Here is a 56,075-nt window from a genome sequence, read left to right as displayed (position 1 = left end):
GCGGCGGAGGTGTTCGCCGCCCAGGGGTACAACGCGACCACCGTCCGCCGGATCGCGGACGCGGCGGGGATGCTCGCGGGCAGCTTGTACTACCACTTCGACTCCAAGGAGTCGATGATCGACGAGATCCTCTCCACCTTCCTCGACGAGCTGTGGGCCGGGTACGAGAAGGTGCTCGGCGCCGGACTCGGCCCGAGGGAGACCATCGAGGCGCTCGTCACCGAGTCCTTCCGGGAGATCGACCGGCACCACGCCGCCGTGGCGATCTACCAGAAGGAGGCCCGGCAGCTGGCCGCCCAGCCCCGCTTCGGCTATCTCACCGAGTCGCAGCGGAAGTTCGAACGGGCCTGGCTGGGCACGTTGGAGCGCGGGGTGGCCGAGGGGGCCTTCCGCGCCGACGTCGATATCCGGCTGGCGTACCGCTTTCTGCGCGACACCGTGTGGGTGGCCGCGTCGTGGTACCGGCCGGGCGGACACCACAGCCCCGAGGAGATCGCCCGTCAGTATCTGTCGATGGTTCTGGACGGCATCACCCCGCGGGAATGACCACCAGCGGAGAAGGAGCGACAGCGGTCATGACCGAGGCATACATCGTCGAAGCGGTACGCACCCCCGTCGGCAAGCGGAACGGCGGACTGGCCTCCGTCCACCCGGCCGACCTCGGCGCCCATGTCCTGCGGGCGCTGATGGAGCGCTCGGGCGCCGACCCGGCCGCCGTCGAGGACGTGGTCCTCGGCTGTCTGGACACGGTCGGACCGCAGGCCGGGGACATCGCGCGCACCTGCTGGCTGGCCGCCGGACTGCCGGAGGAGGTGCCGGGAGTGACGGTCGACCGGCAGTGCGGTTCCTCCCAGCAGGCGATCCACTTCGCGGCGCAGGCGGTGCTCTCCGGCACCCAGGACCTGGTGGTCGCGGGCGGGGTGCAGAACATGTCGATGGTGCCGATCGCCTTCGCCAGCCGCCAGGCGGCCGTGCCGCTCGGGATGTCCGAGGGCCCCTTCGCGGGCTCCGAGGGCTGGCGGAAGCGGTACGGCGACCGGCCGGTCAACCAGTTCTACGGCGCCGAGCTGATCGCCGAGAAGTGGGGCATCAGCCGCGAGGCGATGGAGGAGTTCGCGCTGCGCTCGCACCAGCGGGCGATACGCGCCATGGACGAGGGCCGCTTCGAGCGCGAGCTCGTGCCGTACGGGGAGGTCACCGCCGACGAGGGGCCGCGCCGGGACACCAGCCTGGCGAAGATGGCCGCCCTCAAGCCGGTCATGGAGGGCGGCCGGATCACCGCCGCCCTGTCCTCCCAGGTGTCCGACGGGGCCGCGGCGATGCTGATCGCCTCCGACCAGGCGGTGCGCGACCACGGGCTGACCCCGCGCGCCCGGATCCATCACCTCTCGGTACGCGGTGAGGACCCCATCCGGATGCTGTCCGCGCCCATCCCCGCGACCGCGCACGCGCTGCGGAAGACCGGAATGGCCATCGCCGACATCGACCTGGTGGAGATCAACGAGGCGTTCGCGCCCGTGGTGCTCGCCTGGCTGAAGGAGACCGGCGCCGACCCGGAGCGGGTCAATGCCAACGGCGGGGCCATCGCGCTCGGCCACCCCCTCGGCGCCACCGGCACCAAGCTGATGACCACCCTGCTGTATGAACTCGAGCGCACCGGCGGCCGTTACGGCCTCCAGACCATGTGCGAGGGCGGCGGCCAGGCCAACGTCACCATCCTCGAACGGCTCTGAGCGGGGTTCACCGCCGGATCGGACGTCCCCGCGTGGCGGGCTCCCGCGGCCCCGCGCATCATGACCACATGGCGTGCGGATCGACCAGTCTCTGGAACGGCGAGGCCACCTGGTTCTGCTGTGGCAACGCCTGGGGCCCGTGCGCCACCGCGGGCGGCGGGGCCTGTGGCACCTGCAAGTCCAGCAAGCTGCAGGCCGCCTGGCCCAACGCCTCCAAGGCGTGCTGGGACATCACCCGGCCGGATCTGTGCGGGGAGAAGCTGCCCCGGCGCGGCTGCGGTTCGGTGATGAAGGTGCGCCACCAGTGCTCCGGCGTCAGTGTGTGCGTCACGGTCAGCGACTGCGGTCCGCGCACCCGGAGCTTCTGCTCCGAGTCCAGTTGCTGCGACGGCACCTGCCGCACCAACCGGGTCATCGACCTCACCCCGGCCGCCTTCTCCGCGATCGGCAGTCTGAGCTCCGGCATCCTGCCGGTGGTCATCTTCGAATGAGGCGGGCGGACATGAGCGCGTACCGGACCGGCAGCCCCCTGGACCGCCGGCGCTTTCTGACCGCCGCCGCCCTCCGGGGCGCCACCGTGGTCGGCAGCGGTGTCGTGGGGGCCACCGCCCTGGGCGCCGTGGACGCCGAGGCCGCCTTCGCCGCGCCGCTGCGCTCCCTGGACCCCGCGGCCGCCGACGGTTCCTTCGTGGAGGGGCGGATCACCTGGATCGACGGCGGGCTGCTGGAGGTCGCGGGCTCCTGGGGCGAGTACGCCCGGGTCCGGGTCACCGGCGCCACCAGCGTCTGGAAGGTGCGCGCCGCCACCGCCGCGGCCATCGAGACCGGCGACGGCCTCTACGCCCGCGGTGTGCCGATGCCCGATGGCACCCTCGCCGCCGACGCGGTGTGGGTCAACATCGTCAACCTCCACACCACGGTCCGCGGGATCGAGAAGACCCGGCTGCATCTCGCCCACGGCGCCCACGAGATCGTCGGCCATGTGCTCCCCGACACCACCAGCGTCTCCTACTCCGGTGCCGCTCCCACCGCCGATCTCTCGCGGCTGCGCATCGGGCAGGACGCCCAGGTGCTCGGCGCCTGGCGGCCGTCCGACAACTCCGTGGAGCTGGTGCGGCTGTCGGTCGGGCCGGGGGCGGGACACCGCCGGTGACCACCGCCGCCACCGCGGCCGTGGACCTGGCCGCACCGCTGCTCGCCGGGGTGCTGGGGACGGCCGGTGCGGGCAAGCTCTTCGGCCGGAGGGCCGGGACCTCGGCGTCCCGCACCGCGCTGGCCCGGCTGGTGCGCGGCGGCCACCGGGCGGCCCGGGCCCTGCGCGGTCTCGGCGCCCTCGAACTGCTGCTGTGCGCGGCGCTGCTGGCGCTGCCGCCGTCGGCGGCCACGGGCGGGGCGGCCATCGCCCTCGGCGCGGGTTTCCTCGGCTATCTCGGCTACGCCCGGTACACCGCGCCCGGGTCCTCCTGCGGCTGTACGGCCGGGGACGACGGACCGGTCGGGGGCCGCGCGTTCGCCCGCGCCGCCGTGGTCCTGGTGGGCGGGGTGGCCGTCACCCTGGCCGGGCACCCCTGGTGGGCCACGGCCCCGCGCCAACCGGCCGCCACCGCGGGCGCTGTCCTCGCGGCGGTGGCCGGGGCGCTGGTCCTCGCGCCCGACCACCGGCGGCAGCCGTGGCGCACACTGCGGCTGCGGCTGACCGGGCATCCGCTCGACGGGACGCGCGCGGTCACCCGGGTGCCGGTGGCCGCCACGGTCGAACTGCTGGAACGCTCACTGGCCTGGCAGCGCGCCGCGCCCCTGGTGCGCTCGGCGCTGCTGGACCACTGGGACGACGGCGGCTGGCGCATCCTCCAGTACGCCGGGGTGCACACGGGAGACGGAGCCGCCCGGCCGGTGATGGTGCTCTTCGCCCTCGACGCGGCGGCCGGCCGCGACGCGGTGCGTGAGCCCGCGGTGCGGGTGAGTGTCCTGGACGCGGACACCGGTGAGTCCGTGGCGGTCACCGCGTAGCCGACGGGCAGGGCCCGTGGCGGGCTCAGTCGGTGAGCCCGAAGAGGACGACGAGCAGCCCGTAGCACAGGGCGACCAGCACGGCACCCGCCACATGGATCCGCAGGGTGCGTGCCCGGCCGGGCAGCAGCCAGAAGGCGAGTGCCCGGTTCACCAGGGGCATCGCCAGCCAGGTCAGGATGCTGACACTCAGGACGTTGCCGATGAACAGGGCGGCGTAGCCGGGCACCCCCGCCTCGTCGAGGCCGTAGCCCGCCGTGAGGTTGAGGATCATCACCGTCGGATAGAGGGCCAGTACCACGGACATGGCTTGTTTCCAGTTCGGCGGGATGCCCTCGTCCGCCCCCTCCCCGAAGCGGAACCAGCCGCTGAACGGTGAGCCGATCTTCCGCACGTCGTAGCGCGTGAAGTACTTCTCGCCCTCCTTCAGCAGCTTCTTCCGGGTGTCGGACTCCAGCCATGCGTCGAGGTGTTCACGGGAGTCGAAGCGGAAGACCACCACCCAGTGGTCCTGGATCCCCGGTACCGGGCGGAACAGCTCCGACCCCATGAAGCCGGGGAACTTCTCCTGGGCCTTGAGCGCCTTGTCCTGCCAGTGCAGGAAGGGCTGTTCGCTTCCGGGGCGGATCTCATGGGAGATGACCGCCGTGACGACCTCCGGCTCCTCCGCGGGCGTTCCGCCGCTGAGCACCTCCTGGGTGGGCGGTGCCTCGAACAGCGGGCGTGCCTCGTCCAGGAGCTCCTGACGGGCCTGGGACCGCAGCCAGGTGGTGAGCTGATCGATCCGGGAGAACCGGAAGACCACCACCCACTCGTTCTCCTGGCCGGGGCCCGGCGGATACAGCTCGGTGCCCTCGAAGCCGTCGAATCCGCGCGCTGTCCGGTTGGTCTTCTCCTGCCAGCGCTTGTAGTCCTCGTCGCGTCCTGGGCGGACCCTCTGCGAGGTCACCACCGTTGCCCCGGCTCCGGTGGAGCCGTGGGTTGCACGGGCATCCATGCCGAGTAGTCTAGATCAAACGGAATTTATGGGACAAACCGAGCGTTCCGCAGGGGTGCCGACACCGGCGCGCAGAGCCGAGCGGAGGTTTGACATGGCGAAGCAGGAGTTCCTGGCCGAAGCGGTGCGGCTGGCCACCGAATCCGTGGAAAACGGCTGGGGCGGCCCGTTCGGCGCCGTGATCAGCCGCAATGGCGAGATCATCGCTCGTGGACAGAACCGTGTGCTCCTGACCGGCGATCCCACCGCCCACGCGGAGATCGAGACCATCCACAAAGCGATCCAGGTGCTCAACCCCGAAGCGCCCAGCATCGACGGGGAGCACGTCAACGAGAGCACACTCGAACTCGTGCCACGCCCCGAGGGATCGCCCGACCCGGTGCCGGAGCGCGCCCGGATGCTCCAGGGCTGCGCGATATACATCAGCGGCGCACCGTGCCCGATGTGCATGAGCGCCATCTACTGGTCGCGCATCGACGCCGTCTACTTCAGCTGTGACCTGGCCGCCACCGCGAAGATCGGCTTCGATGACGCCTTTCAGTACGAGGACTTCCAGAAACCGTTGGACCAGCGCAGGATCCTGATCGAGCAGATCCACCCCGAGCTCGGCGCCGAGGCGTACAAGGCATGGATGGAAAAAGCCGACCGACACCCGTACTGAGGGGGACTCGTGGTGCGCGCGCCATCCGGCGCGCGTTTCCGCGCGCCCGGGTCCGGGCCTTCGGCGCGGACAGGGAAGTGGCGATGTCCGAGAACTCTTCCGGCTCCCCGGGGCGCGGACACCAGCACGAGCATGAGCACAAGCCCGGCCAGGAGCACCGGCATCGGCACGGCTCACCGTTCGAGCGGCTGCACCACCTGTTCCACCGCTCCCCGGCGGGCCGCGGCTGGCGGCGGGGCAGTGAGTTCGAGCTGCTGCACCGGGCGTTGGGCTTCGCCGCGCTCGGCTTTCTCACCCTGGTGCCGCTGCTCATCGTGGTCGCCGCCGCCGACCCGGTGAACCGCCACGGCTTCGCCCAGTGGCTGGCCGAGGGGCTGGGAGTGTCCGCCTCCTCGCAGGACGAGGTGAAGCAGCTGTTCGCCCCGCCGAAACGGGCACTGGAGACCACCACGGCGTTCGGTCTGGCGACCCTGGCCATCTTCGGACTGAGCTTCGGCGCGGCGGTGCAGACCGGCTACGAGAAGGTGTGGGAACTGCCCGCCGGGCGCTGGCACAACGTCTGGCGCCATCTGGTGTGGCTCGTGGTGCTCATCGCCTATCTGCTGCTGTCCTCGCATCTGGGCCCCGGTGTCAGCCGGGTGCTCATCGCCGTGGTGAGCACCGTGCTGTTCTTCTGGTGGTCGCAGCGGCTGCTGCTGGGCGGGCGGATCAGCTGGGGCGCCCTGCTGCCCGGCGCGCTGGCGACGGGCGTTGGGCTGTTCGGGCTGCGGGTCTTCTCCCAGCTGGTGTTCTCCCCGCTGATCGCCTCCAGCGCGGTCTCCTACGGCCCGGTCGGCACCGTGCTGGTCGTCCAGTCCTGGCTGGTGGGCGTCGGATACGTGGTCTTCGGCGGGGCGCTGCTGGGCCGGGTGCTGCACGAGGAGTATCTGCGGCTGGTCGCCTGGCGCCGTCAGCGGCGCAAGAGCGCACGAGCCCGGCCCTGACCTGCCCACGGCCGACGGCGGTCCGCCGCGAGCACGGTGTGCTCCCCGGCCGGAGCCGGAACGAAACCGCATTCACTCATTCGCCCCCGTCAAGCACCGAAACGACGCGCCGGTGATGCGGCCGTGCGGGCCGTGGTCAGCATGGTGCACAGGGAGACCGCGGACAACAAGTCCGCGGCACCGTGCCGTCGATGCAGATGGAGGACGCCGGGAGATGAAAGCCCAAGACAACGACCATGTGCCCGTGCTGATCGTGGGGGGATCGCTCGTCGGCCTGTCTGCATCCGTGTTTCTCGGACGCCTCGGCGTCGAACACACTCTGATCGAGCGCCACTCGGCCACCTCCGCCCATCCGCGTGGCCGCGGCAACAACATGCGGACGATGGAGTTGTACCGCACCGCGGGCCTGGAGCCGGACATCCGGGAAGCGGCGGCGATCCTGTCCAAGAACGACGGAATCCTCCAGGTGGACATCCTGTCCGGGGGCAAGCGGCGATGGATCTACCCGCGGATCACCGGCAAGCCGCCGGAGGCCGAGAAGAGCTCGACCTTCCGGTGCGCATGCAGCCAGAACGACCTGGAGCCGGTCCTTCTGGACCACGCCCGCCACCTGGGCGGCGATGTGCGTTTCAGTACGGAGCTGGTGTCCTTCACCCAGGACGAGCGCGCGGTGCACGCCGTGTTGCGCTCCCGGGACTCCGGTGAGACGTACACGGTCCACACCGACTACCTGCTGGCCGCCGACGGACCGCGCAGCCCCGCGCGCGAGCGCCTCGGGATCGGGCACACCGGACGCGGGGACCTCTTCCACAACATCAGCGTCACCTTCCGCAGCAAGGCGCTCCGCGATGTGGCGGGTGACCAGCCCTTCGTGGTGTGTTACATCACCGATCCGGCCGGGGAGGGTGTGCTGCTGCCCGTCGACAACAAGGAGCAGTGGGTCTTCCATATGCCCTGGAAGCCCGAAAGCGGGGAAACCATCGAGGACTTCACGGAAGACCGGTGTGTCGAGCACATCCGGGCGGGCGCGGGCGTCCCCGACCTGGATGTGGAGGTCACCGGGAAGGCGCCCTGGCATGCGGCGGACCGGGTGGCCGACAGCTACCGCACCGGGCGGGTGTTCCTCATGGGCGACGCCGTGCACGAGATGCCGCCCACCGGCGCGTTCGGCTCCAACACCGGTATCCAGGACGCTCACAACCTCGCCTGGAAGGTGGCCGCGGTGCTCCGCGGCTGGGCGGCCCCCGAACTGCTGGACACCTATGAGGTGGAACGCCGGCCGGTGGCGGAGGCCACCAGCGCGCGGGCCACGCTCCAGGCCTCCCTGGAACAACACCCGGGGTACTCCGCCTCCCAGTCGGCGAAGACCGGTACCGATCTGGTGACCACGGCCCTGTGTTACCGCTACCAGTCCAGCGCGGTCGTCGGCGGGGACCCGGACGCCCCCACCGTGCCGGACACCTTCGAGCTGCGCGGTGACCCCGGCACCCGCGCACCCCATATGTGGCTCACCCGCGATGGCGCGGAGGTCTCCACCATCGATCTGTACGAACGCTCCTTCGTCCTGCTCTGCGGAGAGGCCGGGGCGGACTGGCGGGCCGTCGCCCGTACGGTGGCGGAGAAGCTCGACGTCCCGATGGATGCCTGCCTCGTCGGCTCCTCCGCCGAGGCCGACCTCACGGTCCGGGGCGGTGCGGACTGGGCGGAGATCCATGGCACCACGCGGGAGGGCGCGGTGCTGGTGCGGCCGGACGGGTTTGTGGCCTGGCGGGCCCAGCGCATGCCGGCCAACGCGGAACAGGAGCTGGCGGATGTGCTGCTGGAGGTCCTCGGGCGTGGCTCGGGCCGCTGAACCCCCGCCCGGCACCGTTCCGTTCACCCTTGACGTTTCCGAGGAGTCCGATGTCACCGCTCAACACCTCAGACACAGCACTCGCCGATGACTCCGTCCCGGCGGATCGCTCCAGCACACCGCCGGGGGATGACGCACGGCGGTCACGGGTGGACGTCCACCACCACTACACCGCGCCGGAATGGCTCACCTGGGCCGAGAGCAAGGGAGTTGTCCAGCGCGGCAGGCTTCCGTGGTGGACACAGTGGGACCTGGACAGCGCGCTCACCCTGATGGACGGGGCGGGCATCCGCACCAGTGTGCTCACCGTCGCGATGCTGGGACGCCTGCGGGAGCCCCCGCTGCGCAAGGAGAGCGCCCGTGTCGCACTGCGCTCCGCGGGCGATCTCGTCAGTGCCCATCCCGAGCGCTTCGCCTTCTTCGCCCCGATCTTCCTGGACAACATGGAGCTGTCCCGCTGGTCCGTGACCTACGGCATGGACGAGCTCGGCGCGGTCGGGGTGAGCACCCGCACCAGTGTCCGCGGGACCTTCCTCGGCGATCCGTCCCATGACGCGCTGCTGGCGGAGCTCGATGAACGCTCCGCCGTCATCAGCACCCACCCCATGGAACTGCCCGGCGACGAGGCCGGGTTGCCGGGAGTGCCGCCGTTCCTGTGCGACTTCCTGATGGACACCACCCGTGCCGCCATCAGCCTCATCGTCAACGGGACACTGGACCGCTACCCGAACCTCACCTTCATCCTGCCGCACGGCGGTGGTTTCCTCCCGTATCTCGCAAGCCGTCTGGAGACCTTCAGCGATCAGCTCACCCCGAAGGTGGAGGGCTCCCGGGTCCGCGACTATCTGCATCGCTTCTACTACGACACCGCGGGCCCCATGTCCCCCTCCGCCACCCCCAGTCTGCTGTCGGCCGTGGACGCTTCCCGGATCCTCTACGGGAGCGACTGGCCGCCGACCCCGACCCGTGTCGTCACGGATGTCACGGCGCCCGCTCTCGACAACGACCCGGCACTCAACGGGACCCAGCGGCGCGGTATCAACAGGGACAACGCCTGCCGTCTGCTGCCCGCGCTGTCGCGGGCCACGGTGCGCGAATGACTAACCGCGCGCCGGAGCGCTGAGCCGGCGCAGCACGAGCAGCCCGCCGATGCCCGGGATCAGGGAGAGCAGCTTCACCTGCCCGCCCGCTCCCGGGCGTCGGACGGTGGCGATGATGACGAACAGATAGGCACAGCCGTGGACCGGCCCCATCGCCGAGGAGACGGCGGGCCAGTGTGCGGTGGCCAGATTGGACAGCAGCACGATCAGCGAAGCCAGTTCGACGGCGGCGGCGATTCGCAGCGGACGTGTGGTGGTTTCCATCGTCACGCTCCGGTGGTGGAGCCGGGGCGGACGATCATCAGTACGGTGACCGTGGCCCACAGCAGATTGAACATCCCGGTGTACATCGCCAGCCGTGCCGTTGTCCGGCGGGCCCCGGCGGCGTCCCCGGTGTCTGCCGCCGGAGCGGGGTCCGTACCGCCGCTGCCGGTGTCCGCCGCACCGGCCGGCCCGGCGAGGATCGCGCCCTGGCGGGGCAGCATCAGCCCGGCGAGCACGGCCGCCGCGAGCCCGGTGAGCACGATGGAGACGATCAGCCAGGTGTCCCTCAGGACACCCAGGCTGTTGGCGGTCGCCAGCCCGAAGACGGGCACCACCACCCCCACGGCGGCGTACACCCGGCACACCCGGTGCAGGGTGCGCAGCACGGCGGTCGCCCGGACGTCCCCGGGCGCGGACAGGGCCGTGCGGGCGGCGGCGGGGAACATACTGGCCGCCACGGTCACCGGACCGACCGCGATGATCGCGGCCAGTACATGCACGGCGAGCAGGAATTTCGTCACAGCGGCAGTGCTTCCTTCGTCACGGTTGCGGAACCTTCGCAGGTACGGAACGGAACGCCCCGAACGGGGCGCCGCCGCCGACGCTAGCCCTGGTACGCGATCATGAGCAGTGGCGTGATTGCCATGCTTCAACGGATTCTCGCCAGCTGTGGATCCCGCGCCCGTCCCGCCCCGGGCCCGTCCCGGGCGGCATAAGTGATCGCGTCCGCGCCCGTGCGCCTGGCATGCTGGCGGTGTGAACGGACCGGAGATCCACCTCAGCCTCGCCCCCGAACTGCGGTTTTTCGCCGTCCCGGAACGGCGCCGCGCAGGGACGGCCCTCGTCACCGACGGAGCCTCCACTCTCGGGCATGTGATCGAGTCGGTCGGGGTCCCGCTCACCGAGGTCGGCGCCCTGCTCGTGGACGGCCGGGAGACCCCGGTGTCGCATGTGCCGCGCGCGGGGGAGACCGTCGAGGTGCGCCCGGTGGTCCGGCCGCAGCGGGTGCCGGGCGCCCCGCTGCGCTTCCTGCTCGATGTGCACCTGGGCACGCTCGCACGGCGGCTGCGGCTGCTGGGCGTGGACGCCGCGTACGAGAGCGAGGACATCGGGGATCCGGCGCTCGCCGCGCTCTCCGCCTCCCAGCGCCGGGTGATGCTCTCCCGCGACCGGGGGCTGCTGCGGAGGCGCGAGCTGTGGGCGGGGGCGTACGTCTACAGCGACCGTCCCCATGAGCAACTGCGCGATGTGCTCGGCCGGTTCACCCCGCCCCTGGCGCCGTGGACCCGCTGCACCGCCTGCAACGGACCGCTGGAGGACGCCGACAAGGAAGCGGTCCGGGAACAGCTGGAGCATGGCACCCGGCGCACCTACGACGTCTTCGCCCGGTGCACCGCCTGTGAGCGCGTCTACTGGCGCGGCGCCCACCACGCCCGGCTGGAGGCCATCGTGGCCGGCGCGGTCGAGGAGTTCGGCGGCGCGGCGCCCGCGCTGTCCGAGGTCCCGGCCCCATAAGGGCCACGGTGTCCGCCGTCCCCGGTGGCTGACCGGCCCCTGGGGCGCGCACATGCGCGCGCCGCGGCCCGAACGTAGTCTGGCGCTATGCCCGAGCTGCCCGATGTCGAGGGGTTCCGGCGCACGCTGGCCTCCTGCGCACAGGGCCGCCGCGTCGAGCGGGTCGACGTGGCCGACCCGGGCGTGCTGCACGGCGTGACACCGGGGCGGCTGCGGCGCGCACTGGAAGGCCGCCGCTTCGCCGCGCCCCGGCGGCACGGCAAGTGGCTGATCGCCCCCACCGACGGACCTTCGCTGCTGCTGCACTTCGGGATGACTGGAGGGCTGGTCTGCGCCGAGGAGGGGGCGGAGCCCGGCCGGTTCGAGCGGGTGGCCCTCACCCTCGACGACGGCCGCCGCCTCGGCTACGAGGACCAGCGCAAGCTGCGCGGCATCTGGCTCGCCGCCACCGACAGCGACATCGACCGCATCCTCGGCCCCCAGGGACCCGACGCGCTCACCCTGGACCGGGCCGGACTCGACGAACGGCTGGCGGACCGGCGCGGGGGTGTCAAGGCCACCCTGATCGACCAGTCCGTCGTCGCCGGACTCGGCAATCTGCTCGGCGACGAGATCCTGTGGCGGGCCCGGATCCACCCCCAACACCGCGCGGACACACTGGAACCGGACGAACGCCGACGGCTCCACACCGCGATGCGCCAGGTGCTGCGCACCTCCGTACGGGCGGGACAGGTGCCCGCCCGGTCCGGCTGGCTCACCGGCCACCGAGACGACCCCGATCCACACTGTCCGCGCTGTGGCCGCCCGCTGCGCCGCGGCCGGATCGCGGGACGTACCAGCACCTGGTGCCCGCACTGCCAGCCGGACGGCTCCTGATCCCCGCCCGCGCCGGGACGGGCGCCCGTCACCCCCGCCAGGCGGTGTAGAAGAGCACATCGCCCGCCTTGAGCCGGTATTCGGGTTCGGCCCGGGTGGCCGTCAGCTCGAGGTCCAGCAGCCGTCCGTCGTCCGGGTCGAGGACGACCAGATACCGGCCGCCGCTCTCGGCGGACAACCGGAACCCCTGCCCTTCCCGCCCCAGCCGGTCGGTGACCCGGCCCGCCGGGCGCATCCCCTCGACCCGGGACAGCAGGGTGGCGATGTCCGCGATCTGGCGCGGGCCCAATGTCCACACCGACTGGAACGACTGGACGGCCGAGAGCAGCGACGCCGGGTCCTTGTCCGCGCCGGGCAACCACGCGGCGAGATAGGAGCGCAACTCGGCGACACCGGTCGGAGGGGCCTCGAAGTAGTCCTGGTTGGCCCCGTAGGTGCCCTTCGGATAGTTCTCCCGGCGCAGCACCTTGCCGTCGTGGACGGTACGGGGCGGCGTACTGTCATCGATGACCGGACGGCCCGGATAGCGCGGATCGGTGGCCACTTCGAGCCGGGAGCCGCTGCCGTCCGCGTTCCAGCGGGTCAGCGACTCCACGGGTGTCGTCACCGTGTCCTTCCCCGGCTCCATCCCCATCGACCAGCTCTGCACATGGCTGCCCATGACACTCTTGCCCGGGGTCTCCTTTGCCGCCGCACGCGCCCGCCGGGCGATCTCCGCCAGCGGTACATCGGCACGGGAAGCATGTGCCACCAGCGGGCGGGGCGCGGCCACCAGGTCGGCGGCGGTGGCCGCCGGGGCGCCGCCGCCCGGAACGGTCAGCGCGAGGGCGAGGACGGCGGCCGCCGCCACGGCCTCGATGGCGAGCAGCCTGAGCCGGACGGTACGGCGCCGCCGCTGGAGGCCCAGCCTCCGCAGCAGCAGTTCGGCGCGGGCGTCCAGCGGGCGGTCCCGCCAGGGCCCGGTCTCGGCGGACACGGGATCAGCGTCGCGCAGGAGTTCCAGTTCATCGGTCATGGCCGTCCGTCCTTGTCGCTCGCCGTGTTGCCTGTCGTCCCGCTCGCGCACCCCAGCGCGACCGGATCCGTACGCCGCAGCCGATCGATCTCCGTCCGCAGCCGCCGCCGTGCCCGGTGCAGCCGCATGGCCGCCGCCGACCGGCCGCACCCCAGCACCGTGCTCACCTCGTCGAGGGACAACTCCTCCCAGGTCGTCAGCCGCAGCACCTCCTGATCGGCCTCGCCGAGCCGGGCCAGCGCCTCCAGCACCCAGGAGCCCGGCCGTTCCGCATCGGGGGCCGGCACCGTGCGCGGGCCGCGGGTCATCTCGTGATGCCCCAGTCTGGCCAGCAGTCTGCGATAGCGGCCCCGGCCGCGCACGGTGTTGGCCAGACAGTGCCGGGCCACGCCGTACAGCCACGGCAGCGGTGGGTCGGGCAGTTCGGCACGGCGCCGCCAGGCCACCGCGAAGACCTCGGCGACCACCTCCTCGACATCGGCCGTCTGGTCGCCGAGGCGTCGTGCCACGAAGCGGCTGACCGCCCAGTAATGCTCGCGATAGGCGGCGTCGAAGGCTTCGTCGGTGCTCATGATCGGTACGTGTCCGGCACGGCCCCGATCATCACACCTGTCGAGAAGAAATATTTCAGCGGCCTGCCGGTGACGATGCGCAGGGTGCCGGACACCTACCGGACATGAGTCACAACAGTGTTGTCGCGGCACCGCCGGAGGCCCTCCCGGCCCGCCGCACCCGACCCGGGTCCGCGGTCGTCCGGTGGCTGACCACCACCGACCACAAGACGATCGGCACCCTCTATCTCGTCACCTCGTTCGCGTTCTTCTGCATCGGCGGGGTCATGGCGCTGCTGATGCGCGCCGAGTTGGCCCGCCCCGGTCTGCAACTGATGTCGAACGAGCAGTTCAACCAGGCGTTCACCATGCATGGCACGATCATGCTGCTGATGTTCGCCACCCCGCTGTTCGCGGGCTTCGCCAACTGGATCATGCCGTTGCAGATCGGTGCGCCCGATGTGGCGTTCCCGCGGCTGAACATGTTCGCGTACTGGCTGTACCTCTTCGGCTCGCTGATCGCGGTGGGCGGCTTCCTCACTCCCCAGGGCGCGGCCGACTTCGGCTGGTTCGCCTACTCCCCGCTGTCGGACGCGGCCCGTTCACCGGGGGTGGGCACGGACATGTGGATCATGGGTCTGGCCTTCTCCGGCTTCGGCACGATCCTCGGCTCGGTCAACTTCATCACCACCATCATCTGCATGCGCGCTCCGGGCATGACGATGTTCCGGATGCCGATCTTCACCTGGAACGTCCTGCTCACCGGAGTGCTGGTGCTGCTGGCCTTCCCGGTGCTGGCCGCCGCGCTGTTCGCCCTGGAGGCGGACCGTAAATTCGGGGCGCACATCTTCGACGCGGCCAACGGCGGGGCGCTGCTCTGGCAGCACCTCTTCTGGTTCTTCGGCCATCCAGAGGTGTACATCATCGCGCTGCCGTTCTTCGGGATCATTTCCGAGGTCATTCCGGTCTTCTCCCGCAAGCCGATGTTCGGTTACATCTCGCTGATCGCCGCGACGATATCCATCGCCGGTCTGTCGGTCACCGTCTGGGCACACCACATGTATGTGACGGGTGGTGTGCTCCTGCCGTTCTTCTCCTTCATGACGCTGCTGATCGCCGTTCCGACCGGTATCAAGTTCTTCAACTGGATCGGCACCATGTGGAAGGGGTCGCTGAGCTTCGAGACACCCATGCTGTGGGCCATGGGCTTCCTCATCACCTTTGTCTTCGGCGGACTCACCGGTGTCATCCTGGCCTCGGCACCCCTGGACTTCCACGTCTCCGACACCTACTTCGTGGTCGCCCACTTCCACTACGTCATCTTCGGCACCGTGGTCTTCGCGATGTTCGCCGGCTTCCACTTCTGGTGGCCGAAGTTCACCGGCAAGATGCTGGACGAGCGGCTCGGGAAAATCACCTTCTGGACGCTCTTCCTCGGCTTCCACGGCACCTTCCTGGTCCAGCACTGGCTGGGCACGGAAGGAATGCAGCGCAGGATCCCCGACTACCTGGCCGCCGAGGGCCTCACGACCCTCAACACCCTCTCCACCGTCAGCTCCTTCGTGCTGGGCCTGTCGATCCTGCCGTTCTTCTACAACATCTGGAAGACGGCCAAGTACGGCGAGAAGGTCGAGACCGACGACCCGTGGGGCTACGGCCGTTCGCTGGAGTGGGCCACCTCCTGCCCGCCGCCGCGCCACAACTTCGCGGCGCTGCCGAAGATCCGCTCCGAATCCCCCGCCTTCGACCTCCACCACCCCGATCCCGTGCCCGACGCCGAACAGAAGGAGACCGTGGCGTGAGCGCCGCCGGAGCCACCGGGTCCGGGGGCGTCGCCGCCGGAATCAACCGCATCGAGGGCTATCTGCTGCTCCACCGGGAACGCGACACCGCCCGGGAGCGGGCACGCCGCTTCACCGGGCGGATGGAATGGCTGACCTCAGCCCAGCGGGCGGAGGTCGAACGCCTCTATGTCCAGGACCAGTTGACCGTCACCGAGCAGAACCTGCGGCAGGTGGCGCAGCGCTGCGAAGAGCTCCGGGCCGAGTACCAGGAGGTCTATCGCGCGCTGCGCCACCGTCTGCTGGTGGGCTGGCTACTGGGTGGCCTTGTCCTTCTCCTCGCGGTCACCGCTCCCGGGCTTGCCGGGCGGTAGTCCGGTGTTCCTCGGCCCCGGGGACGGCGGCTCCCCCTCCCCCATCCCGGGTTCGATGTCGAATCCGGACGGGGGAGTGTCGCGCAGCGCCTGGTTGGTGTAGGCGTTCCACATCGAGGCCACCTGGCGCTTACTGGTGTGCGGCAGCCTGATTGGCTTCTTGGTCTCGGCATTCTCGCCGAACAGGGCCATGGAGGTGACCAGTTCGGGGGTGTAGCCGATGTACCAGGACGCCTTCTTGTCGTCGGAGACCCCGCCCTTGCTCGCGACGGGCCGCTGGACGGACCCTGCCGCGGGCGGGCGGTCGGGGAGCAGCGAGCGGGTGACCAGGTCGGCCGTGCCCCGCCCGATCGCCTGGTCGCCCACCGCCTGCGGCAGCCGCGCCGTCTCGTCGCCGCGTTCGGCCGACTTCACCAGGGACGGGGTGACCTTCTTGCCGTGCTGGTTGAACGAGGCGTAGACCCCGGCCATCCGCAGCGGACTGGACCCCATCAGCCCCAGCCGCACCGACTGCTCGGACCGGAAGCCGTCGCCCTCGGTGTCCATGCCGAGCTTGCCGGCGGTGCGGCGCACCGAGGCCGGTGATCCGGGCTCGGTGCTGTCCTCCAGTTTGCCGTCCATCGCCGAGCCGAAGGAGACCGGTTCGAAGACCGGACCCACCTGGTAGTCGCCGCGGGTGGCGTTGTTCAGGTAGTGCTTGGTGTAGTCCCGGCCGCCGTAGAGCGCGAGGACCCGGCCGTTTCTCGGGTCCACCGAGACCGCGCCGCCCTGGATGTTCTTCGTGTCCCCGCCCGACTTGCCGTCGGCGTCGGGCTTCCCGAGCGCCAGCGCCATGGACTCCTCCAGAGCCCGCTGCTTGGCGCGATCCACGTTGAGCGTGATCGTCCAGCCTCCGGCGGCGAGTTCCTGCTCGCTGACGCCCGAGGCGATCAGCTCATTGCGAGCCGCGTCGACCAGATATCCGGCCCGGCCGCCGAGGCCGGGGGCGGGCTTGGGCGCTACGGGCGCGGGGAAGTGCATTTTCCGCCGTTCCGCCCGGTCCAGCCAGCCCATCTCGACCATGTTGTTGAGCACGTAGTTCCAGCGCTGCACGACCATCCGTTTGCCCGTCGGACTCGCCACCGCCAAGTCGTACTGGCTGGGGGCCTGCACCAGCGCCGCCAGATAGGCGCCTTCCTCGACCGTGAGGTCACCGACCTCCTTGTCGTAGTAGGCGCGGGCCGCGGCCTGGATACCGTAGGCCACCCGCCCGAAGTAACTGGTGTTCAGATATCCGGCGAGGATGTCGTCCTTGGAGTTGCGCTGGTCGACCTTGAGCGAGATCACCAGCTCCTTGATCTTGCGGGTGACCGTCTGTTCCTGGCTCAGGTAGTAGTTCTTGACGTACTGCTGGGTGATGGTCGAACCGCCCTGTGCGCCCTTCCCGGACACGGTGTTGGCCATGCCGCGCAGCACACCCATCGGATCGACGCCCGAGTCCTGGTAGAAGGACTTGTTCTCGGCGGCGACAAAGGCGCGCTGCACCGGCTTGGGCACCTTGCTGATGGGCACCGACTCACGGTTGATATCGCCCGTGCGGGCCAGGATCGTACCGTCGCTGAACTTGTACACATTGCTCTCCGCCTTCGCCTGGGCATTGGCCTGGGGGATGTCGATGGCGTAGTAGAGCACCGTGAACGCCCCGATGAGCAGGGTGAACAGGGAGAGGATGTAGATCAGCAGCTTCCGCCAGGTGAAGAAGCGGCGTATCCCGGTCCGCCGCACCGGCCGCTTCCGCCGCCGTCTGGGGCGCCCGGCATCTTCCGCCCGCTTCTCCTCGCGCGCCTCCGCCTGATCCGGCGAGCGCCGTGCGCGTAGAGCCGTGAGCGGACCTGTCATACCGGGAGCACCTCCGTCGACCCCGCCGTGCGGGGTGCGCGGCGGGCCGCGGCCATCCTCCGGAGGGAAGATCTTCGGATCCACACCACGAGGTCTCGGCCCGGAAACGGTAAACGCTCGACTACTGCTCGATTGTGTATCAGTCGTGTATCGGCCCGCGGGCAGGGCCGTTGGGAAGCCGGAGCGTGGCCACCGCGCCGCCGTCCGGCGCGTTGCCGAACTCCAGCGCCGCGCCGATCACCCGCGCCTGCCCGACCGCGATGGTCAGCCCCAGGCCATGGCCGCGACCGCGCTCACGGACGCCGGTACGGAACCGCTGCGGACCCTCCTCCAGCAGATCGTCCGGGTACCCGGAGCCGTGATCCCGTACGGTCACCGTCCTGCCGTCCTCGGCCACCGTCACCTCGACCGGCTCCTGGCCGTGCCGATGGGCGTTGACCACCAGATTGGCCACGATGCGCTCCAGACGGCGGGGATCGGTGCACACCGTCGCATGGTGCTCCCGGGCGCTCGCCGGGGTGCGCAACCGGGCGGAGAGCCCCGTACGAGCGATCGCCTCCTCCAGTACGGGGCCGAGGGGGCAGGGTGACAGATCGGCCTCCTCCGCCCCCGCGTCCAGCCGTGAGATCTCGAGCAGATCCTCGACCAGGATGCTCAGCACCCGCACCCGGTCCCGTACATAACCGGCCGCCTCACCGGACGGCAGCAGTTCGGCCGAGGTGACCAGGCCCATCAGCGGGGTACGCAGCTCATGCGCCACATCGGCGGTGAACCGCTGCTCCCCGCGCAGCCGTTCCTGGAGCGCCGCCGCCATCGAGTCCACGGCCCCGGAGATCTCGGCGATCTCGTCGTGGGGACGCCGGGCGGCCGAGATCCGGGCGTCCAGATCACCGGCGGCGATCCGGCGCGCGGTGGCCGCCGCGGTCCGCAGTCTGCGGCTCATCCGCCCGGCGGTCACCACCCCCAGCGGCAGCACCACGGCGGTGGTCACCAGACCGGCCAGGATGATGTTGCCGTCCAGCGCGCTGATGTCCCGCATGGGGGTGCTCATATCGATGTGCACGGAGAGCACATGGCCGTCCGGGGCGGGCCGTGCCGCCCACATCGCGGGCCCGCCGGGGCCGTTGGTGAACTGGGTGCCCTGATGGCGCCGTTCGACCAGCCGCCGCAGACCGTCGGGTATCCCCGGCGCGTCCATGACGGCGCCGGAGCCCTGGACACCGCCGGTGCGGGCGTAGACGAGGGCGGCCCGGTCGAGGGTGGTCCGGGCGGTGTCGCGCGCCTGGGACAGCTCGCGGTCCCGTGAGGCCTGGTGCACCATCACCCCGACCGCCGCTGCCACGGCGCAGGTGGCCGCCGCCACCAGCGCGGCGATGCGCCAACGCAGAGGCATGATCAGCGCCGCAGCTTGTAGCCGAAGCCACGGACGGTTTCGATACGTTCGGCGCCGATCTTCGCCCGCAGCCGCTGCACATGGAGGTCCACCACCCGGGTGTCGCCCTGCCAGGCATGGTCCCAGACCCGGCTGAGCAGCGTCCGGCGCTCCAGGACAACCCCCGGTGAACCCGCGAACTCCAGCAGCATCCGCAGCTCGGTGGGGGTCAGCGCGAGCGGCTGTCCTCCGCGCCGCACCTCCATGCCCCGGGTGTCGATGGTCAGATCGCCGAAGACCAGGGTGTCCTGCTCGGCTCCGGGGTCCGCATCGTCCGCCCGGACCGGTGGGCCGGCGCGGGCGACCGGGTCGAACGAGGCGCGGCGCAGCAGTGAACGGATCCGGGCCACCAGGACGGCGCTCTCGCAGGGCTTGACCACATAGTCGTCGGCGCCCGCCTCCAGACCGGAGACGACGTCCAGGGAGTCGCCCCGGGCGGACATGATCAGGATCGGGGTGAGGCTGAACTCCCGGACCCTGCGGCACAGTCCGATGCCATCCAGCTCGGGCAGCATGATGTCGAGCAGCAGCAGATCGGGCTGCGCCTCGCGGAACACCTCAAGACCGGTGAGGCCGTCGCCCGCGGTGTGCACGGTGAAGCCGTACCGCTCCAGGGCCATCCGCACCGTGTTGCGGATGACCTCGTCGTCCTCGACGAGCAGGAGGTGTGCCTCCGTCGCCGACCCGGGTGCGGGGGCGGAGCCGGGCGGGGGGAAGGCGGGGGTCATGACGTCGTCCTCGTATCCGTGCTCGTGCCGGTGGGGGTGTCCGGGCCTGGTGCGGTGTCAGGAACCAGTCCGGCGTCCGGTCCCATGCCGTCAGGAGCCAGGCCCTCCGGCGGGCCGGTGGCGCCGTCGGGTGTGACGGCCGCCATCACCTCGCCGTTCCAGTGGAAGCGGGTGGTGTAGCGGCCCGCGTCGCCGGTCGCGGTGACGAGCAGATCGCGGCCGTAGGTGTCACCGTTCAGCCCCAGCGGGCCCCAGAAGATCAGGATCGGGCGGACCGTCCGCCCCGATGTCCAGTAGACCTGCAACAACGTCCGGTCGAACCTGGGCAGATCGACCGCCACCACCTTCTCGTCCCGCCCGTCCCCGGTCAGATCGCGGTGCACGGGCTTGCGCATCGGGCAGTCCGCCCCCGGACACGGCATGACCGAGTACTGGACGATCGCGGGCACGTTGGGATCGCGCTCCAGCAGCGTCTTCGCCGACAGCGCGGTCACCCCGGCCTTGGGTACCCGGATCTTGTCGACGGGCAGATAGCGGACATAAGTGGGGGTGGGTCTGCCGGACTTGGGCCCGGGCGACGGGGTGAAGTCGGGCCACAGCGGGGAGGCACTGGTGGGCGCGGACAGCGTGGGCGCAGCGCCGCCGTCACTCGGCCCGGCCTGGGGCGCGCAGCCGGCCACGCCCAGGGCCACGCCGACCGCCACCAAAGCGGAGAGGACACCACGCGCGCACCGGGCCCGGGGGTGTCGCCGGGCCGCGGGCCGCTCGGAGGGGGAGAAGCGCATAGCCGTTCAGCCTACTGAGCGCGCGCCCGCAGACGGGACGCCGGGGGGAAACGGCGGATGGCCGACGGGGGGAATGCCCGCCGGCCACCGGAACCCTGCCCGGAACGTGCCCGAATCACCCCTCGGACCGTGCCCGCATCGCGCCCGTAACGCCACGCGTCGAGGCCCTACTTGACGAAGTCCGGCAACACCTTGGCGGGCCAGGCGCCCACCGTCAGCATCCCCGCCGCATACGCGCGCGAGACCAGGGCGGCCCGGTTGGGCGCCTTCAGCTTCCGCAGCATCGACCCCACGTGGTACTCCACGCCCTGTCGGCTCAGAAAGAGCTTCCCGGCCATCTCCTGCGTCGACGCGCCGGTGGCCACGCCCTCGAGTATCCGCGCCTCCAGGGGCGACAGCAGTGTGCGCTTGACGGGCTGTCCGCCCTCGCTCCGGGCCTCATCGCTCCGTGCGTCATCCGGTTTGATCAGCACGACGATGGCCGACAGCCGGTGGGAGCGGCCCTGGATCGCGGTGCCCGTCAGCCGGCCCGAGAACACCCGGTCCCGTGCGCGGTATCCCATGACGCGCTCGGTGAAGCGGGTGCGCCGCCCGTCGTGCAGCCGCGAGAAGTGCTCCCGCAGCACGGCCGGTGCGCTGGGGTGCAGCAGTTCGAAGAGATGGCGGCCGCACAGCTCGGCCGAGGAGCCCCCGAAGTGGTGGAAGAAGTCATGGTCTCCGGCCAGCACTTGGAGGCCGGGAGCGAGGGTGGCCATTCCGGTGGCATGCCGTCGGGTGACGGAGCCTGCTGCTGATCCGGATGACCGGGAGACGACCCGGGGGCTGTGGGGGAGAGCCAACGGATTCACCACTTCCTGAGGAGTTGGCGTGACGGGTGTTAGTTGAGCTTCTCGGTGTATACCAGCGATCTGGGGTCTTTCCGTTGACCGCTTGCCCGGGAACGGTGACCGTTTCTGCCCGAACGTCTTGTGCCGGACAGTGCGTCAACGCACTGCCCGGCACGGGAGTTGGGGCAAACCGGCGTACGCCGGTGTACGGGAAGGTCTGTTGTCAGGCCGCGGCCTTGCGGGTCTCGGAGGGCGGGGCCATCACGCCACCGCGGCGCAGTACGGCGTAGCCGACGCCGATGCCGACGGCCACCGGCCACTCGAGCACCTCCACGGCGCCGAGTACTCCGAGCCCCGCGTACAAGGGCAGTCCGCCCTTGGCGGGCAGCACCCGGCGGGCGACCGTGAAGGGCATCATGGCCGCGTGCGCCGCGCCGCCGGCCGCGTGGGTGGTGGCGTGGCCCATGGTCTTGAGTGTCGGCACGGTGACGGTGACGCTGCGCTGGCCGTCGCTGCGCTCGGTCGTCATCCCCTTGGCCGCCTTCGCCGTCTGCGAGCGCTTCGCGGTCTTCTCGGCCTTGCCCTTGGCCGCCTTGCCCTTGGCTGCCTTGGCCGGCTGGGCGGTCTTCTTGCCTGCCGCGGCCGTTGTGGTCTTGGCCCGGCTGCCGCCGGTGGCGGACTTCGCCGTGGTGCCGGTCCTGGTGGCGGTACCGGCGGTCCTGGTCTGCGTCGACTGGGGTGCGGCTCGGGCCTTCGCCGGTGTGCCGCCGGTGCCCGCCGCCGCCTTCGCCGGGGAACCACCCCGGCGGGAACTGGTGGGAGTGGTCACTGATCTCACGTCCACACGTGATGAGTGTCGGAATCTTCTTCCCTTTTCAGGGTAATCGGGATGAACCGGGCATGCTGCCCGGAGAGCGGAGGTCTCGCCGATGTCACCGCTGTCTGGGCTGCATCTGCCCATGTCCTCGCTGATGGGACCCATCACGGAGAGCATGTCCGCCGGGGCGCGGGCCGCCGCGGCCGTCGGGCGTCTGGTCCGGTCCACGGAACGCGGCGTCTGGTCCTACCCGGGGCGCTACTACATCGAGGTGCGCGGAGTGCACGGCATCGGCGGCGAGCAGGTGGCACGCCGGGTGGAGCGGGCCCTGGAAGAGCATCCGCGGGTGCTGTGGGCCCGGGTGAACGCGCCCTCCGAGCGGGTCGTCGTGGCCGTGGCCTCTCCGCCCCCGTCCGACCTGGAGCTGATGGCCCTGGTCCAGCGGGCGGAATCGCAGGAGCCCGCCCCACCCAGCGAGGAATTCGACGAATGGGCGCCGGAGCCCCGCCACCCCTCGGGAGGGCCGCGGGAGGCCCAGTCCCTGCCCGTCCTGGCCGCCGATGTGGTGGGTCTGAGCGTGGCCACCGCGCTGCGTCTGATGCCGTGGCTGAAGCTGCCCACCGAAGTGGGCGCGACCATGTCCGCGATCCAGAACCATCCGCGGCTGCGGCGGCTGGCCCTCGCCCTCACCCGCGGGGAGCCCACCCAGGCCACTCTGCCCGTGCTCAGCGCGCTGACCCAGGGCGTGGCCACCCGGGGCGGAGGGCTCGCCCTCGACCTCATGGAGCGCATGGCGCTGTGGCGGGAGGCGAGCGCGGAGGGCGAGGCATGGGCGGCGATGGAGCCGCAACTGGTGCACGGGCCGCAGGACGTGGTGGCCGAACCGGTCGTGGTCGAACGGCCGGGGGACACTCCGCGGGACCGGATGGAGGTCTTCGCGGAGCGCTCCATGGCCGCCGGAGCGCTGGCCGGGGCCGCCAGTGTGCCCTTCGTCGGGCCCCGCCGCGGGCTGGCCGTCGGGTTCTCGTCCATCCCCAAGGCTCCCGGGGCCGGACGGGAAGGGTTCGCGACCAGCCTCGGCCGGTTCCTGGCACTGCGCGGTGTGCTGGCCATGGACCGCAGCTCCCTGCGGCGGCTGGGACAGGTCGACACCGTCGTCCTGGACGAGGCCGCGCTGCGCGGTGACCGCTACGAACCCATCGACCTGGAACTCCTCGGCGGCGCGGACCCGGAGCGCACCACCGAGCGGCTCTTCGACCTCTTCGACCCCGACGCGCCCCTGGAGGTCCGCCGGGACGACAGCTGGGTGCTCGGCCCGCTGGACCGGCTCGAGCTGACCGGACGCAGCGGCCAGAAGGCCGCGGGAAAGTTGCGCCGCAAGGGCAGCGAGCGCGTGCTCGGACTGGCCAGGGGGCGGAGCCTCCAGGCGGTCACGGGGCTGGCCGCCCAGGCGGTCCCGGGCGCCGAGGCGGTGGCCGCCGCCGCCCGCCGCGCGGGTGCCCGGATCGTGCTGGCCACCGACCGTCCGCGTCCGACGGCCTTCGCCTTCGCGGACGCGGTGACCCCGGCGGGCCGCCGCCTCGTGGCCTCCATACGCGCCCTCCAGGCCGACGGCGCCATCGTCCTGCTGCTCTCGGGCAACCGCCGGGCCCTGGGGGCCGCCGACTGCGGGGTCGGGGTGCACCGTGAGGGCGAGCCCCCGGCCTGGGGTGCCCATCTGCTGGTCGGCGCGGACCTGGAGTCGGCCGGGCTCATCGTGGACGCCGTGGGGGTGGCCGCGCGGGTCGACCGGGAGAGCGCCCTGCTCTCGGCGGGCGGTAGTGGCATCGGCGCCGTGGCCGCCCTCAAGGCCCCGCCGAGCCAGGCGGCGGCCCGCGGCGCGAGCGCGGGCACCGCCGCCGGAACCATGGCCTTCTGCCTCGGCACCTGGCGCGCCCGGCAGCTGCTCGCCCGCCCCATGGTGCCGCCGGTGACCACCACCCCCTGGCATCTGATGCCCGTGCCCCGGGTACTGGAGCGCCTGCGCACCGATACCGACGGGCTGACCGCGGAGCAGGCCGCCGTTCGCGCGGGGGTCAGCCCGCGCACCGGTGAGCCGACCGGCACCAGTCTGCCGTCCGCGTTCATCGAGGAGCTGTCCAACCCGCTGACCCCCGTCCTCGCCGCCGGGGCCGCGCTCGCGGCCGCCGTGGGGTCGCGCACCGACGCCGCGCTGGTGGCCGCCATCACCGGCACCTCCGCCCTCGTCGGCGGCTTCCAGCGGGTCAGGACGGAAAAGGCGCTGGCGGAGCTGTTCGCCCGCTCCGCGGTCGGCGCGCGGGTACGCCGCGGTGGTACCGAACGCCTGGTCACGGCCGGGGCCCTGGTCCCCGGGGACATCATCCTGCTGGGCCCGGAGGCCGTGGTGCCCGCCGACTGCCGGCTGCTGGAGAGCGACGGTCTGGAGGTCGACGAATCGTCGCTCACCGGGGAGTCCCTGCCGGTGGCCAAGGATCCGGCGCCGGTGGTCGCCGCGCATCTCACCGAGCGCGCCTCGATGGTCTTCGAGGGCACCACCATCTCGGCCGGGCGGGCCCAGGCGGTCGTGGTGGCCACCGGACCCTCCACCGAGGTCGGCCGGAGCCTCGCCACCGCCCGCCAGGCCGCCCCCGTGACCGGTGTCGAGGCCCGGCTGAGCTCGTTCACCCGGGCCAGCCTGCCCATCGCCCTCGGATCCGCCGCCGCCGTCTCCGGCGCCGGGCTGCTGCACGGGCACCCGCTCACCGAGAACCTCGCCTCGGCGGTCAACCTCGCCGTCGCCTCCGTCCCGGAAGGGCTTCCGTTCCTGGTCAACGCCGCCCAGCTGGCCGCCGCCCGTCGACTGGCCGACCTCGGCGCCCTGGTCCGCAACCCCCGCACCATCGAGGCGCTGGGCCGGGCCGAGGTCCTGTGCTTCGACAAGACCGGCACCCTCACCGAAGGCAACCTCCAGCTCGCCGCAGTCAGCGACGGCGACGGCCCGCTCCCCGCCGACCGGCTCGACTCACCCCGCAAGTCCGTACTCGCCGCCGCCCTGCGCGCCACCCCGCCCGCCCGGCAGGCGGAGCCGATGGCGCACCGGACCGACCGCGCGGTCATCACCGGGGCCCGCCGGAGCGGGGTCGCGGTGCGCCGGGGAGCGCCCCGCTGGCGGCGCACCGACTCCCTGCCCTTCGAACCCTCCCGCGCGTACCACGCCACCGCCGGAAACACCTCCCGCGGCGCTCTGCTCAGCGTGAAGGGGGCGCCGGAAGGGGTGCTCGAGCGCTGTGTCCGCAGGCAGACCCCGGGCGCGCCCACCACCACCGCACTGGACGCCGCCGCCGTGCATGAGCTGACCGCGGCCGCCGAGGAGCTGGCCGGTGCCGGCCGCCGGGTGCTGGCGGTGGCCGAACGCCCCATGCGCGCGGGCGAGGAGCTGACCGACGAATCCGTGGGCGACCTGGTCTTCCTCGGGTTCATCGCGCTCGCCGACCCCGTCCGCACCAGCGCCGCGCCCGCCACCGCGCGGCTGCGCGAGGCCGGGGTGCAGACCGTGATGCTCACCGGGGACCACCCGGCCACCGCGGACGCCATCGCCGCCACCGTCCTCGACACCCCCGAGCCGAAGGTGTGCACCGGGCCCGAGCTGGACGAGATGGGCGACACCGCACTCGACGCGCTGCTGCCCACGGTGGACGTCATCGCCCGGTGCAGCCCGCACCACAAGGTCCGGATCGTCCAGGCGTACCAGCGGCTGGGCCGGGTCGTGGCGATGACCGGCGACGGCGCCAACGACGCCCCCGCCATCCGGCTCGCGGACGTCGGCATCGCCCTGGGGCGGCGCGGCACCCCCGCCGCGACCGCCGCCGCGGACCTGGTCGTCACCGATGACCGGCTGGAGACCATCGTGTCCGCCCTGATGGAGGGGCGGGCCATGTGGGCGTCGGTGCGGGCCGCGCTCGCCATCCTCATCGGCGGCAACCTCGGCGAAGTCACCTTCAGCGTGCTCGCCTCCGCGCTCACCGGCACCACCCCCTTGAGCGCCCGGCAGATCATGCTGGTCAACCTGCTGACCGATCTCGCCCCGGCACTGGCCATCGCGGTCCGCGAACCCACCGGCCACACCGGCGAACGGCTGCTCAAGGAGGGGCCGAGCCGTTCCCTGGGCACCGCGCTGACCAAGGAGATGCTGCTGCGCGGCCTCATCACCGCCGCCGGTGCCGGGGTGGCGTGGACCGGTGCCCGGCTCACCGGACGCAGCCGCCGTGCCCGTACGGTGGCGCTGGCCGCGCTGGTCGGCACCCAGCTGGCGCAGACCCTGGCCACCGGCGGGCTGGACCGGCACGTCCTGATCGCGGGCCTGGGCTCCGCCGCGGTCCTCGCCGCCATCATCCAGACACCGGGCGTCAGCCACTTCTTCGGCTGTACCCCGCTCGGCCCGCTGGCCTGGGGCATCACCGTCGGTTCGATCGCGACCGCCACGCTCTTCGGGTCGGCGCTGACGCCGTTCGTCCATGAACTGGCCGTCCCGCAGCTCGGATCCGGGGGTGACGAATCCGGGGGTGACGAATCCGGGGGTGACGAGGAGCAACCCCTCGGCGACGAGCAACACGGCGACGGCGACGAGCAACACCCTCAACGGGGCAGATACGAGGGGAACACCCCGTCGGGGTCGTAGCGCGCCCGCAGCGCCGCCAGCCGCCGCCAGCCGTCCGGGGTGAACGACCGCTCCGCGCGTGAGAGCCCGGCCGGAAGATCGGCCTCGGCGATGTAGTGCCCGGTGCCCAGCGGTTCCAGCATGTCCATCGTCCGCCGCAGCCAGCGCAGTTGGGCACCGTCCTCGGCGGGGTCGTCCCAGACGGCGTACGGCACCAGGTAGTTGCTGCCCAGCACGGAGAACGCCATGTCGCGCAAGCGTTCCGGATTCCGGGAGGCGGGCGCGAGCGGCACCAGGAACAGGGACTTCTCGGACGGGCACATCGCCATCGCCTCGCCGCACAGCGCCATCAGCGTGCCCAGGTCCTCGTCCGACCACAGGGTGTCCACCGCATAGCGGTGCTCCCGGGGCCATACCGCGCCGCAGCCCTCGTACAGCGCCTCCAGGGACGTCGGTTCGTCCTCCCGCCGGACCAGGGCGCGTGCGGCGAACGGGCAGTCCCGGAGCGGGGCGAGCGACCGTACGGCCTCCTGCCGTGCGTCCGCGAACGCGGTGGCCGTCACCGACACCACCCTGGGCCGCGGTGAGGCGGTGGAGACCTCCGGTCCCAGGGTGCCCAGCGTCAGCCCCGTCTCCACGCTCGGGGCCAGCCCCTCGGCCACCCCGGCGATCCAGCGCGCCACGGGTTCGGCGTCCGTCAGCGGAAAGGAGTACGCGGTGGCCGTGATCGCCGACGGCAGCGGGTACAGCCGCAGCCGGAACCGGGTCACCACGGCGAAGAAACCGGGTCCGGCGCCACGTGCCGCCCAGAACAGTTCGGGATGCTCCGCGGCGTCACAGCGGACCACCTCACCGTCCGCCGTCACCGCCTCGATCCTCACCACGCCGGCGCACGCGGGGCCGAACACCCCCGGATTCCAGCCGAGTCCACCGCTGAGCAGATAGCCGCCGACGGCCACCGAGGGGCAGTGTCCGGAGGGGAAGACCAGCCCGTACCGGTCCAGCTCCGCGACGAGTTCACCTCCGGTGACTCCGGGCTGCACTTCCGCGGTGCGGCTGTCCGGATCGACGGCGAGACCGCGCAGCTGTGACAGATCGAGCAGCAGCGTGCCCTCGCGCAGGGGTGAGGCACACCAACTGTGGCCGCCCGACCGCACACTGACGCGCAGCGAACGGGAGCGGGCGAGCCGGATCGCCCGGGGGACGTCCCGTTCCGAGGCGGCCGAGACGATGACTTCGGGGAACCGCGCGGGTTTGAGCCCGTTCCACACCATGCGCGCCCACAGGCGCTCGTACTCCGGGTCGCCACGCTCGACGAGCGTGCCCTCCAGCCGCGCGGCATGCGCGTCCGCGCCCATGGCCACACCACCTCCCTGCCGGTGCCCGGGAGGGCGGGAGTTGTTTCTCCTCACCGTAAGGGGCGGGGCACACGCGGCGCGCGTCAGCGCTCGGAAGGGCGCCGGAGCGGATACGCGATGGCTCCGGCCGGGTGCGGGGAGTGGCGCCCGTACCGGGGCACACCGCGGGACCACTCCTGCCGTGGTATATCCAGGCAAAAGCCATGATCAGCACCTTGTGGTCTTGCGTGGCCGGAAGCGTTCGATAGGGTTGAATGTCCCGGTTTGTAAGCCAGGGGGCACCTTGGCGCGGGAGGAGGGCGTCATGGGGCGTCAGGAGAGATATGAACTGGTCTTCGTCGATCTCGGCGATCTGACCTCGAAGGACACCGCGGGCGAGGACGTGGTCGTGGTGCACCGCACGGACAGCAGCGGACCCGGTGGACACCCTGTGTACGCGGATGACACCGGGATCGTACGGGCGGAGATCAGCGACCATGCCGAGGTGCGGATGATCGCCAGCGGCGGGCACCAGGTGCACTCCTCCGCCGTGACCGCCCGCCCGGTGGCCTGAGGAGCCCGGCGGCGAGGAGCCCGGCGGCGGGGTGGGGGCAGCGTGCCGCCACCACGGCGTGACCCGCCCGCCATGTCCTGTGTTTCCGCACGTCGGGTGGGATTGTCAGACCCGCCCTATACGGTGCACTCACCGAAACCGGAGAACGATCGGCGGTGCGGCGGTGAGGTGGGTCGTCGTGCGGCAGGGAGCCTTCCATGAGTGATGTCGCCGCGGTGGACAGCACGGCCGGTGCCGAGCTCCAGCTGGAGCCGTTCCGGGTGCAGCTCACCGGATACTGCTATCGGATGCTGGGGTCGGCGTTCGAGGCCGAGGACGCCGTCCAGGAGACGATGGTGCGCGCCTGGCGGGGCCTGGACCGCTTCGAGGGCCGTTCGGCCCTGCGCTCCTGGCTGTACCGCATCGCCACCAACGTCTGTCTGGACATGCTGAACGGGAGCAAGCGCCGCGCCCGCCCCATGGATCTGACCTCCGCGGCCACCCCGTACCCGACCACCCTCACCGAGCAGCCGGAGGCCACCTGGATCGGCCCCGTCCCGGACGGCCAGGTGCTGGCCGACGGGGGAGACCCCGCCGAGGTGGCGGCCCAGCGGGATGCGGTGCGGCTGGCGTTCATCGCCGCCCTCCAGCACCTGGCGCCCCGGCAGCGCGCGGTGCTGATCCTGCGCGAGGTGCTGGCCTGGAAGGCCGCCGAGGTCGCCGAGCTGCTGGGCACCACCGTCGCCTCGGTCAACAGCGCGTTGCAGCGGGCCCGGGCCACCCTCGCCGCGAGCGAGATCAGCGCCGGCGACCCGGTCAAGCCGCTGGACGAGGAGCAGCGCGCGCTGCTCGCCCGCTATGTGGACGCGTTCGAGCGCTATGACCTGGACTCCCTCACCGCGCTGCTGCACGAGGACGCCACCCTGTCCATGCCGCCATACGAGCTGTGGCTGCGCGGCCATGAGCACATCCGCCAGTGGCTGGTGGGCCATGGCGCCGGATGCCGGGGCTCCCGGCTGGTCCCCACGGTGGCGAACGGCATGCCCGCGTTCGGCCAGTACCGTCCGGCTCCCGACGGCGGTCATGAGCCATGGGCGCTTCAGGTGCTGGAGATATCAGACGGGCGGATCACCGGGCTCAACTCCTTCCTGGACACCCAGAGCCTGTTCCCCCTCTTCGGACTCCCCGAGCGGCTCGACCCGTAGGTCTTCGCGGCCGGATCCGGGCCGGGTGGCACCGCCCGCTCCGGACCCGGTGTCGCGCCCACCCGTCAGGGTGTCCTCCAGACCGGCCCAGGCCAGCAGCTCCCGCAGCTCGCCACCGGCGTTCCGCAGCCGCATCCCGCGTCCCAGCCGCCGGGCGGTGAGCCGCAGCCGGGCCAGAGCCTCGACCACCGCCAGGTCCGGGCGGCCCACCGCGCCCACGTCCACGGTCACCGGTCCCGGCGCGCTGCCGTGCGTCAGCTCCCCGAGGCGCTCGCACAGCAGCGGCACCTCCGCGCGCCCGACCGGACCGTCCAGCACCAGGAGGGCCGGAGGCCGGGGCGGGACCGGCGGCCCGCCGGGCGGTTCACAGGCGCCCGCGCGGCGCGTCGGCGTGTTCTCGGGACCGGCCAACATCCACCTCCTGTTGTGGTGTTCATCAGCAAGGACCCGTGGCCGGGGAGAAATTCATCGGTCCACGGTCCCCGGCCCGATCGTCCCCGCGATCTCGCGGACACAGCCACGCAGCCAGATATGGGCGGGGTCCGCGTCGTACCGCGGATGCCACATCTGACCTATCGGCAGCCTCGGCAGCTCCAGCGGAATCTCGAACGTGGCCAGGCCCAGCCGCTCGATATGCGGCCGGGTCAGCAACCTCCCGGCCCGCGCGACCAGATCGCTGTCCGCCGTCACCAGCAGGGCAGAGGCGAAGGTCGGCACCGAGGCCACCACCCGCCGCCGCAGCCCCAGTTCGCTCAAGCCCTCGTCGATCGGGCCGTACAACAGCCCCCGGCGGGAGGCCGACAGATGGTCGGCCGCGGCATAACGCTCGGGGGTGACGGGCCCGGAGAGCAGCGGATGGCCGCTCCGCACCACCGCGATGTTGTCATCGGTGAACAGATGCTCCATGCGGGTCCCGGGTGACGGCTCGTGGACCACCCCCAGCTCCAGATCGGCGCGGCGCTCCCGCAGGACGGACGAATCGCCGGGCCCCTCCGGGATCAGCCGCAGACAGACACCCGGCGCTTCCCGCCGGACCCGCTCCAGCAGCCCCATCCCGATGAGGGTGAGCAGCCCGTCGTCGGCCAGCAGGGTGAAGGTGCGCTCCAGCGTGGCCAGTTGAAGTTCCCCGGCGGGCGTGAAAACGGCCTGCGCCCGCTCCACGATCTGCCGCACCTCCTCGCGGAGCGCGAGCGCCCGCGGCGTCGGCACCATCCGCCGTCCCGAGCGCACCAGCACCGGATCGCCGAGCGCCGTGCGGATCCGGGCGAGGGTGCGGCTCATGGCCGGGCTCGACAGATGGAGCCGCTGGGCCGCGCCGCTCACACTCTCCTCCTCCAGCAGGGCGTCGAGCGCGATCACCAGATTGAGATCCAGCTTTGATTGCGTCACGTGCACTTATTCCTTGCGTACGTTGCATTTGAAGTTATGTCTCAGGGGCGCCTACGTTACAAGCGACGGTCGGCCGCCGTATCCGCTCCACCGCTTCTCGACCACATTCATCCGTTCCTCCTGCGCTCCGCGAGGTTCTCCATGACCGTCACCACCACCGCACGCCCCGCGCCGCCGAGTCGGCCCGCGCCACGCTCCGGCGGGGTCCTCGCCCTGATGTCGGCCTGCGTGGTCCTGACCATCGCGCTCGTCGCCGCCATCAACCTGGCCATCCCCAAACTGAACAACGGCTCCCTGCACCCCAGTTCCACCCAACTGCTGTGGATCGTCGACGCCTACGTCATCGTCTTCGCCTGTCTGCTGATACCGGCCGGGGCGCTCGGCGACCGCTACGGGCGCAAGGGCGCCCTGCTCACCGGACTCGCCCTGTTCACCGTGGGATGTCTGGGCTCCGCGCTCGCTGCCGATGCCACGGTCCTCATTGCCGCCCGCGCGGTCACCGGTGCCGGAGCCGCGCTGATCATGCCCGCCACCCTCTCCCTGGCCCTCCAGTCCGCCCCGCCCGAGCGGCGGCCGCACACCATCGCCGTCTGGACCGCGGCCACCGGCGCCGCTGGAATGGCCGGCAACCTGGGTGGCGGTCTCGTCCTCCAATACCTGCCCTGGCAGGGCCTGTTCTGGTGCGTGGCCCCGGTCGCCCTGGTGCTGTTCGCTCTCACCGCCCGCTACGCACCGCGCGGTGAACACCACCATGCCGACCCGGACGTCGTGGGCACCGTCCTGCTCGTCCTGGGCTTCGTGGCCCTGCTCTTCGGCGTCATCGAAGGCCCCGAAAACGGTTGGACCTCGGCCACCGTCCTCGGCGCCTTCGCCGCCGCCGCGGTCGTCCTCACCGGCTTCGTGGTGTACGCGCTGCGCGCCGCGCATCCGCTGATCGATCCGCGGGTGTTCACCGTGCCCCGGCTGCGGGCGGGGGTCCTCGGGGTGGCCCTCACCTTCTTCGGCCTCTTCGCGGTGTTCTTCGTCAACGCCCAGTACCTCCAGTACGCCAAGGGCTACTCACCCGCCCTCACCGGCCTGGCGATCGGCCCCCTGGCGAACGGCATGCTGGTGGTCTCGCGGCACAGCATTCCGCTGGGGGAGCGGATCGGCGTACGCCGGGTCATCACCGCGGGGCTCCTCGTGCTCGCGGCCGGACTCGCCCTGCTCTCCTTCGCCGACGCCGACACCTCGTATCCGCTGTACGCCGCGGTGTTCCTGGTGACGGCGACCGGGATGGGGCTGTCCATGCCGATGCTGTCCGTCTCGATCCTCGGCGCCCTGCCGCACAGCCGGGCCGGACTCGGCTCCGGCCTCGGCAGCGCCGCCCGGGAGATCGGCAGCGCGCTCGGCGTGGCCGTCATGGGCACCGTGCTGACCGGCCGGTTCACCGACCGGTTGCCGGACTCCCTGGGCGGGCACGCGGATTCGGCGGGTGAGGCGATGGCGGCCGCGCGGGCCCTGGGCCCGGAGGAGCACGCCCGCGTCGTCACCGCCTTCACCGACGCCATGGCGGTCGGCTTCCGGGTGACCGCCGCGGTCGTGGCCGTCCTGGCCGTCGTGGTCGTCCTCTGGTTCCGCGAGGAGAAGCGATGAACCTGCTCGAACGCTTTCTGGTCCGCGGCACGGTCGAGTACGCGGGTGTGGCCGCCGGGCGGATACGACGGGTCAGGATCGCCTGCCGCCCACTGTCATGGACCCCCGGCCAGCACGTACGTCTCCATCTGGGCGGACTGCGCGGCCCGCGCCGCACCTACTCGGTGTGGGATCTCGACGGCCGGGCCATGGAGCTGCGGATGCTCGACCACGGCGGCGACGGTCCCGGCGCCCGGTGGGCGCGCACCGTACGCCCCGGCGAGCAGGTGCTGTTCGGCCGCCCGGAGGGCGGATTCATCACCCGGCCCGCGCCGTACCACCTGTTCGTGGGGGAGGAGACCGCGACGGCCGCCTTCGGGCCCATGATGGCCGCGCTGGCCCCGTCCGCGACGGTGCACGGCCTGGTCGAGGTGGACACCGAGAACGACCGGCTCCCGCTGCCCAGGGAGGTGTGCTGGCGGTTCAGACACGGCGCGCCGGCCGCGTCCTCACACACTCTGCCGGCCGCCCTGCGGGAGCTCGACCTCCCCGGGCGGCCGGGCGTCGCCTATGTCGCGGGCGAGGCGCGCACCGTCCAGGCGGTCCGCGAGCATCTGGTGAACGACCGTGGCTGGCCCCGGCGTTCGGTGGTCACCAAGCCGTTCTGGACCCCGGGGAGGACGGGCATGGAGTAACGGCGGATCCGCGGCCGGGGCCCGGATCCCGGCCACGCATCCGCCGTCAGGCAGCGGCGCGCACCAACTTCAGCAGCCGCGCCACCTCGCGGGCCACCGCGTCGCGCGCCGTGGCGACATAGCGGCGCGGATCCACCACCTCGGGGTGCTCATCGAGATGGTCACGGATCGCCCGGGTGTAGGCCACATTGAGATGGGTGGCGATGTTGACCTTTGTCAGCCCCGCCTCCACCACCCGGGTCAGATCCGCCTCGGGCACCCCGGAGGAGCCGTGCAGCACCAGCGGAACGGGTACGGCCGCGCGCAACGCCGCGACCAGGTCCAGATCGACCACCGCCTCCTTGACCACCATGGCGTGCGAGGTGCCGACCGCGACGGCGAGCGCGTCCACAGCCGTGGCCGCCACATAGGCGGCGGCCTCGGCCGGATCGGTTCTGGCGCCGGGTGCGTGCACCCCGTCCTTGCCGCCCACCTCGCCCAACTCCGCCTCGACCCACACCCCATGGGCGTGGCAGTCGGCCACCACCGCGGCGGTGGCCGCCACATTGGCGCCGTAATCCAGGCTCGACGCGTCGAACATGACCGAGCCGAAGCCGAGACCGATCGCCTCCTGTACCAACGCGGGCCCGGTGGCATGGTCCAGATGGACCGCGACCGGCACCCGCGCCGCACGGGCGACCTCCACCGTCGCCCGGCCGATGGCGGCCAGGGCGCCGTGGTAGCGCACCGCGTTCTCGCTGATCTGAAGGATCACCGGGGTGCCCGCCGCCTCCGCCCCGGCCACGATCGCCTGGGCGTGCTCGATCTGGATCACATTGAACGCGCCCGCGCCGAGCCCGGCCCGGACGGCCGGCCCGACGATCTCACCCGTGGCCACCAGCGGCATGGCCTCGCTCCCTTCGCCCGCTCCTCCGGGGATCCCCGCCCGTCCGTACGCCGTCCGGTCGCTCGCTCACGGGAGGATCACCGACCGGGTGAGATTGCGGGGGCGGTCCGGGTCGAGCCCGCGCGCCGTCGCGATCGCCACCGCGAGCCGCTGCACCACGACCAGTTCGGCCAGCGGATCACGGCCGTAACCGACGAGACGGCCACCGGGCCCGGTGACCTCCGCGTCCGCAAGACAGGAAGGCCCCTCGCCGAGCCACCACACCACGCTCCCCGGCCCGGTGACACTGATCGGCCCATGGCGGTACTCCATCACCGGGTATGCCTCGGTCCACGCTCCCGCGGCCTCCCGCATCTTCAGCGCGGCCTCCAGCGCGACCCCGTACGACCAGCCCCGCCCCAGGAAGGTGAACTGTCCGCCCGCCACCAGGTCATCGGGCAGCGGTTCGGCCAGCGCCGCCTTGCCCTCCGCCTCCAGCCCCTCCAGCGGCTCTCCCAGATGGGCACGGAGCAGGGCCAGTTCGCTGGTGGCCCAGCGCGTCTGGACCACCGATTCCTCGTCCGCGAAGTCCAGGACGACCGCGGCGTCGGCCGCGGCGACCGCGGGGGAGCCGGGTACCGCGGTGATCACAGTGGTGGGCACCGTGCCGCGCAGATCGCCCAGCAGCTCCAGCACCTCGGTCGTGGTGCCGGACCGGGACAGGGCGACCACCCGGTCGTAGGAGCGCCCCACCGGCATCTCCGACGCCGCGAAGGCGTCCGTCTCACCCTGACCGGCACTCTCGCGCAGCGCCGCGTACGACTGGGCGATGAACCACGAGGTGCCGCATCCGACGACGGCGACCCGCTCACCCGCCCGGGGCAGCGCCTCCCGTACCGGACCCTCCGGATCCCGGGCCAGGGCGATCGCGCGCCGCCAGCAGTCGGGCTGGCTGGCTATCTCGGCCTCGGTGTAGCTCATGGGGCTCCTCTGCGTGCTCAGAGATGCAACTTCTGAGCCGATAATGCGCAGGATCTTGCAGAGAAGTCCAGTGTGGAGGGTGGAGGGGTAGGGTGAGCTGGGATGATCGCGGGACGTCCGCGCAGACGGCATGAACACACCGCAGGAAACACACCGCAGGAATCACCGCATGGACTCTCCGCGTGGGATGTCCGTGCGGAGGGACACGAGACAGGGCTGAGGAGACGGCGTGAAGCGGCCCGAGCGCTGGAACGCCCTGCTGGAGCTGCTGGCCAGGGACGGCAGGATCGAGGTCGAGGAGGCGGCCGCCGAGCTGACGGTCTCCGCCGCCACGATCCGGCGGGACCTGGACGAGCTGGCCCAGCAGCAGATGCTCACCCGCACCCGTGGCGGCGCCGTCGCGCACAACCTCTCGTACGACCTTCCGCTGCGCTACAAGACCGCCCGGCGCGCCTCGGAGAAGCTGCGGATCGGCGCGGCCGTCGCCCGTCTGGTCGAACCCGGCTCGATCGTCGGCCTCAACGGGGGGACCACCACCACCGAGGCCGCCCGCGCCATCGCCACCCGCGGTGAGCTGACCGCCTCCGGCGGCGGTCCGGGCGTCACGATCGTGACAAACGCCCTGAACATCGCCGGTGAGCTGGCGGTCCGCCCCCAGGTCAAGATCGTGCTCACCGGCGGGGTCGCCCGTCCCCAGTCGTTCGAGCTCATGGGGCCGCTGGCCACCGGGGTGCTCGCCGAGGTCTCGCTCGATCTGGCCATCCTCGGCGTGGACGCCCTGGACGCCGCCCAGGGGGCCACCGCCCACCACGAGGGGGAGGCCAGCATCAACCATCTGATGGCCGCCCGCGCCGCGCGGGTGGCGGTCGTGGCGGACAGCTCCAAATTGGGCCGACGGGCGTTCGCCCGGATCTGTGCACTCGACGCGATCGATGTGCTGGTCACGGACACCGGCGCCGACGACGAACGGATCGCACCCTACGCCGAGGCCGGAGTCCGCGTCATCAGAGCCTGATGGGTCATCAGGGCCTGACTCATCGTCAGGACACTACGACGACGCCCTGGCGGCGGCGAGCAGCGCGGCAGCCCGCTCCACCGCGAAGGCATACCCCTGGATGCCGCAACCGGCGATCACACCGTCGGCGAGCTCGGAGACATAGGAGTGGTGCCGGAACGCCTCACGCCGGTGGATATTGGAGATATGCACCTCGAGGATCGGCATCCCGTCGCAGGTCGCCAGGGCGTCCCGCAGGGCGACGGAGGTGTGGGAGTAACCGGCGGGGTTGATGATGATGGCCGCGTGCCGCTCCCGTGCCTCATGCACCCAGTCGATCAGCTGCCCCTCGTGGTTGCTCTGGCGGCAGTCGGTGGTCAGACCGTGCGGCGCGGCGGTCTCCGCGACCAGCTTCTCGACATCGGCCAGGCTGTCCGTGCCGTAGATCTCGGGCTGACGGCGCCCGAGGAGATTCAGGTTCGGCCCGTTGAGGACCATGATCGTGGAGCGTTCGCGCACGGGGGTGATGGCCATGGCGGAGGTCCTTCCTGGGGCGTTCCGGTCTTGCATCGTAGAGCGCCGCACGGGAGTTCCGGCCATGGGACCCGTCCCGGCGGTGCGCCCGGCGTGACCGGCCGGGACGCCACCGCCGTCGGGTTCCTCCGAAGGGCCGGGTGGCGCGTCAGCCGACCGGTGGCATCTCCGTGGCGCGCGAGTCAAGACCCGCCCGGTGATTGACCCACAGACCACGGGTGAAGTCCGGCATCGCCACCGGGCGCCCGCCCGCCGCCAGGGAGGTGACGCTCAGCGGCACGGGTGAGCACCAGGCCGCCGAGTCGTACACATCGATGTCCGGCACCAGACCCGCGCGCATCTGCTGGACCGTGCGCCACTGAAGGATGTAGTCCATGCCGTCGTGGCCGCCGTTGGCGGCGTCGTCGGCGAGCTTCTTCCACAGCCAGTGGTCGAATTCCTTGCGGTAGGACTCGAAGTCGTGCCAGGTGTGACCGCTGTGGTCCGGCTCCAGGTAGACGCGCCCACCGGTCTTCGAGGTGCCCGTGTAGTCCTCGAAGATGCCCCGGCTGCCCGCGAGGCTGTTGATCCGGCTGTACGGGCGCGGCGAGCTGACATCGTGCTCGGCCCGTATGACACGGCCGTGTGCCGTGTCGATCAGGCAGGTGACCAGGTCACCGTTGATGTAGGTCTCCTTCCACGACGGATGTGACCGTGGCACGAACCGCTTGCGGTAGTCCGCAAGACCCCTGGGCTCGGTGGAGGTGGCCCGCAGTACGGTCATCCGGTCACCGCGGTTGATGTCCATGGCCGCGGCGATGGGGGCCAGACCGTGCATCGCGTAGAAGGACGCGGTGCTGCGCGTATGCCACAGCCGCCGCCAGGCGTCGGTGTAGTACGTGTCCGAGAACAGCAGCTCGCGCAGATCGTGCAGATAGCCGCCGTGGCCGTTGGTGACCTCGCCGAACACACCCTCGTGCGCCATTCTGAGCATGGCGAGCTCGTTCCGTCCGTAGCAGCAGTTCTCGGACAGCATCAGATGCCGGCGGGTGCGCTCGGAGGTGTCGACGAGGTCCCACAGCTCGTCCAGCCCGGTGGCGATGGGCAGTTCGACGATGACGTGCTTGCCGGCCAGCAGGGCGGCTCTGCCGTGCTCGTAGTGGAACTCCCACGGAGTGGCGATGAAGACGAGGTCGATGGTGTCGCGCTTCAGCATCTCGGCGTACGACCTGTCGGAGCCGCCGAACTCGGCGGGGCGCGGTTTGCCGAGTTCGACCAGCCGGTCGGCGGTGCGCTTCGCGCGGTCGGCGCGGATGTCGCAGACGGCGGTGACCGTACAGCCGGGGATGGCGGACCAGCCCGCGGACATCTCGTAGCCGCGGTTGCCGAGCCCGATCACCGCGGTGCGGACCGTCCGGTGCGGGTCATAGGGCACGCCGATCATGGACTTCTGACCGGGCTTCCGCTTCGGAACGGCGGACGCCATCGCCGGGGAGGCGGATGGGGCGGACGCGGCCGTCGCCTGCGCGGTGCCCGCCGCCAGCGCACCCCCCGTGGCGAGTGCGCCACCCAAGACCAATCGACGTGAGACTGCGGGGATGTCGGGCATCAGGCATCACTCCTGGCTCTCCGTATCCGGTTGGCAGCGGGGATGACTCTGATGGCGGCGACACGGTCTGTCAAGAGTTGCTAATTACGCGCCTCTTCCAAACAGAAACAATCATCAGGATGATCGGAACCACCATGGACCGATCGCCGAGAGGGAGGAAGCTCGATGCGTGTGGCGTTGCACTCGGTGCTCAAAGAAGGCCAGGAGGCGGGCTACGAGGAGGTGCACGCCACGGTTCCGGCGGATCTGCTGGAGGCGCTGCGCCGGGCCGGGATCGACAACTGGCGGATCTGGCGCAGCGGACGCCATCTGTTCCACCTCGTGGACTGCGAGGACTTCGCCGCCGCGATGACGGCCCTGGACAGCGACCCGGTCAATCACCGCTGGCAGGAGTTCATCGGCCGGTATGTCGACCACTTCGAGACCACCGACGGCTCCCCGGCCGCGGCGTCGGAGCGGATGGCGCTCGGCGAGGTATGGGAGCTGCGGGCTCAGGCGGCGGCCGACGAAGCGGCCGGGGACGAGCGCGCCGGGGGAGCGGAGTAGACCGACCGGCGCGTGGAAGCGGCGGAGCTTACTCATACCGATCGCCGCGGCGCAGCTTTTCATCACAGTGTGAGTGGTGGTGAGAACGGAGTAAACGCGTCCGCGTACGACGTGGTGGCCCCGCGCGGGGGCGTGGAGGAACGCGGTCAAGCGCCTTCCTCACACGCTCTCCGCGCTCCCCCTACCGGAGGTCACTGAGTTGAGCCACCGACGTGTGAACAAGCGCAACGTTGTCGTCGCCGGAGCTGCCATCGCCGCGCTCGGGGCGGCAGTCGTCCTGCTGCCCAACGCCAATGCGAGCCCGGACAAGTCGTCGGAGGCCAAGACCTTCTCCTCCACCGCGGCGGTGAAACTCGCCCGGTCCCTCGCTTCGGACCTCGGCGACAACGGCGCGGGCTGGTACTACGACAACGGCAGCCGCAAGCTCGTCATGAATGTGATGGACGAGGACTCGGCCCAGGACGTCCGTGCCAAGGGTGCCGTGGCCAAGATCGTCAAGAACAGCATGGCGGAACTGCAGGGCGCCACCAAGACACTGAGCAGTGACGCCTCCGTGGCGGGCACGGCATGGTCGATCGACCCGGTGACCAACCAGGTCCGGGTGACCGCGGACCGCACGGTGACCGGCACCAAATGGGCCACTCTGACCAAGGCCACCGACAGCATGGACGGCCTGGTCAGCGTGAAGCGGACCAAGGGCGAGTTCAAGCGCTTCGACGGCGAGGAACCGGCCCAGCCGGGCGCCGACGGCGGTGCGGCCGGTGACGCCGGTGCGGGCGGTGACGCCGGTGCCGGTGATGCCGGAGCGGGTGACGCGGGCGCGGGTGGCGCCGGGGGCGCTGGTGATGCCGGAGCAGGTGGCGCCGGTGATGCCGGTGGTGCAGGTGACGCGGGCGCCGGTGGTGCAGGTGGTGCAGGTGACGCGGGCGCCGGAGGTGCCGGTGGCGACGGCGGTGCCGGCGGTGCCGGTGGCGGTGGCGACGCCGCGGGTGGTCTCGACGGCGGTGACGCCATCTTCGGTGGTGGCGCGCGGTGTTCACTCGGTTTCAACGTCACCGTGGACGGCGCCCCGGGCTTCCTGACCGCGGGCCACTGCGGCAACGCCTCGCAGAACTGGACCTCGGACGAGGCGGGCGCCGAGCAGGTGGGCACCGTGAAGGACTCCAAGTTCCCCGAGAACGACTTCGCGCTCGTCATGTACGACGACGCCAACACCCAGGCGTCCAGCACAGTCGACCTCCAGAACGGCAGCACCCAGAAGATCGGGCGTGCGGTCGAGGCGAGCGTCGGCCTGAAGGTGCAGCGCTCCGGCAGCACCACCGGGCTCTCCGACGGCACGGTCACCGGTCTCAACGCCACGGTGAACTACGGCAACGGCGACATCGTCAACGGCCTCATCCAGACCGATGTGTGCGCCGAGCCCGGTGACAGTGGCGGCGCCATGTTCGCCGAGGACGCGGCGGTCGGTCTGACCTCCGGCGGCAGCGGCGACTGCACCCAGGGCGGCGAGACCTTCTTCCAGCCGGTGACCGGTGCGCTCGAGGCCACGGGTGCCGTCATCGGCGACGACGCCGGCGGTGGCGGTGACGCCGGCGGCGCCGGCGGCGCCGGTGGCGCGGGTGACGACGGCGGTGCCGGTGGCGCGGGCGGCCAGGGTGGCGCCGGCGGTGCGGGCGGTGCCGGTGGCGAAGGCGGCGCGGGCGGTGCCGGTGGCGCCGGTGCCGAGGCCAACGGCGGCGCCGGTGGCGACGCGGGCGCGGGTGACGAAGGCGGAGCCGCCGACGCGGGTGCCGGTGGCGACGCGGGTGCCGGTGACGCCGGTGCCGGTGACGCGGGCGCCGGACTCAACTGAGCGCGGCCGTCCCCTTGAACGAGGCCCCGGGCGCCCTCCTGCCCCAGTGCCCGGGGCCTCCCACCCACTTCCACCGGAACCGCCCGTAGCGTCAGTCCGCATGGGCCACCGGCAGCCCGGCCGCCTCCGCGGCCCCGCGGAGCACCTCGGCCAGCATGTCCGGGGTGAGCCGTCCGGTGAAGGTGTTCTGCTGGCTCACGTGATAGCAGCCGAACAGCCCCAGGGGCGCGCCCCCGTCGGCCGCTCGCAGTGTGGTCCGCGCCCCGTGTGCGAACACGGGGCGCGGCCGTGGCACCCGCCATCCGGCGGCGGCCAGCGCGGGCAGTACGGCCTGCCAGCCGAACGCGCCGAGTACCACGACCGAGCGCAATGTCGGCCGCAGCAGGGTGAGTTCCCGGGCCAGCCACGGGCGGCAGGTGTCCCGCTCCCCGGGGGTCGGCCGGTTGGCGGGCGGCGCGCAGTGCACCGGCGCCGTGATCCGTACGCCGCGCAGCTCGAGCCCGTCCCCGCGATGGGTGGCGGTGGGCTGACTGGCCAGACCGACGGCGTACAGCGCCGCGTACAGGAAGTCCCCGGAGCGGTCGCCGGTGAACATCCGGCCCGTGCGGTTGGCGCCGTGTGCGGCCGGAGCGAGACCGACGATGGCCATCGCGGCGTCCGGCGGTCCGAACCCCGGCACCGGCCGGGCCCAGTAGTCCCAGTCGGCGAAGGCCCGGCGCTTGGTGCGGGCGGCCTCCTCCCGCCACTCCACCAGCCGCGGACAGGCCCGGCAGCGGCAGATCCGCGCGTCCAGTCCGGCGAGGTCACGGGCGCCGGGTGCCTGCCGGGCGGGCCAGCTGCCCGGATCCCCGCCGGTGCCGGCAGCCGAGTCGGTGTCACGTTCGGGATGAGCCATACGGTTTCCTGGCTGAACGGTGGTGACGGACGGTCCCCGTCCGATGATGACCCCTCGCATCACGCGGAGCACAGCGGGGAGGAAGAATGAGCCACGGCGACCACGACGACGGAAGAGGGTGACACGGGCGATGCGGGTGGGCCTGTTGCGGACGGTGGGTGCGGCCACGGCGCTGTACGGAGTGGCGGTGACGGCCTGGCCCGCGCTGCTCGCCAGACCGTCCGGGCTGGTGGACGAGCGAGGCCGTACACAGCCCGCCACGCGTGTCTCGCTGCGCCCGCTCGGCCTGCGGGACGCGGCCAGTGGTCTCGCCATGGCCGTGGCGCCGCGCGGCCCCGCGCTGACCACGGCCACGGCGCTGCGGATCGCCGCGGACCTCGGTGACGCGGGGCTGCTGGGCCGGACGCTGCCCGGACGTGAGCGGCGCGCGGTGGCCGTCGCCGTCTCGGTGGGCTGGGCCGCGCTGTCCGTGGCCGGTCTGCTGGCACCCGATCGCGACCCCCGCCCCTGACCCGGATCCGCACTCCGGCGCGGGTCAACGGCCCCCGTCGGTGGGTTTCTTGCGCAGAAAGCGCCGCAGCCGGGTGAGCGACCAGGTGTTGATGACATCGTCCGTGGTGAGCCAGCCGCGCTGGGCCATGCCCACCCCGTAGCGCATATGGTCCAGATCGCGGGTGGAGTGCGCATCGCTGTCCAGCGCGAACACCACACCGTGCGACTTCGCCCGCAGGATGTTCTCGTCCGACAGATCCAGCCGGTCCGGATGGGCGTTGATCTCCAGCGCGGTGCCGGTACGGGCGCAGGCGGCGAACACCTCGTCCAAGTCGGCGTCCACGCCCGGCCGTTTGCCGATCAGCCGGGTGGTGGGATGGCCGATGATGTTCACATGGGGGTTCTCACAGGCCCGTACCAGCCGCCGGGTCATGGTGTCCCGGTCCTGGCCGAACTGCGAGTGCACCGAGGCCACGCACATGTCGAAGCCCTCGAGGAAGTCGCCCGGCCAGTCCACCTCGCCGTCGGCGTCGATGTTCAGCTCCACGCCGTGCAGCAGCCGGGTGTCCCGGTGGCCGCGGCCCCGGTCGAGCTCGCGCAGCCGCTCCCGCTGGGCCAGCATCTTCTCCTCGGTCATCTGCTGCATGTACAGCTTCGGGGCGTGATCGGTGACGGCGTAGTAGGCGTAGCCGCGCCGTTCCGCCTTGGCGATCATGTTCTCCAGCGGTTCCAGGCCGTCGGTCAGATCGGTGTGGGTGTGCAGATCGCCGCGCAGATCGGACTCATGGAGCAGCGCGGGCAGGCTGCCCTCGAGCGCCGCCTTGACCTCGCCGCGGTCCTCGCGCAGCGTCGGCGGGATCCAGTCCATGCCCAGTCGCGCGTAGACGTCCTCCTCGCTGCGTGAGGCGATCTTCTTTCCGCTCTTGGCCTCGAAGAGGCCGTATTCGGAGAGCTTGAGACCGTGGCGGACGGCGATGGCGCGGACCCGGATGTTGTGGGCCTTGGAGCCGGTGAAGTACAGCATCCCCGCGCCCCAGGAATCCAGCGGCAGCACCCGCAGATCCACCTGGAGCCCCTTGGTGGTGCGGATCGAGGTCTTCTTCAGCCCGTGGGCGATGACCTCGGCGGTGTACGGCAGCCCGGTGAACGCGTCCATGAACGGGGCCGAATCCTCCGCCGCCACCAGGATGTCGACATCGCCGACGGTCTCCTTCATCCGCCGCAGCGACCCCGCGTACGCACACCTCTGGCAGCCGGGCACCTCGGACAGGGCGGCCACGATGTCATCGGCGACGTCCATGGCATCGTGCAGCGGAATCCGGTTTCCGACGGCCCGCAGCAGTCCGATGCCATGGAGGATGTTCTCCTCGGACTTCGGTCCGAAGCCCTTCAGATCGCGCAGCTTGTGCTCCTCGATCGCCTGCGCCAGCTGGTCGACCGAGGAGATCCGCAGCTCCTCGTAGAGCAGCATGGCCTTCTTGGGACCGAGGGCGGGGATGGCGGTCAGCTCCCGGACCCCGGCCGGGATCGCGGCCCGCGCCTCCTCGACGGCGGGCATGGTGCCGGTCCGCAGGAATTCCACGACCTTGTCGGCGATGGACTTGCCGACATTGGGGATCTCCCGCAGTCCCTTCGCGTCGAGCCGCGCCACATCGACGGGATGGCCGCCGATGGCCCGCGCGGCCTTCTCGTAGGCGCGTGCCCGGAACGCGTCCCCGCCCGTGATCAGGAGGAGATCCGCGTACTCGCGCAGGAGGGCTTCGACCTCCTCGTTGGAGCGAGCCATGACAGCGATTCTAGTCGGCTCTGGCGATCCCGGTGCGGTGGAGGGATCCTGGTGTGCAGGAATGGGACCGCGATCCGGAGGGCTTACGGGTCGGGGGTTCCGGCCGTGTGTTTCCCCGGGTTGGGGGAGGTCATGGATGTTGGTTTCCTGAAGCCGTTGTTCGATCGTCCCGGTCCGTGGGCCTGTGTCTACATGGACACCTCGCGGACGACGGAGGACGCGCCCCGGCGGCGCAAGCTGCGGGAGCGGTATGTGGCCGATCAGCTGACCGGCCAGGGCGCCGACGCCGCCACCTGCGAGGCGCTGATCGGCAGACTCGCCGGAGAGCGGGAGCGGGTGGGCAGGCGGTCCGCGGGGCGGGCGCTGTTCGCCGCGGACGGTGCGGTGGTCCTCGATATGCCGCTGGCCGTGTCACCGGGCGATGTGGCCACCTCGTGGACCTCGCTGCCGAGGGTGGCGCCGCTGGCCGCCCTGCGCGGTGAGTGGCCGTCCTGCCTGCTGGCCCACGTCGACCGGGCGGGCGCCGATCTGGAGTTGCGGGACGCCGCCGGCACCCATCCGGTGTGCCACACCTCGGGCGGGGCCCCGCAGGGCCGGGGACACCGGTCCGTACCCGCCGACCGCTACGAGTGGCACTATCGCAACCGGATGGAGAACACCTGGGACCACGCCGCGGACCAGGTCGCCGAGGAGCTGATCCACCGCTGGTCGGACAGTCCCGCGCAGTTGCTGATCCTCACCGGCGACCCACGGGAACGCCGGGCCGTGCGCGACCGGCTGCCCGAGCCGCTGCGGGAGCGGGCGGTGGAGGTGCAGCGCGGCAGCCGTGCCGCCGGAAGCTCGCGTGAGCTCCTGGAGGCGGAGATCGACCACGCCCGCGCCGAGCACGCCCGCGCCCACCTGGAGTCCGTCCTCGACGCCTTCCGCGCCGGACGCGGCCGTCCCGGCGGGCCGAGCGGCCACGACGGCAGCGCTCCCAGCGGAGCGGCGGAGGGCGTGCCCGCCGTGGTGGAGGCGATGCGCAGCCACCAGGCGGCCACATTGCTGCTGGGGCAGGCGGGCGGCGATATGCGCCACGAGGTCTGGGTCGGCCCCGCGGCCGATCAGGTGGCGGTGCAGCGCGCCCAGGCGCGGGCGCTCGGGGTGAGCACCCCTGAGCCCGCGCGCGCGGACGACGCGCTGATGCGTTCGGCCGCGGTGGCCGACACCGAGGTGCTGCTGGTGCCCGAGGGGGTAGCCGGCCCGGCCGGTGGCCTGGGCGCGGTACTGCGCTGGCACGGCGCCTGAGCGTACGAAGCCCCCGCCGCGAAGTGGTCGTGGCGGGGGCTCAGTGGCGTTCCGGCGGCGTTCCGGCGGCGGCCAATTCCCGCTGGCCGCTCTGTTCTGACATTTGGTCGGAATTCTCTTTTCCCGGCGAGTCCGTTACATGAGGGAAGTTCACACTTTTGTATGCTTTCTTCAGCGCGTCGTTCCCCCGTTCACGAAAGGGGCTCCACATGCACACGATGGAGGTTCGCCCACCCGTACCCAGTCGTTCCAGCAGCAGATGGCGTCGATACGGCAGGCTCGCCGCGGCGAATTTCGTCCGCGGCGCGTCGTATGCATGCGGCACCGCGGCCATTGGCCTGATGGCGTGGTGGGTGCAGACCCACTAGCTTCCCCGTCGACGCGTCACCCGGCGCGGCGCCCCGACGCCAGGACGCTGACCGCGTTGCTGACCACGACGGCGGCGATGGCCGCCCAGGAGCTCCACGTCAGCGACTCGCCCAGCACGACCAGTCCCACCACGGCGGCCAGCACCGGGTTGACGCTCATGAAGATCCCGAAGAACCGCGCGGGCACCCGCCGCAGAGCCTGCACATCGCTGAGGAACGGCACGGCGGAGGACAGCACCCCCGCGACGGCCGCGCAGGCCAGCGCCGGTTCGGTCGGCGGATGGCGGAGCAGGACCACGATGCCGACGGGCAGGAACAGCAGTCCCGAAAGACCGGCCGCGGCCGCCGAACCCTCGGCTCCCGGCAGTCTGCGCCCGATCGTCCCGTTCAGCAGGATGTAGGACGCCCAGCACACGGCAGCCAGCAGGCCGAGGCCGATACCCAGGTAGTCCGTGGACGGCTGCGGCCGGGTCAGGGCCACCACCCCGGCCGCGGCGACCAGCGCACACCCCAGGTCCACCGCCCGGCGGGAACCGGCCAGCGCCACCGCCAGCGGGCCGAGGAACTCCAGCGTGACCGCCAGTCCCAGACCCACCCGGTCGATCGCGCTGTACAGCGACAGATTCATCGTGGCGAACACCGCCGCCAGCAGCAGCACCGGCCGCCACTGCCGGGCGGTGAACGACCGGAGGCGCGGCCGTCCGACGGCCAGCAGCACCACCGCCGCCACCCACTGCCGTACCGCCACCACCCCGGCCGGGCCGATCACCGGGAAGGCCAGCGCGCCGATCGCGGCGCCGGTCTGGTTGGACAGCCCGCTGCCGCACATCATGGCGAGCCCCGTGAGACGGCGGCCCCCGCCGCCCCCGGTGGAACCCGTCGTCCCGGCTCCCTCGGCCCCGTTCCCGGGAACGGCCCGGGTGTCGGCCTGAACCGTTCGTCGCCCGCGCGTCATCGTCCGCATGTGCCGAGCGTGGGACCGCGCCGTCCTTTCCCAAAATGCATGAGACGCGCTGTCCATACGCTGGGGTTATGCATCTCGAACTGCGCCAGCTCCGCTGCCTCGTCGCGATCGTGGACGCGGGCAGCTTCACCGACGCCGCCATCGACCTGGGCGTCTCCCAGGCCGCCGTCTCCCGCACCCTCGCCTCGCTCGAGGCCGTGCTCGGCGTACGGCTGCTGCGCCGCACCAGCCGGGAGGTGGTGCCCACCGCGGCCGGCACCCAGGTGCTCTCCCGGGCCCGCCGGCTGCTGGCCGAGGCCGACGACCTGGTGCGCGAGGCCGCCACCGGGCACAGCCGGCTGCGGATCGGCCACGCCTGGTCGGCCATGGGCCGCCACACCCTGGAGTTCCAGCGCCGCTGGCCCACCGCGCGCCCCGATGTCGAACTGCACCTGGTGCGCACCAACTCCGCGACGGGCGGGCTGGCCGAGGGCGCCTGCGACATCGCCGTGGTGCGCACCGAGCCCGAGGACCGGCGGATCGAGAGTGTGGTGGTCGGGCTCGAACGGCGCTACTGCACGATGGCCGCCGACGACCCGTGGGCGCGCCGCCGTTCCATCCGGCTGGCCGAGACCGGTGAACGCACCCTGGTCGTCGACCGGCGCACCGGCACCACCACCGCCGACCTGTGGCCGCCGGACCGCCGTCCGGCCATGGAGTACACCCAGGACGTCGACGACTGGCTCTCCGTCATCGGGACCGGCCGCTGCATCGGGATCACAGCCGAGTCCACCGTCACCCAGTACCCGCGGCCCGGGATCGTGTTCCGGCCGCTGCGGGACGCCGCGCCCATCCCGGTGCGGCTCATCTGGTGGCGGGACGACCCCCATCCGGCCGCCCCCGCCGCCGTGGCGCTGCTGACCGACCTCTACCGGCGTGAGGGCTGAGCCACCCGGTACGCGCCTCTTGACGGGCTCCCTCTGCCCATGGACCATCTTTTCCGTTCAGCAAAATCAATATTCCGCGATACGGAATTGCGGCGATAGGCAGAGAAACCGGTCCGACCCCAGGAGCAACCTCATGGCGCGCATGACCGCGGCTCGGGCAGCGGTGGAGATTCTGAAGCGTGAAGGCACCACTCACGTCTTCGGTCTCCCCGGTGCGGCGATCAACCCCTTCTACGCCGCGATGCGCGGCGACGGCGGCCTGACCCACATCCTCGCCCGGCATGTCGAGGGTGCCTCGCACATGGCCGAGGGCTACACCCGTGCCAGGGCCGGGAACATCGGGGTCTGTGTGGGCACCAGCGGACCGGCCGGGACCGACATGATCACCGGGCTGTACTCGGCGGGCGCCGACTCGATCCCGATCCTGTGCATCACCGGCCAGGCACCGGTGGCCGCCCTGCACAAGGAGGACTTCCAGGCGGTCGACATCGCCTCGGTCGCCGGGCCGCTGACCAAGATGGCGATGACCGTCCTCGAACCCGCCCAGGTGCCGGGCGCGTTCCAGCAGGCGTTCCACCTGATGCGTTCCGGACGGCCCGGTCCGGTGCTCATCGATCTGCCCATCGACGTCCAGATGGCCGAGATCGAGTTCGACCCGGACACCTACGCGCCGCTGCCCGTCTACCGGCCGTCGGCGACCCGGGCCCAGATCGACAAGGCCCTGCGGATGCTCCAGGCCGCCGAGCGGCCGCTGATCGTCGCGGGCGGCGGGGTGGTGGGCGCCGACGCGTCCGCTCTCCTGGTCGAGTTCGCGGAGCTGACCGGGGTCCCGGTGGTGCCCACCCTGATGGGCTGGGGATCCATCCCCGACGACCATCCGCTGATGGCCGGCATGGTCGGCCTCCAGACCTCCCAGCGGTACGGCAATGCCACCCTGCTGGAGTCCGACTTCGTGCTGGGCATCGGCAACCGCTGGGCCAACCGCCACACCGGTGGCATCGACACCTACACCCGGGGCCGGACCTTCGTCCATGTGGACATCGAACCCACCCAGATCGGCCGGGTGTTCCCGCCCGACCTCGGGATCGTCTCCGACGCCGGGGCCGCCCTGGAGCTGTTCGTCACCGCCGCCCGTGAACTCCGGCGCACCGGCGCGCTCAAGGACCGTTCCGCCTGGGCCGGAAGCTGTCTGCGGCGCAAGGGCTCCCTGTTGCGCAGAACCCACTTCGACGATGTGCCGGTCAAACCGCAGCGCGTCTACGAGGAGATGAACCGGGCCTTCGGCCGTGAGACCCGCTATGTCAGCACCATCGGCCTCTCCCAGATCCAGGCCGCCCAACTGCTGCATGTCTACCGCCCCCGGCATTGGATCAACGCCGGTCAGGCCGGTCCGCTGGGCTGGACCGCCCCGGCCGCGCTCGGGGTGGCGACGGCCGATCCGGACGCCACCGTGGTGGCGCTCTCCGGCGACTACGACTTCCAGTTCATGATCGAGGAACTGGCCGTGGGGGCGCAGTTCCGGATCCCGTACATCCACGTGGTCGTCAACAACGCCTATCTGGGCCTGATCCGTCAGGCCCAGCGCGGCTTCGACATGGACTTCTGCGTCCAGCTCTCCTTCGACAACGTCAACGCCCCCGAATTGGGCGGCTATGGCGTCGACCATGTGAAGGTCGTCGAGGGGCTTGGCTGCAAGGCCGTCAGGGTCCATGAGCCGCAGGACATCCTCCCCGCGCTGGAGGAGGCCGGGAAGCTGATGGCCGAGTACCGGGTGCCGGTGGTGGTGGAGATCATCCTCGAACGTGTCACCAACGTGGCCATGGGCACCGAACTGGACAACGTCATCGAGTTCGACGAACCGGCCACCACCCCCGGCCACGCTCCGACCGCCGTGCACACCGCCCTCGACTGAACCGGGCACGGCGCGGTGGTGTTCCGTCAGCCGCCCGTCGCGAAACCGGGAAAGAGGGTCATCCCGCCGTCCACGTAGAGGGTGGTGCCCACGACGTAGTCGCACAGGTCCGAGGCGAGCATCACCACCGCGTTGGCGATGTCGTCCGGGACGCCGATCCGTCCGTAGGGGATGAGGGTCAGGAGCTCGGTCAGCGCCTCCGGGGTCTCCCACGCGTCGCGGTTGATGGGCGTCTTGATGGCGCCGGGCGCCACCGCGTTCACCCGGATCCGCTGCGGGGCGAGCTCCTGGGCCAGGGTCTGCATCATCATCGACACACCCCCCTTCGACGCCGCGTAGTTCACATGTCCGGCCCACGGGATGATCTGGTGGACCGAGCTCATACAGACGATCTTCCCGGCCGCGCGTGACACCTCCGGCACCACCCCGCGCCGCACAAACTCCTTGATCGCCTCCCGGGCGCAGAGGAACTGACCGGTGAGATTGACCTCCAGGACCTGTCGCCACTCCGCCAGCGTCATCTCCACCGTCGCGGCGTCCCGCTGGAGCCCGGCGTTCGGCACCAGGATGTCGATGGTGCCGAACTGGTCGACCATGGTCTTGACCATGTCGACCACCTGGTCCTCCTGGGACACATCCGCCTGGTGGGCGTAGGCCCGCACCCCGTGGCCCTCGATCTCCTTGACCACGGCCTCGGCCGAGGGGCGGTCGGAGACGTAGTTGACGACCACATCGGCGCCCGCGCGGCCCAGGGCGAGCGCCGTGGCCTTGCCGATCCCCGAGTTGGCGCCGGTCACCAGGGCCTTCTGGCCGGTGAGCAGCGGTGGCAGCGGGAGCGGACGGAGCTGGTCGGCACTGGCGTTCACTGGCGCTCTCCTTCGCGGTGACGTCCCGGTAGGCGCAATGACCCTCGCAGCCCCGGACGGCGTCGTCACTCCCGACGGAGCCACGGTCACCCACTGGGCCGATGCACATCGTTCCAGCGGCGCAACGCGTGGTGAGCGCCGGTCGGCGCGCGGGACCGGGCACGCGGTGCGACGATGGTGCGTGAGCTGAGCTCAGGAGGGCGAATCCGGTGGGAGGACCCCACGATGGACACCTATCCGAACATCAGTGACCACGGCCTCATCGGAGATCTCCAGACCGCGGCGCTGGTGGCCACCGACGGCACGATCGACTGGTTCTGCGGTCCACGGTTCGACTCTCCGAGCATCTTCGCCGCCCTGCTCGACCAGCGGCGCGGTGGACACTTCCGGGTCAGCCCCGGACGTGCGGACTACATCACCAAACAGCTCTACCTCCCGGACACCGCCATTCTCATCACCCGGTTCATGACCCCGGACGGGGTCGGCGAGGTGTACGACTTCATGCCGGTGACCCCGGGCCCCGCCACCGACCGCCACCGGCTGGTCCGGCTGATCCGTGTGGTGCGCGGCCGGATGCGGTTCGACCTGGACTGCCGTCCCCGGCCGGGCTACGGACGTGAGCGCCACCGCCTGGAGATCCACGACGAAGGAGCCGTCTTCCACGGCGACACGGTCGACATCACTCTGCACCCCGCCGGTGAGCGGATCAGCGAGCACGCCGAGATCCACGCCACCGAGGGGGGCATCCGCTCCACCCTCGACCTGGCCGCGGGACAGGCCGCGGGTGTCGTCCTGGACACCGCGGAGGCGGGCCACGCGGTCGCCCCCCGGCGAGTGCCCGAGGAGGAGATCCTGCGGATGCTGGACACCACCACCCGCTTCTGGCGCCGCTGGACCCGCGGCTCGCGCTACACCGGACGCTGGCGGGAGACGGTGGCCCGGTCCGCCATCACCCTCAAGCTGATGACCTACGCCCCCACCGGCGCCCTGGTGGCCGCCCCGACCGCGGCGCTCCCCGAACAGATCGGCGGGGAGCGCAACTGGGACTACCGCTACACCTGGATCAGGGACGCCTCGTTCTCCGTCTACGCCCTGCTCGGGCTGGGCTTCACCGCCGAGGCCGAGGCGTTCGCCACCTGGCTGCGCGACCGCGTGGTGGAGCAGGCGGGCGACGGTTCGGGACCGTTGAAGATCATGTACCGGGTGCACGGCAGCTCCGACCTCGTGGAGGAGACCCTCGACCACTTCGAGGGCTACCGCGGCTCCGCCCCGGTCCGGATCGGCAACGGCGCCGCCGACCAGCTCCAACTGGACATCTACGGCGAGATGATGGACTCGCTCTTCCACGCCGACACCCACGGGATCACCATCGGCCACCGCGGCTGGTCCGAGATGTCCCGGGTCGTCGACTGGCTCTGCGACCACTGGGACCGCTCCGAGGAAGGCATCTGGGAGACCCGCGGCGGCCGTCAGGACTTCACCTACGGCCGCATGATGTCCTGGGTCGCCCTGGACCGCGCCGTGCGGCTCGCCGAGAGCCGCGGCCGCCCCAGCCACCAGAGCCTGTGGCGGATCACCCGGGACTCCGTCTACCAGCAGGTCATGGACCGCGGCTGGAGCCGGGATCGCAAGGCGTTCGTCCAGCACTACGGCTCGCCCGTGCTCGACGCGTCGCTGCTGCTGATGCCGCTCATCGGCTTCGTCGAACCCCGCGATCCCATGTGGCTGTCCACCCTCGACGCGATGGACCAGGAGCTGGTGTCCGACAGCCTCGTCTACCGGTACGACCCCGCCGCCTCACCCGACGGGCTGAAGGGCTCGGAGGGCACCTTCTCCATGTGCACCTTCTGGTACGTGGACGCGCTCGCCCGCTCCGGACGGCTGGAGTACGCCCGGCTGACGTTCGAGAAGATGCTCACCTACGCCAACCACCTGGGCCTGTTCTCCGAGGAGATCGGGCTCACCGGCGAGCAACTGGGCAACTTCCCCCAGGCGTTCAGCCATCTGGCTCTGGTCAACGCCGCCGTCAACCTCGACTACCAGCTCGACCACGGCTCCGGATGGGTGGGACCCGTCCTGGGCCTGAGCACCGCATGAACACCGCGGCCCAGCACGTCCGCACCGCGTCCGCGCGCTTCCGCGACTACTCCGGCGCGGTCTACGGTTCGCTGCTGGCCGCCTCCGTGGTGGCCGGGACCGGAACCCCCGCTCCCTATCCCCGGGTCCAGCTGGTCGCGCTGCTGCTCATCACCGGGCTGGTGTTCTGGGCGGCGCATGTCTACGCCCGGCTCGCGGGGGAGCGGCTGGGCGAACGGCCGCTGAACGGGCGGGAGGTGCGCCGGGTCGCCCTCCATGAGTGGCCCATCGTGCAGGCCGCCGTACCACCCGCCGTCGCCGTGGCCATCAGCCCGCTGCTGGGTCTGGGCCTGGAGGGGACGTCCTGGCTGGCGCTCGGTGTCGCGGTGGCCGAACAGGTCGGCTGGGCGAGCGTGGCCGTACGGCGCGCCGGGGCCTCCCTGCGGCTGACGCTGGTGGCCGGGGCGGGCAATCTGCTGCTCGGCCTGGTCATCGTGACCGCCAAGGCGACGCTGACCCACTAGGGCCCGTCGTCAAAGGGGCCGCCCTGCTCCCGACGCCTGGCCAGGGCGCATCCGACGTCAGCTGCCCCACTGCGTGGCCTGCGGTCCTCGCCCGGCGGCCCGGCCGGGCGAGGCGAGGACCCCAAAACCCTTCGCACCTGCTCGCCTCGCCCGGTACGGTCTCGAGCGTGTTCCCACTGCGGGGAGCCCAAGAGCTCCGCGCGCGGCCGCCCCGGCAGTTCCCACGGCTGAGAGTAGGTTTCGTCCATGGCATGTCGTATCAGTGAGCTTGTGCTCGGTTGCCGCGAACCCGAGGTGCTGGCGCGGTTCTGGTGCGAGGTCCTGGACTTCGTCGTGCTCGATCGCGAAGGGGACGACTGCTTCGAGATCGGGCCGCGCGAAGGGTTCGGCGGCCCACAGCCGACGATCATCCTCAGCCGCAGGGACGAGCCGGAGCCGGGGAAGTCCCGGCTGCACATCGATGTCAACGCCACCGACCGCGATCAGGACGCCGAGCTCGAACGCCTCCTGAAGCTCGGGGCACGCCCGGCCGACATCGGCCAGACCGGCGAGGAGCCCTGGTACGTTCTCGCCGACCCCGAGGGCAATGAGTTCTGCCTGCTCAAGGCCCGCCTCAACCCGCTCTGACGGCTCTGTGTCCCCGGTGCTAGGCCGTCTCGGCGAGCGCCTGGTCGCGCAGGGTTGAGCAGGTGCGGTTGAGCAGCCGGGAGACATGCATCTGGGAGATGCCCAGCTGCTCGGCGATCCGGCTCTGCGTCATATCGCAGAAGAACCGCATGTAGAGGATCTGCCGCTCCCGGTCGGGCAGCCGGGTCAGCCCCGGGCGTACGGCCTCGCGGTCCACCACCCGGTCGTACGCGGGCTCCTGGGCGCCGAGTGTGTCCACCAGGGAGTAGCCGTCGTCCGCGCCCGTCAGCTGCGCGTCCAGGGACAGCGGGGTGAAGCTGCCCAGGGCCTCCATCCCGGCGCGCACCTCCTTCTCGGTGAGGCCGGTGCGCGCGGCTATCTCGTCGGTGCGCGGCGGGCGGTCGTCGAGGGAGTGGGAGAGCTCGCGGTGCGCGGCTCGTACCCGGTTGCGCAGGTCCTGGACCCGGCGCGGGACGTGCAGGACCCACAGGTGGTCCCGGAAGTGGCGCTTGATCTCCCCGACGATGGTGGGCACCGCGAACCCCGCGAAGGCCGTGCCGTGTTCGGGGTCGTAGCGCTTGACGGCCTTCACCAGACCGAGCGCGGCCACCTGTTGGAGGTCCTCCAGGGACTCGCCGCGATTGCGGTACTGGCGGGCCAGCCGCTCGGCCATCGGCATCCACGCCTCCACGACCCGCTGCCGCAGCGCCTCCTTCTCGGGCCCGTCGGGCAGACGGGCGATCTCATCGAATTCCGCACTGGTGTCAGGTGCGTCGTCGTGCGAGTGCTTCGTGGGGACGGTCTGGACGGGCCGGGGCCGAGCCATGTTCTGCTGCGCTGCGGTCGTCACGGAACACACCTCCTGCGATGACTGACGGGGCTGCCGGGACCGAAGGGGACCCGCATCGCGGAAGCGTGCGCAGGACCGGTAGGGGCCGCATCCTGCGGGATGGCAGTCACACTGCTCCCGCGGCGCGTGCCTCCGGTCCGAAGCACGAGATACCGCCTGCCCTGGTGTCCTGGGGGTAAACCACCACCGATGGTTCGTGCGCTTGCGGGCAGTTGCCACGGGCTCGTGCGGCGGCGCGGACGCGCCCCGGTCTCACCCCAGCAGGGCCGCCACCGTCATCAGGACGGGCGCCGCGAGGAGCGTGGACAGCAGGATCGACTCACGGGCCAGCACGGTGCCCGTCTGGTAGCGCGTGGCATAGGTGAAGAGATTCTGCGCCGACGGAAGCGCGGAGGTGACGACGGCCGCGAAGAGCGCGGGCCCGCCGAGCCCGAACACTCCGGCCGCGATGGCCCACGCCACCACCGGCTGGGCGAAGGACTTCAGCGCCACCGACAGCAGCACCGGCCCGCGCTCCGCGCCCTTGCCGGGCAGCGCGGTGCCCGGCAGGGAGATGCCGAAGGCCAGCAGGACGGCGGGCACGGCCATCCCGCCCAGCAGGGACAGCGGTTCCAGCAGCGGCCCCGGGATCCGCCACCCGGTGGCCGACACGGCGACACCGCACAGCGAGCCGATGACGATGGGGTTGCGGAACGGCGTGGTCAGCCGGCGCACGACCGAGGGGCGGACATCGGGGCGGCTGAGGTCGATGACGGTGAGCGCGACCGGTGCCATGACGAGTTGCTGGAAGAGCAGTACGGGAGCGATCACCCCGGCGTCGCCGAGGACGTACATGGCGATGGGGATGCCGAGGTTGCCCGCGTTCACATAGCTCGCGCACAGCGCGCCGATCGTGGTGTGCCCGACGCTCCACCCGCGTACGGCGCCGACGGCCACGAACACCCCGGCGACCACACAGGTGCTCAGGGCCGTGACGAGCAGGGGAGTGGAGACCACGACGGAGAGGTCGGCCCGGGAGAGTGTGGTGAACAGCAGCGCGGGGGACGCCACATCGAAGGACAGCCGGGTGAGCACCTCCCGGCCGTGGTCGCCCAGGGAGCCGCGGCGGCCGAGCACATAGCCGGTGACGACGATGCTCGCGATGACACCGAAGCCCGTGATCACACCGCCCACGGCACCGCCGCCGGGCGGGGAGCGGGCCAACGGGGGCAAGGTGCGGCGGCGCTCATGGAGGTGGTCTCCGTCGGACGAGGCGGTTAGCATGCACCCTACAACTAGGCCCTGTCCGGTGGGTCTTTGAGGATCAGCCCGCGGCGTCTGGTGCGGTGGATCGCAAGGCGGAGGGTCGTCCTCGTACTGGGCGTACTCGGGCGACTCCGACAACGCGGCGAGGTGCGGTGCCAGGCGTCGCGGGCCCGCGAAGATCCGCTGGACAGGGCCTAGTAGTGCTTTGTTAGGTGGTGTCGTAGGGCTGCCATGGCACGGTTTGTTGACAGGCGGGGCAGGTGCCGGC

At 71.5% G+C, this 56,075-nt stretch carries 53 protein-coding genes (1 of these 53 running past the window's edge); 28 read left to right on the top strand and 25 right to left on the bottom strand.

Annotation, left to right across the window (positions count from 1 at the left end):
- The 5 genes from JK363_RS18870 to JK363_RS18850 form a co-directional block, all read left to right on the top strand.
- Positions 1-546, top strand: partial view of a TetR/AcrR family transcriptional regulator gene (locus JK363_RS18870; RefSeq protein ID WP_307821781.1) — the 3' portion only. Its footprint begins 93 nt before the window's first position; only the last 546 of its 639 coding nucleotides appear in the window; its start codon lies beyond the left edge, outside the window; it ends in the stop codon at positions 544-546.
- Positions 547-575: 29 nt separating this feature from the next.
- Positions 576-1,733 (top strand): acetyl-CoA C-acetyltransferase, encoded by a 1,158-nt coding sequence (locus JK363_RS18865; protein ID WP_201876105.1) that lies wholly within the window; start codon positions 576-578, stop codon positions 1,731-1,733.
- 68 nt (positions 1,734-1,801) lie between these two features.
- Positions 1,802-2,224 (top strand): septal ring lytic transglycosylase RlpA family protein, encoded by a 423-nt coding sequence (locus tag JK363_RS18860; RefSeq protein ID WP_201876104.1) that lies wholly within the window; start codon positions 1,802-1,804, stop codon positions 2,222-2,224.
- Between the two features lie 11 nt (positions 2,225-2,235).
- Positions 2,236-2,886, top strand: a complete 651-nt coding sequence (locus JK363_RS18855; protein ID WP_201876103.1) for a cell wall protein — start codon at positions 2,236-2,238, stop codon at positions 2,884-2,886.
- Positions 2,883-3,743 (top strand): MauE/DoxX family redox-associated membrane protein, encoded by an 861-nt coding sequence (locus JK363_RS18850; protein ID WP_307821780.1) that lies wholly within the window; start codon positions 2,883-2,885, stop codon positions 3,741-3,743. Before JK363_RS18855 ends, JK363_RS18850 begins: the two co-directional genes overlap by 4 nt.
- A gap of 25 nt (positions 3,744-3,768) precedes the next feature.
- On the opposite strand, the gene JK363_RS18845 is transcribed toward JK363_RS18850, so the two are convergent.
- A complete protein-coding gene (locus JK363_RS18845; RefSeq protein ID WP_215911058.1) occupies positions 3,769-4,740 on the bottom strand; it encodes an antibiotic biosynthesis monooxygenase in 972 nt (323 codons plus the stop codon).
- 94 nt (positions 4,741-4,834) lie between these two features.
- Between JK363_RS18845 and JK363_RS18840 the strand changes: the two genes are divergently transcribed.
- The 4 genes from JK363_RS18840 (at position 4,835) to JK363_RS18825 (ending at position 9,336) form a co-directional block, all read left to right on the top strand.
- Positions 4,835-5,401, top strand: coding sequence for a nucleoside deaminase (locus tag JK363_RS18840; RefSeq protein ID WP_201876102.1), 567 nt, complete (start codon positions 4,835-4,837; stop codon positions 5,399-5,401).
- An 83-nt stretch (positions 5,402-5,484) separates the two neighbouring features.
- Positions 5,485-6,384, top strand: a complete 900-nt coding sequence (locus JK363_RS18835; protein WP_236075932.1) for a YhjD/YihY/BrkB family envelope integrity protein — start codon at positions 5,485-5,487, stop codon at positions 6,382-6,384.
- Positions 6,385-6,598: 214 nt separating this feature from the next.
- Positions 6,599-8,236 (top strand): FAD-dependent monooxygenase, encoded by a 1,638-nt coding sequence (locus JK363_RS18830; protein ID WP_201876101.1) that lies wholly within the window; start codon positions 6,599-6,601, stop codon positions 8,234-8,236.
- Positions 8,237-8,286: 50 nt separating this feature from the next.
- A complete protein-coding gene (locus tag JK363_RS18825; RefSeq protein ID WP_201876100.1) occupies positions 8,287-9,336 on the top strand; it encodes an amidohydrolase family protein in 1,050 nt (349 codons plus the stop codon).
- Here the strand turns inward: JK363_RS18825 and JK363_RS18820 are convergent, their stop codons facing one another.
- The gene (locus JK363_RS18820) at positions 9,337-9,600 is read right to left on the bottom strand and encodes a DUF3817 domain-containing protein (RefSeq protein ID WP_201876099.1); all 264 of its coding nucleotides are present in this window, start codon (positions 9,598-9,600) and stop codon (positions 9,337-9,339) included.
- Positions 9,601-9,602: 2 nt separating this feature from the next.
- Complete coding sequence (locus tag JK363_RS18815) at positions 9,603-10,121, bottom strand: protease (protein WP_201876098.1); 519 nt, start codon at positions 10,119-10,121, stop codon at positions 9,603-9,605.
- A gap of 235 nt (positions 10,122-10,356) precedes the next feature.
- On the opposite strand from JK363_RS18815, the gene JK363_RS18810 reads away from it, so the two are divergent.
- Together JK363_RS18810 and JK363_RS18805 are read left to right on the top strand one after the other, a co-directional pair.
- Positions 10,357-11,115, top strand: a complete 759-nt coding sequence (locus tag JK363_RS18810; RefSeq protein ID WP_201876097.1) for a Mut7-C RNAse domain-containing protein — start codon at positions 10,357-10,359, stop codon at positions 11,113-11,115.
- 87 nt (positions 11,116-11,202) lie between these two features.
- The gene (locus JK363_RS18805) at positions 11,203-11,991 is read left to right on the top strand and encodes an Fpg/Nei family DNA glycosylase (RefSeq protein WP_201876096.1); all 789 of its coding nucleotides are present in this window, start codon (positions 11,203-11,205) and stop codon (positions 11,989-11,991) included.
- Positions 11,992-12,019: 28 nt separating this feature from the next.
- Here JK363_RS18805 and JK363_RS18800 read toward each other — a convergent pair whose 3' ends face one another.
- Both JK363_RS18800 and JK363_RS18795 read right to left on the bottom strand, forming a co-directional pair.
- Positions 12,020-13,006 (bottom strand): CU044_5270 family protein, encoded by a 987-nt coding sequence (locus JK363_RS18800; protein ID WP_201876095.1) that lies wholly within the window; start codon positions 13,004-13,006, stop codon positions 12,020-12,022.
- Positions 13,003-13,578, bottom strand: a complete 576-nt coding sequence (locus JK363_RS18795; protein WP_201876094.1) for an RNA polymerase sigma factor — start codon at positions 13,576-13,578, stop codon at positions 13,003-13,005. The genes JK363_RS18800 and JK363_RS18795 overlap by 4 nt, the downstream gene beginning before the upstream one ends.
- A 104-nt stretch (positions 13,579-13,682) precedes the next feature.
- Here JK363_RS18795 and ctaD point away from each other — a divergent pair, with 104 nt between their 5' ends.
- Together ctaD and JK363_RS18785 are read left to right on the top strand one after the other, a co-directional pair.
- Positions 13,683-15,359: an aa3-type cytochrome oxidase subunit I gene (ctaD, locus tag JK363_RS18790; RefSeq protein WP_201876093.1), complete on the top strand. Its 1,677-nt coding sequence runs from the start codon at positions 13,683-13,685 to the stop codon at positions 15,357-15,359.
- On the top strand, positions 15,356-15,712 hold the full coding sequence (locus JK363_RS18785) for a hypothetical protein (RefSeq protein ID WP_201876092.1): 357 nt from the start codon (positions 15,356-15,358) through the stop codon (positions 15,710-15,712). The genes ctaD and JK363_RS18785 overlap by 4 nt, the downstream gene beginning before the upstream one ends.
- Here the strand turns inward: JK363_RS18785 and JK363_RS18780 are convergent.
- From JK363_RS18780 to JK363_RS18755, 6 genes are all read right to left on the bottom strand, one after another.
- Positions 15,653-17,590, bottom strand: coding sequence for a transglycosylase domain-containing protein (locus JK363_RS18780; protein ID WP_201876091.1), 1,938 nt, complete (start codon positions 17,588-17,590; stop codon positions 15,653-15,655). The two genes, JK363_RS18785 and JK363_RS18780, sit on opposite strands and share 60 nt — an antisense overlap.
- Positions 17,591-17,729: 139 nt before the next feature.
- A complete protein-coding gene (locus JK363_RS18775; RefSeq protein WP_201876090.1) occupies positions 17,730-18,983 on the bottom strand; it encodes a sensor histidine kinase in 1,254 nt (417 codons plus the stop codon).
- 2 nt (positions 18,984-18,985) lie between these two features.
- Positions 18,986-19,750, bottom strand: a complete 765-nt coding sequence (gene cseB, locus JK363_RS18770; RefSeq protein ID WP_201876089.1) for a two-component system response regulator CseB — start codon at positions 19,748-19,750, stop codon at positions 18,986-18,988.
- Positions 19,747-20,535, bottom strand: coding sequence for a hypothetical protein (locus tag JK363_RS18765; protein WP_201876088.1), 789 nt, complete (start codon positions 20,533-20,535; stop codon positions 19,747-19,749). The genes cseB and JK363_RS18765 overlap by 4 nt, the downstream gene beginning before the upstream one ends.
- A 167-nt stretch (positions 20,536-20,702) precedes the next feature.
- On the bottom strand, positions 20,703-21,290 hold the full coding sequence (locus JK363_RS18760; RefSeq protein ID WP_201876087.1) for a helix-turn-helix transcriptional regulator: 588 nt from the start codon (positions 21,288-21,290) through the stop codon (positions 20,703-20,705).
- A gap of 295 nt (positions 21,291-21,585) precedes the next feature.
- Entirely contained in the window at positions 21,586-22,206 is a 621-nt protein-coding gene (locus JK363_RS18755; protein ID WP_201876348.1) for a hypothetical protein, read from the bottom strand.
- An 85-nt stretch (positions 22,207-22,291) separates the two neighbouring features.
- Between JK363_RS18755 and JK363_RS18750 the strand changes: the two genes are divergently transcribed.
- Complete coding sequence (locus JK363_RS18750; RefSeq protein ID WP_201876086.1) at positions 22,292-26,857, top strand: cation-translocating P-type ATPase; 4,566 nt, start codon at positions 22,292-22,294, stop codon at positions 26,855-26,857.
- Here the strand turns inward: JK363_RS18750 and JK363_RS43850 are convergent.
- A complete protein-coding gene (locus JK363_RS43850) occupies positions 26,815-28,194 on the bottom strand; it encodes an FAD-binding oxidoreductase (RefSeq protein WP_201876085.1) in 1,380 nt (459 codons plus the stop codon). The genes JK363_RS18750 and JK363_RS43850 overlap by 43 nt on opposite strands.
- A 304-nt stretch (positions 28,195-28,498) precedes the next feature.
- Between JK363_RS43850 and JK363_RS18740 the strand changes: the two genes are divergently transcribed.
- Together JK363_RS18740 and JK363_RS18735 are read left to right on the top strand one after the other, a co-directional pair.
- Entirely contained in the window at positions 28,499-28,747 is a 249-nt protein-coding gene (locus JK363_RS18740; protein WP_201876084.1) for a DUF6296 family protein, read from the top strand.
- Between the two features lie 197 nt (positions 28,748-28,944).
- Positions 28,945-29,931 (top strand): sigma-70 family RNA polymerase sigma factor, encoded by a 987-nt coding sequence (locus JK363_RS18735; RefSeq protein ID WP_201876083.1) that lies wholly within the window; start codon positions 28,945-28,947, stop codon positions 29,929-29,931.
- On the opposite strand, the gene JK363_RS18730 is transcribed toward JK363_RS18735, so the two are convergent.
- Together JK363_RS18730 and JK363_RS18725 are read right to left on the bottom strand one after the other, a co-directional pair.
- Positions 29,842-30,345 carry an STAS domain-containing protein gene (locus tag JK363_RS18730; protein ID WP_201876082.1) on the bottom strand — a complete coding sequence of 168 codons (504 nt, stop codon included), beginning with the start codon at positions 30,343-30,345 and terminating at the stop codon, positions 29,842-29,844. The genes JK363_RS18735 and JK363_RS18730 overlap by 90 nt on opposite strands.
- 51 nt (positions 30,346-30,396) lie before the next feature.
- On the bottom strand, positions 30,397-31,326 hold the full coding sequence (locus JK363_RS18725; protein ID WP_201876081.1) for a LysR family transcriptional regulator: 930 nt from the start codon (positions 31,324-31,326) through the stop codon (positions 30,397-30,399).
- A 135-nt stretch (positions 31,327-31,461) separates the two neighbouring features.
- Between JK363_RS18725 and JK363_RS18720 the strand changes: the two genes are divergently transcribed.
- Together JK363_RS18720 and JK363_RS18715 are read left to right on the top strand one after the other, a co-directional pair.
- Complete coding sequence (locus JK363_RS18720; RefSeq protein ID WP_236075931.1) at positions 31,462-32,955, top strand: MFS transporter; 1,494 nt, start codon at positions 31,462-31,464, stop codon at positions 32,953-32,955.
- The gene (locus JK363_RS18715; RefSeq protein WP_201876080.1) at positions 32,952-33,629 is read left to right on the top strand and encodes a siderophore-interacting protein; all 678 of its coding nucleotides are present in this window, start codon (positions 32,952-32,954) and stop codon (positions 33,627-33,629) included. Before JK363_RS18720 ends, JK363_RS18715 begins: the two co-directional genes overlap by 4 nt.
- 46 nt (positions 33,630-33,675) lie before the next feature.
- Here the strand turns inward: JK363_RS18715 and JK363_RS18710 are convergent, their stop codons facing one another.
- A complete protein-coding gene (locus JK363_RS18710; protein WP_201876079.1) occupies positions 33,676-34,515 on the bottom strand; it encodes a class II fructose-bisphosphate aldolase in 840 nt (279 codons plus the stop codon).
- A 66-nt stretch (positions 34,516-34,581) separates the two neighbouring features.
- Entirely contained in the window at positions 34,582-35,475 is an 894-nt protein-coding gene (locus tag JK363_RS18705) for an SIS domain-containing protein (RefSeq protein ID WP_201876078.1), read from the bottom strand.
- 229 nt (positions 35,476-35,704) lie between these two features.
- Between JK363_RS18705 and JK363_RS18700 the strand changes: the two genes are divergently transcribed.
- Positions 35,705-36,490, top strand: coding sequence for a DeoR/GlpR family DNA-binding transcription regulator (locus tag JK363_RS18700; protein WP_201876077.1), 786 nt, complete (start codon positions 35,705-35,707; stop codon positions 36,488-36,490).
- Positions 36,491-36,523: 33 nt separating this feature from the next.
- Here JK363_RS18700 and aroQ read toward each other — a convergent pair whose 3' ends face one another.
- Complete coding sequence (gene aroQ / locus JK363_RS18695) at positions 36,524-37,003, bottom strand: type II 3-dehydroquinate dehydratase (protein ID WP_201876076.1); 480 nt, start codon at positions 37,001-37,003, stop codon at positions 36,524-36,526.
- 148 nt (positions 37,004-37,151) lie between these two features.
- Positions 37,152-38,591: a Gfo/Idh/MocA family protein gene (locus JK363_RS18690; RefSeq protein WP_201876075.1), complete on the bottom strand. Its 1,440-nt coding sequence runs from the start codon at positions 38,589-38,591 to the stop codon at positions 37,152-37,154.
- 165 nt (positions 38,592-38,756) lie between these two features.
- Between JK363_RS18690 and JK363_RS18685 the strand changes: the two genes are divergently transcribed.
- Complete coding sequence (locus tag JK363_RS18685; RefSeq protein ID WP_201876074.1) at positions 38,757-39,137, top strand: L-rhamnose mutarotase; 381 nt, start codon at positions 38,757-38,759, stop codon at positions 39,135-39,137.
- A 214-nt stretch (positions 39,138-39,351) separates the two neighbouring features.
- Positions 39,352-40,989, top strand: a complete 1,638-nt coding sequence (locus JK363_RS18680; RefSeq protein ID WP_307821779.1) for a S1 family peptidase — start codon at positions 39,352-39,354, stop codon at positions 40,987-40,989.
- Between the two features lie 91 nt (positions 40,990-41,080).
- On the opposite strand, the gene JK363_RS18675 is transcribed toward JK363_RS18680, so the two are convergent.
- The gene (locus JK363_RS18675; protein WP_201876072.1) at positions 41,081-41,884 is read right to left on the bottom strand and encodes a uracil-DNA glycosylase; all 804 of its coding nucleotides are present in this window, start codon (positions 41,882-41,884) and stop codon (positions 41,081-41,083) included.
- Between the two features lie 130 nt (positions 41,885-42,014).
- On the opposite strand from JK363_RS18675, the gene JK363_RS18670 reads away from it, so the two are divergent.
- Positions 42,015-42,395 carry a hypothetical protein gene (locus JK363_RS18670; RefSeq protein WP_201876312.1) on the top strand — a complete coding sequence of 127 codons (381 nt, stop codon included), beginning with the start codon at positions 42,015-42,017 and terminating at the stop codon, positions 42,393-42,395.
- Positions 42,396-42,419: 24 nt separating this feature from the next.
- Here the strand turns inward: JK363_RS18670 and polX are convergent, their stop codons facing one another.
- Positions 42,420-44,162, bottom strand: coding sequence for a DNA polymerase/3'-5' exonuclease PolX (polX, locus tag JK363_RS18665; RefSeq protein ID WP_201876071.1), 1,743 nt, complete (start codon positions 44,160-44,162; stop codon positions 42,420-42,422).
- A gap of 132 nt (positions 44,163-44,294) precedes the next feature.
- On the opposite strand from polX, the gene JK363_RS18660 reads away from it, so the two are divergent.
- Positions 44,295-45,449 carry a baeRF2 domain-containing protein gene (locus JK363_RS18660; protein WP_201876070.1) on the top strand — a complete coding sequence of 385 codons (1,155 nt, stop codon included), beginning with the start codon at positions 44,295-44,297 and terminating at the stop codon, positions 45,447-45,449.
- Positions 45,450-45,489: 40 nt separating this feature from the next.
- Here JK363_RS18660 and JK363_RS18655 read toward each other — a convergent pair whose 3' ends face one another.
- A complete protein-coding gene (locus JK363_RS18655) occupies positions 45,490-45,783 on the bottom strand; it encodes a hypothetical protein (RefSeq protein WP_201876069.1) in 294 nt (97 codons plus the stop codon).
- A gap of 50 nt (positions 45,784-45,833) precedes the next feature.
- The gene (locus tag JK363_RS18650; RefSeq protein WP_236075947.1) at positions 45,834-46,649 is read right to left on the bottom strand and encodes an EamA family transporter; all 816 of its coding nucleotides are present in this window, start codon (positions 46,647-46,649) and stop codon (positions 45,834-45,836) included.
- 200 nt (positions 46,650-46,849) lie between these two features.
- Between JK363_RS18650 and JK363_RS18645 the strand changes: the two genes are divergently transcribed.
- Positions 46,850-47,707, top strand: coding sequence for a LysR family transcriptional regulator (locus tag JK363_RS18645; RefSeq protein ID WP_201876067.1), 858 nt, complete (start codon positions 46,850-46,852; stop codon positions 47,705-47,707).
- A gap of 133 nt (positions 47,708-47,840) precedes the next feature.
- On the top strand, positions 47,841-49,619 hold the full coding sequence (gcl, locus tag JK363_RS18640; protein ID WP_201876066.1) for a glyoxylate carboligase: 1,779 nt from the start codon (positions 47,841-47,843) through the stop codon (positions 49,617-49,619).
- Positions 49,620-49,645: 26 nt separating this feature from the next.
- Here gcl and JK363_RS18635 read toward each other — a convergent pair whose 3' ends face one another.
- Complete coding sequence (locus tag JK363_RS18635; RefSeq protein WP_201876311.1) at positions 49,646-50,440, bottom strand: SDR family oxidoreductase; 795 nt, start codon at positions 50,438-50,440, stop codon at positions 49,646-49,648.
- Between the two features lie 270 nt (positions 50,441-50,710).
- On the opposite strand from JK363_RS18635, the gene JK363_RS18630 reads away from it, so the two are divergent.
- From JK363_RS18630 to JK363_RS18620, 3 genes are all read left to right on the top strand, one after another.
- Positions 50,711-52,582: a glycoside hydrolase family 15 protein gene (locus JK363_RS18630; protein ID WP_201876065.1), complete on the top strand. Its 1,872-nt coding sequence runs from the start codon at positions 50,711-50,713 to the stop codon at positions 52,580-52,582.
- The gene (locus JK363_RS18625) at positions 52,579-53,085 is read left to right on the top strand and encodes a hypothetical protein (RefSeq protein WP_201876064.1); all 507 of its coding nucleotides are present in this window, start codon (positions 52,579-52,581) and stop codon (positions 53,083-53,085) included. The genes JK363_RS18630 and JK363_RS18625 overlap by 4 nt, the downstream gene beginning before the upstream one ends.
- A 246-nt stretch (positions 53,086-53,331) precedes the next feature.
- Complete coding sequence (locus JK363_RS18620; RefSeq protein ID WP_201876063.1) at positions 53,332-53,712, top strand: VOC family protein; 381 nt, start codon at positions 53,332-53,334, stop codon at positions 53,710-53,712.
- A gap of 19 nt (positions 53,713-53,731) precedes the next feature.
- Here the strand turns inward: JK363_RS18620 and JK363_RS18615 are convergent, their stop codons facing one another.
- Both JK363_RS18615 and JK363_RS18610 read right to left on the bottom strand, forming a co-directional pair.
- A complete protein-coding gene (locus JK363_RS18615; RefSeq protein WP_201876310.1) occupies positions 53,732-54,538 on the bottom strand; it encodes a SigB/SigF/SigG family RNA polymerase sigma factor in 807 nt (268 codons plus the stop codon).
- Positions 54,539-54,814: 276 nt separating this feature from the next.
- Positions 54,815-55,735 carry an AEC family transporter gene (locus JK363_RS18610; RefSeq protein WP_201876309.1) on the bottom strand — a complete coding sequence of 307 codons (921 nt, stop codon included), beginning with the start codon at positions 55,733-55,735 and terminating at the stop codon, positions 54,815-54,817.
- Between the last annotated feature and the right edge of the window lie 340 nt (positions 55,736-56,075).

Source organism: Streptomyces coffeae, from assembly GCF_016741875.1.
GTDB classification, from domain to species: Bacteria; Actinomycetota; Actinomycetes; order Streptomycetales; family Streptomycetaceae; genus Streptomyces; species Streptomyces coffeae.
The sequence above is the reverse complement of the archived record's forward strand: the minus strand, read 5'-3'. Positions and strand labels throughout refer to the sequence as shown.

Excerpts from the sequence above, each read along its gene's own strand:
- JK363_RS18865 (WP_201876105.1), top strand. The coding sequence starts at position 576 with ATGACCGAGGCATACATCGTCGAAGCGGTACGCACCCCCGTCGGCAAG.
- JK363_RS18860 (WP_201876104.1), top strand. The coding sequence starts at position 1,802 with ATGGCGTGCGGATCGACCAGTCTCTGGAACGGCGAGGCCACCTGGTTC.
- JK363_RS18855 (WP_201876103.1), top strand. The coding sequence starts at position 2,236 with ATGAGCGCGTACCGGACCGGCAGCCCCCTGGACCGCCGGCGCTTTCTG.
- JK363_RS18845 (WP_215911058.1), bottom strand. The coding sequence starts at position 4,740 with ATGGATGCCCGTGCAACCCACGGCTCCACCGGAGCCGGGGCAACGGTG.
- JK363_RS18840 (WP_201876102.1), top strand. The coding sequence starts at position 4,835 with ATGGCGAAGCAGGAGTTCCTGGCCGAAGCGGTGCGGCTGGCCACCGAA.
- JK363_RS18835 (WP_236075932.1), top strand. The coding sequence starts at position 5,485 with ATGTCCGAGAACTCTTCCGGCTCCCCGGGGCGCGGACACCAGCACGAG.
- JK363_RS18830 (WP_201876101.1), top strand. The coding sequence starts at position 6,599 with ATGAAAGCCCAAGACAACGACCATGTGCCCGTGCTGATCGTGGGGGGA.
- JK363_RS18825 (WP_201876100.1), top strand. The coding sequence starts at position 8,287 with ATGTCACCGCTCAACACCTCAGACACAGCACTCGCCGATGACTCCGTC.
- JK363_RS18820 (WP_201876099.1), bottom strand. The coding sequence starts at position 9,600 with ATGGAAACCACCACACGTCCGCTGCGAATCGCCGCCGCCGTCGAACTG.
- JK363_RS18805 (WP_201876096.1), top strand. The coding sequence starts at position 11,203 with ATGCCCGAGCTGCCCGATGTCGAGGGGTTCCGGCGCACGCTGGCCTCC.
- JK363_RS18800 (WP_201876095.1), bottom strand. The coding sequence starts at position 13,006 with ATGACCGATGAACTGGAACTCCTGCGCGACGCTGATCCCGTGTCCGCC.
- JK363_RS18795 (WP_201876094.1), bottom strand. The coding sequence starts at position 13,578 with ATGAGCACCGACGAAGCCTTCGACGCCGCCTATCGCGAGCATTACTGG.
- ctaD (WP_201876093.1), top strand. The coding sequence starts at position 13,683 with ATGAGTCACAACAGTGTTGTCGCGGCACCGCCGGAGGCCCTCCCGGCC.
- JK363_RS18780 (WP_201876091.1), bottom strand. The coding sequence starts at position 17,590 with ATGACAGGTCCGCTCACGGCTCTACGCGCACGGCGCTCGCCGGATCAG.
- JK363_RS18775 (WP_201876090.1), bottom strand. The coding sequence starts at position 18,983 with ATGCCTCTGCGTTGGCGCATCGCCGCGCTGGTGGCGGCGGCCACCTGC.
- cseB (WP_201876089.1), bottom strand. The coding sequence starts at position 19,750 with ATGACCCCCGCCTTCCCCCCGCCCGGCTCCGCCCCCGCACCCGGGTCG.
- JK363_RS18765 (WP_201876088.1), bottom strand. The coding sequence starts at position 20,535 with ATGCGCTTCTCCCCCTCCGAGCGGCCCGCGGCCCGGCGACACCCCCGG.
- JK363_RS18760 (WP_201876087.1), bottom strand. The coding sequence starts at position 21,290 with ATGGCCACCCTCGCTCCCGGCCTCCAAGTGCTGGCCGGAGACCATGAC.
- JK363_RS18750 (WP_201876086.1), top strand. The coding sequence starts at position 22,292 with ATGTCACCGCTGTCTGGGCTGCATCTGCCCATGTCCTCGCTGATGGGA.
- JK363_RS43850 (WP_201876085.1), bottom strand. The coding sequence starts at position 28,194 with ATGGGCGCGGACGCGCATGCCGCGCGGCTGGAGGGCACGCTCGTCGAG.
- JK363_RS18740 (WP_201876084.1), top strand. The coding sequence starts at position 28,499 with ATGGGGCGTCAGGAGAGATATGAACTGGTCTTCGTCGATCTCGGCGAT.
- JK363_RS18735 (WP_201876083.1), top strand. The coding sequence starts at position 28,945 with ATGAGTGATGTCGCCGCGGTGGACAGCACGGCCGGTGCCGAGCTCCAG.
- JK363_RS18730 (WP_201876082.1), bottom strand. The coding sequence starts at position 30,345 with ATGTTGGCCGGTCCCGAGAACACGCCGACGCGCCGCGCGGGCGCCTGT.
- JK363_RS18720 (WP_236075931.1), top strand. The coding sequence starts at position 31,462 with ATGACCGTCACCACCACCGCACGCCCCGCGCCGCCGAGTCGGCCCGCG.
- JK363_RS18715 (WP_201876080.1), top strand. The coding sequence starts at position 32,952 with ATGAACCTGCTCGAACGCTTTCTGGTCCGCGGCACGGTCGAGTACGCG.
- JK363_RS18710 (WP_201876079.1), bottom strand. The coding sequence starts at position 34,515 with ATGCCGCTGGTGGCCACGGGTGAGATCGTCGGGCCGGCCGTCCGGGCC.
- JK363_RS18705 (WP_201876078.1), bottom strand. The coding sequence starts at position 35,475 with ATGAGCTACACCGAGGCCGAGATAGCCAGCCAGCCCGACTGCTGGCGG.
- aroQ (WP_201876076.1), bottom strand. The coding sequence starts at position 37,003 with ATGGCCATCACCCCCGTGCGCGAACGCTCCACGATCATGGTCCTCAAC.
- JK363_RS18690 (WP_201876075.1), bottom strand. The coding sequence starts at position 38,591 with ATGCCCGACATCCCCGCAGTCTCACGTCGATTGGTCTTGGGTGGCGCA.
- JK363_RS18685 (WP_201876074.1), top strand. The coding sequence starts at position 38,757 with ATGCGTGTGGCGTTGCACTCGGTGCTCAAAGAAGGCCAGGAGGCGGGC.
- JK363_RS18675 (WP_201876072.1), bottom strand. The coding sequence starts at position 41,884 with ATGGCTCATCCCGAACGTGACACCGACTCGGCTGCCGGCACCGGCGGG.
- JK363_RS18670 (WP_201876312.1), top strand. The coding sequence starts at position 42,015 with ATGCGGGTGGGCCTGTTGCGGACGGTGGGTGCGGCCACGGCGCTGTAC.
- polX (WP_201876071.1), bottom strand. The coding sequence starts at position 44,162 with ATGGCTCGCTCCAACGAGGAGGTCGAAGCCCTCCTGCGCGAGTACGCG.
- JK363_RS18660 (WP_201876070.1), top strand. The coding sequence starts at position 44,295 with ATGGATGTTGGTTTCCTGAAGCCGTTGTTCGATCGTCCCGGTCCGTGG.
- JK363_RS18655 (WP_201876069.1), bottom strand. The coding sequence starts at position 45,783 with ATGGCCGCGGTGCCGCATGCATACGACGCGCCGCGGACGAAATTCGCC.
- JK363_RS18650 (WP_236075947.1), bottom strand. The coding sequence starts at position 46,649 with ATGATGTGCGGCAGCGGGCTGTCCAACCAGACCGGCGCCGCGATCGGC.
- JK363_RS18645 (WP_201876067.1), top strand. The coding sequence starts at position 46,850 with ATGCATCTCGAACTGCGCCAGCTCCGCTGCCTCGTCGCGATCGTGGAC.
- gcl (WP_201876066.1), top strand. The coding sequence starts at position 47,841 with ATGGCGCGCATGACCGCGGCTCGGGCAGCGGTGGAGATTCTGAAGCGT.
- JK363_RS18630 (WP_201876065.1), top strand. The coding sequence starts at position 50,711 with ATGGACACCTATCCGAACATCAGTGACCACGGCCTCATCGGAGATCTC.
- JK363_RS18625 (WP_201876064.1), top strand. The coding sequence starts at position 52,579 with ATGAACACCGCGGCCCAGCACGTCCGCACCGCGTCCGCGCGCTTCCGC.
- JK363_RS18620 (WP_201876063.1), top strand. The coding sequence starts at position 53,332 with ATGGCATGTCGTATCAGTGAGCTTGTGCTCGGTTGCCGCGAACCCGAG.
- JK363_RS18615 (WP_201876310.1), bottom strand. The coding sequence starts at position 54,538 with ATGGCTCGGCCCCGGCCCGTCCAGACCGTCCCCACGAAGCACTCGCAC.